The 56654-nt window shown below is 57.3% G+C and carries 60 protein-coding genes (1 of these 60 cut by a window edge); 27 read left to right on the top strand and 33 right to left on the bottom strand.

Features of this window, described 5'->3' with window-relative positions; genetic code table 11:
- The 8 genes from rseP to rpsB form a co-directional block, all read right to left on the bottom strand.
- Window positions 1-358 carry the 5' portion of a sigma E protease regulator RseP gene (gene rseP, locus L972_RS03575; protein WP_047435624.1) on the bottom strand. 995 nt of this gene lie to the left of the window's left edge, so 358 of the gene's 1353 nt are visible here — the first part of the coding sequence; its start codon is at window positions 356-358; its stop codon lies beyond the left edge, outside the window.
- A complete protein-coding gene (gene ispC, locus L972_RS03570) occupies window positions 358-1554 on the bottom strand; it encodes a 1-deoxy-D-xylulose-5-phosphate reductoisomerase (RefSeq protein WP_047435620.1) in 1197 nt (398 codons plus the stop codon). The genes rseP and ispC overlap by 1 nt, the downstream gene beginning before the upstream one ends.
- On the bottom strand, window positions 1554-2411 hold the full coding sequence (locus L972_RS03565) for a phosphatidate cytidylyltransferase (RefSeq protein ID WP_041236011.1): 858 nt from the start codon (window positions 2409-2411) through the stop codon (window positions 1554-1556). The genes ispC and L972_RS03565 overlap by 1 nt, the downstream gene beginning before the upstream one ends.
- A gap of 27 nt (window positions 2412-2438) precedes the next feature.
- Entirely contained in the window at window positions 2439-3215 is a 777-nt protein-coding gene (gene uppS / locus L972_RS03560) for a polyprenyl diphosphate synthase (protein WP_005338574.1), read from the bottom strand.
- A gap of 72 nt (window positions 3216-3287) precedes the next feature.
- On the bottom strand, window positions 3288-3845 hold the full coding sequence (gene frr, locus L972_RS03555; protein WP_005338576.1) for a ribosome recycling factor: 558 nt from the start codon (window positions 3843-3845) through the stop codon (window positions 3288-3290).
- A 101-nt stretch (window positions 3846-3946) separates the two neighbouring features.
- Window positions 3947-4681, bottom strand: coding sequence for a UMP kinase (gene pyrH / locus L972_RS03550; protein WP_005338577.1), 735 nt, complete (start codon window positions 4679-4681; stop codon window positions 3947-3949).
- Window positions 4682-4752: 71 nt separating this feature from the next.
- Complete coding sequence (tsf, locus tag L972_RS03545) at window positions 4753-5634, bottom strand: translation elongation factor Ts (protein ID WP_005338578.1); 882 nt, start codon at window positions 5632-5634, stop codon at window positions 4753-4755.
- 104 nt (window positions 5635-5738) lie between these two features.
- The gene (gene rpsB, locus L972_RS03540) at window positions 5739-6467 is read right to left on the bottom strand and encodes a 30S ribosomal protein S2 (RefSeq protein WP_005303470.1); all 729 of its coding nucleotides are present in this window, start codon (window positions 6465-6467) and stop codon (window positions 5739-5741) included.
- A gap of 371 nt (window positions 6468-6838) precedes the next feature.
- On the opposite strand from rpsB, the gene map reads away from it, so the two are divergent.
- The 4 genes from map to L972_RS03520 all read left to right on the top strand — a co-directional run bounded on the left by map (window position 6839) and on the right by L972_RS03520 (window position 11874).
- Window positions 6839-7627: a type I methionyl aminopeptidase gene (gene map / locus L972_RS03535; RefSeq protein ID WP_005338579.1), complete on the top strand. Its 789-nt coding sequence runs from the start codon at window positions 6839-6841 to the stop codon at window positions 7625-7627.
- 85 nt (window positions 7628-7712) lie between these two features.
- Window positions 7713-10361, top strand: coding sequence for a bifunctional uridylyltransferase/uridylyl-removing protein GlnD (gene glnD, locus L972_RS03530; protein WP_047435600.1), 2649 nt, complete (start codon window positions 7713-7715; stop codon window positions 10359-10361).
- A 174-nt stretch (window positions 10362-10535) separates the two neighbouring features.
- Entirely contained in the window at window positions 10536-11363 is an 828-nt protein-coding gene (dapD, locus tag L972_RS03525) for a 2,3,4,5-tetrahydropyridine-2,6-dicarboxylate N-succinyltransferase (RefSeq protein WP_005338581.1), read from the top strand.
- Between the two features lie 127 nt (window positions 11364-11490).
- Window positions 11491-11874 carry a DUF3461 family protein gene (locus L972_RS03520; protein ID WP_047435596.1) on the top strand — a complete coding sequence of 128 codons (384 nt, stop codon included), beginning with the start codon at window positions 11491-11493 and terminating at the stop codon, window positions 11872-11874.
- Window positions 11875-12154: 280 nt separating this feature from the next.
- Here the strand turns inward: L972_RS03520 and ptsG are convergent, their stop codons facing one another.
- From ptsG to L972_RS03490, 6 genes are all read right to left on the bottom strand, one after another.
- Window positions 12155-13585: a PTS glucose transporter subunit IIBC gene (gene ptsG / locus L972_RS03515; RefSeq protein ID WP_005338586.1), complete on the bottom strand. Its 1431-nt coding sequence runs from the start codon at window positions 13583-13585 to the stop codon at window positions 12155-12157.
- Window positions 13586-14008: 423 nt separating this feature from the next.
- On the bottom strand, window positions 14009-14941 hold the full coding sequence (locus L972_RS03510) for a MalM family protein (protein ID WP_052200023.1): 933 nt from the start codon (window positions 14939-14941) through the stop codon (window positions 14009-14011).
- Window positions 14942-15015: 74 nt separating this feature from the next.
- The gene (locus tag L972_RS03505) at window positions 15016-16380 is read right to left on the bottom strand and encodes a carbohydrate porin (RefSeq protein WP_047435595.1); all 1365 of its coding nucleotides are present in this window, start codon (window positions 16378-16380) and stop codon (window positions 15016-15018) included.
- Window positions 16381-16895: 515 nt separating this feature from the next.
- A complete protein-coding gene (locus L972_RS03500; RefSeq protein ID WP_019445214.1) occupies window positions 16896-17336 on the bottom strand; it encodes a flavodoxin in 441 nt (146 codons plus the stop codon).
- Between the two features lie 90 nt (window positions 17337-17426).
- On the bottom strand, window positions 17427-18200 hold the full coding sequence (gene truC / locus L972_RS03495) for a tRNA pseudouridine(65) synthase TruC (RefSeq protein WP_047435594.1): 774 nt from the start codon (window positions 18198-18200) through the stop codon (window positions 17427-17429).
- Window positions 18197-18532, bottom strand: coding sequence for a YqcC family protein (locus tag L972_RS03490; RefSeq protein WP_005338596.1), 336 nt, complete (start codon window positions 18530-18532; stop codon window positions 18197-18199). Before L972_RS03490 ends, truC begins: the two co-directional genes overlap by 4 nt.
- Before the next feature lie 276 nt (window positions 18533-18808).
- On the opposite strand from L972_RS03490, the gene L972_RS03485 reads away from it, so the two are divergent.
- The 5 genes from L972_RS03485 (at window position 18809) to L972_RS03465 (ending at window position 21741) form a co-directional block, all read left to right on the top strand.
- The gene (locus L972_RS03485; RefSeq protein WP_047435592.1) at window positions 18809-19849 is read left to right on the top strand and encodes a DUF3549 family protein; all 1041 of its coding nucleotides are present in this window, start codon (window positions 18809-18811) and stop codon (window positions 19847-19849) included.
- A gap of 111 nt (window positions 19850-19960) precedes the next feature.
- Window positions 19961-20260, top strand: a complete 300-nt coding sequence (locus tag L972_RS03480; protein ID WP_047435589.1) for a DUF3301 domain-containing protein — start codon at window positions 19961-19963, stop codon at window positions 20258-20260.
- A gap of 74 nt (window positions 20261-20334) precedes the next feature.
- Window positions 20335-20571, top strand: coding sequence for a DUF2789 family protein (locus L972_RS03475; RefSeq protein WP_047435586.1), 237 nt, complete (start codon window positions 20335-20337; stop codon window positions 20569-20571).
- An 84-nt stretch (window positions 20572-20655) separates the two neighbouring features.
- The gene (locus tag L972_RS03470) at window positions 20656-20952 is read left to right on the top strand and encodes a hypothetical protein (RefSeq protein ID WP_047435583.1); all 297 of its coding nucleotides are present in this window, start codon (window positions 20656-20658) and stop codon (window positions 20950-20952) included.
- A 3-nt stretch (window positions 20953-20955) separates the two neighbouring features.
- Complete coding sequence (locus L972_RS03465; RefSeq protein ID WP_047435581.1) at window positions 20956-21741, top strand: Zn-ribbon-containing protein; 786 nt, start codon at window positions 20956-20958, stop codon at window positions 21739-21741.
- 92 nt (window positions 21742-21833) lie between these two features.
- Here the strand turns inward: L972_RS03465 and syd are convergent, their stop codons facing one another.
- On the bottom strand, window positions 21834-22382 hold the full coding sequence (gene syd, locus L972_RS03460; protein WP_047435578.1) for a SecY-interacting protein: 549 nt from the start codon (window positions 22380-22382) through the stop codon (window positions 21834-21836).
- A gap of 204 nt (window positions 22383-22586) precedes the next feature.
- Here syd and queF point away from each other — a divergent pair, with 204 nt between their 5' ends.
- From queF to L972_RS03425, 7 genes are all read left to right on the top strand, one after another.
- Window positions 22587-23435: an NADPH-dependent 7-cyano-7-deazaguanine reductase QueF gene (gene queF / locus L972_RS03455; RefSeq protein ID WP_047435576.1), complete on the top strand. Its 849-nt coding sequence runs from the start codon at window positions 22587-22589 to the stop codon at window positions 23433-23435.
- Between the two features lie 210 nt (window positions 23436-23645).
- Window positions 23646-25928, top strand: coding sequence for a tetratricopeptide repeat protein (locus L972_RS03450; protein ID WP_047435574.1), 2283 nt, complete (start codon window positions 23646-23648; stop codon window positions 25926-25928).
- An 83-nt stretch (window positions 25929-26011) separates the two neighbouring features.
- Window positions 26012-27628, top strand: a complete 1617-nt coding sequence (locus L972_RS03445; RefSeq protein ID WP_047435571.1) for a GGDEF domain-containing protein — start codon at window positions 26012-26014, stop codon at window positions 27626-27628.
- 148 nt (window positions 27629-27776) lie between these two features.
- Window positions 27777-29132, top strand: coding sequence for a nucleotide 5'-monophosphate nucleosidase PpnN (ppnN, locus tag L972_RS03440; protein ID WP_019445906.1), 1356 nt, complete (start codon window positions 27777-27779; stop codon window positions 29130-29132).
- 135 nt (window positions 29133-29267) lie between these two features.
- Complete coding sequence (xni, locus tag L972_RS03435; RefSeq protein WP_047435568.1) at window positions 29268-30068, top strand: flap endonuclease Xni; 801 nt, start codon at window positions 29268-29270, stop codon at window positions 30066-30068.
- A 159-nt stretch (window positions 30069-30227) separates the two neighbouring features.
- Window positions 30228-31235, top strand: coding sequence for an isocitrate dehydrogenase (locus tag L972_RS03430; protein ID WP_005349723.1), 1008 nt, complete (start codon window positions 30228-30230; stop codon window positions 31233-31235).
- 117 nt (window positions 31236-31352) lie between these two features.
- Entirely contained in the window at window positions 31353-31811 is a 459-nt protein-coding gene (locus L972_RS03425; RefSeq protein WP_005358627.1) for a hypothetical protein, read from the top strand.
- An 82-nt stretch (window positions 31812-31893) separates the two neighbouring features.
- On the opposite strand, the gene rlmM is transcribed toward L972_RS03425, so the two are convergent.
- From rlmM to dinB, 6 genes are all read right to left on the bottom strand, one after another.
- Window positions 31894-32988 carry a 23S rRNA (cytidine(2498)-2'-O)-methyltransferase RlmM gene (gene rlmM, locus L972_RS03420; protein WP_005338617.1) on the bottom strand — a complete coding sequence of 365 codons (1095 nt, stop codon included), beginning with the start codon at window positions 32986-32988 and terminating at the stop codon, window positions 31894-31896.
- The gene (locus tag L972_RS03415) at window positions 32981-33367 is read right to left on the bottom strand and encodes a DUF423 domain-containing protein (RefSeq protein WP_047435533.1); all 387 of its coding nucleotides are present in this window, start codon (window positions 33365-33367) and stop codon (window positions 32981-32983) included. The genes rlmM and L972_RS03415 overlap by 8 nt, the downstream gene beginning before the upstream one ends.
- Before the next feature lie 51 nt (window positions 33368-33418).
- Window positions 33419-34048, bottom strand: a complete 630-nt coding sequence (locus L972_RS03410; RefSeq protein WP_047435531.1) for an alpha/beta family hydrolase — start codon at window positions 34046-34048, stop codon at window positions 33419-33421.
- A complete protein-coding gene (locus L972_RS03405) occupies window positions 34041-34961 on the bottom strand; it encodes a transcriptional regulator GcvA (RefSeq protein ID WP_005338622.1) in 921 nt (306 codons plus the stop codon). The genes L972_RS03410 and L972_RS03405 overlap by 8 nt, the downstream gene beginning before the upstream one ends.
- A 284-nt stretch (window positions 34962-35245) precedes the next feature.
- The gene (locus L972_RS03400; RefSeq protein WP_047435528.1) at window positions 35246-37387 is read right to left on the bottom strand and encodes a methyl-accepting chemotaxis protein; all 2142 of its coding nucleotides are present in this window, start codon (window positions 37385-37387) and stop codon (window positions 35246-35248) included.
- 66 nt (window positions 37388-37453) lie between these two features.
- Window positions 37454-38509: a DNA polymerase IV gene (dinB, locus tag L972_RS03395; protein ID WP_081990682.1), complete on the bottom strand. Its 1056-nt coding sequence runs from the start codon at window positions 38507-38509 to the stop codon at window positions 37454-37456.
- A 131-nt stretch (window positions 38510-38640) separates the two neighbouring features.
- On the opposite strand from dinB, the gene L972_RS03390 reads away from it, so the two are divergent.
- Complete coding sequence (locus L972_RS03390; protein ID WP_005338629.1) at window positions 38641-38847, top strand: hypothetical protein; 207 nt, start codon at window positions 38641-38643, stop codon at window positions 38845-38847.
- Window positions 38848-38958: 111 nt separating this feature from the next.
- On the opposite strand, the gene L972_RS03385 is transcribed toward L972_RS03390, so the two are convergent.
- Window positions 38959-39519 carry a DJ-1 family glyoxalase III gene (locus L972_RS03385; protein WP_047435506.1) on the bottom strand — a complete coding sequence of 187 codons (561 nt, stop codon included), beginning with the start codon at window positions 39517-39519 and terminating at the stop codon, window positions 38959-38961.
- A gap of 37 nt (window positions 39520-39556) precedes the next feature.
- Window positions 39557-40510 carry a ketopantoate reductase family protein gene (locus tag L972_RS03380; protein WP_047435503.1) on the bottom strand — a complete coding sequence of 318 codons (954 nt, stop codon included), beginning with the start codon at window positions 40508-40510 and terminating at the stop codon, window positions 39557-39559.
- Window positions 40511-40710: 200 nt separating this feature from the next.
- On the opposite strand from L972_RS03380, the gene L972_RS03375 reads away from it, so the two are divergent.
- The gene (locus tag L972_RS03375; protein WP_047435500.1) at window positions 40711-41193 is read left to right on the top strand and encodes a YajQ family cyclic di-GMP-binding protein; all 483 of its coding nucleotides are present in this window, start codon (window positions 40711-40713) and stop codon (window positions 41191-41193) included.
- A 107-nt stretch (window positions 41194-41300) separates the two neighbouring features.
- Here L972_RS03375 and L972_RS03370 read toward each other — a convergent pair whose 3' ends face one another.
- From L972_RS03370 to L972_RS03350, 5 genes are all read right to left on the bottom strand, one after another.
- A complete protein-coding gene (locus L972_RS03370) occupies window positions 41301-42131 on the bottom strand; it encodes a nucleoside-specific channel-forming Tsx family protein (RefSeq protein ID WP_047435495.1) in 831 nt (276 codons plus the stop codon).
- A gap of 156 nt (window positions 42132-42287) precedes the next feature.
- A complete protein-coding gene (locus L972_RS03365; RefSeq protein WP_041202292.1) occupies window positions 42288-43667 on the bottom strand; it encodes an AmpG family muropeptide MFS transporter in 1380 nt (459 codons plus the stop codon).
- Between the two features lie 173 nt (window positions 43668-43840).
- Window positions 43841-44428 carry a peptidylprolyl isomerase gene (locus L972_RS03360; protein ID WP_042053243.1) on the bottom strand — a complete coding sequence of 196 codons (588 nt, stop codon included), beginning with the start codon at window positions 44426-44428 and terminating at the stop codon, window positions 43841-43843.
- A 2-nt stretch (window positions 44429-44430) separates the two neighbouring features.
- On the bottom strand, window positions 44431-45015 hold the full coding sequence (locus tag L972_RS03355; protein ID WP_047435490.1) for a YajG family lipoprotein: 585 nt from the start codon (window positions 45013-45015) through the stop codon (window positions 44431-44433).
- A 17-nt stretch (window positions 45016-45032) separates the two neighbouring features.
- Entirely contained in the window at window positions 45033-46166 is a 1134-nt protein-coding gene (locus tag L972_RS03350) for a methyltransferase (protein ID WP_047435487.1), read from the bottom strand.
- A gap of 205 nt (window positions 46167-46371) precedes the next feature.
- Between L972_RS03350 and L972_RS03345 the strand changes: the two genes are divergently transcribed.
- The 9 genes from L972_RS03345 to nqrM all read left to right on the top strand — a co-directional run bounded on the left by L972_RS03345 (window position 46372) and on the right by nqrM (window position 54231).
- Window positions 46372-46686 (top strand): BolA family protein, encoded by a 315-nt coding sequence (locus tag L972_RS03345; RefSeq protein ID WP_047435484.1) that lies wholly within the window; start codon window positions 46372-46374, stop codon window positions 46684-46686.
- A 434-nt stretch (window positions 46687-47120) separates the two neighbouring features.
- Window positions 47121-48464: a Na(+)-translocating NADH-quinone reductase subunit A gene (locus L972_RS03340; protein WP_005349684.1), complete on the top strand. Its 1344-nt coding sequence runs from the start codon at window positions 47121-47123 to the stop codon at window positions 48462-48464.
- A gap of 3 nt (window positions 48465-48467) precedes the next feature.
- On the top strand, window positions 48468-49697 hold the full coding sequence (locus tag L972_RS03335) for an NADH:ubiquinone reductase (Na(+)-transporting) subunit B (protein ID WP_005338642.1): 1230 nt from the start codon (window positions 48468-48470) through the stop codon (window positions 49695-49697).
- Complete coding sequence (locus L972_RS03330) at window positions 49687-50475, top strand: Na(+)-translocating NADH-quinone reductase subunit C (RefSeq protein WP_005349682.1); 789 nt, start codon at window positions 49687-49689, stop codon at window positions 50473-50475. Before L972_RS03335 ends, L972_RS03330 begins: the two co-directional genes overlap by 11 nt.
- Entirely contained in the window at window positions 50468-51100 is a 633-nt protein-coding gene (locus tag L972_RS03325) for an NADH:ubiquinone reductase (Na(+)-transporting) subunit D (RefSeq protein ID WP_005338644.1), read from the top strand. The genes L972_RS03330 and L972_RS03325 overlap by 8 nt, the downstream gene beginning before the upstream one ends.
- Before the next feature lie 3 nt (window positions 51101-51103).
- Window positions 51104-51700 carry an NADH:ubiquinone reductase (Na(+)-transporting) subunit E gene (gene nqrE / locus L972_RS03320; protein WP_005338645.1) on the top strand — a complete coding sequence of 199 codons (597 nt, stop codon included), beginning with the start codon at window positions 51104-51106 and terminating at the stop codon, window positions 51698-51700.
- A gap of 32 nt (window positions 51701-51732) precedes the next feature.
- A complete protein-coding gene (gene nqrF, locus L972_RS03315) occupies window positions 51733-52956 on the top strand; it encodes an NADH:ubiquinone reductase (Na(+)-transporting) subunit F (protein ID WP_005338656.1) in 1224 nt (407 codons plus the stop codon).
- Window positions 52957-52959: 3 nt separating this feature from the next.
- Window positions 52960-53997 carry an FAD:protein FMN transferase ApbE gene (locus L972_RS03310; RefSeq protein WP_005338666.1) on the top strand — a complete coding sequence of 346 codons (1038 nt, stop codon included), beginning with the start codon at window positions 52960-52962 and terminating at the stop codon, window positions 53995-53997.
- Between the two features lie 9 nt (window positions 53998-54006).
- Window positions 54007-54231, top strand: coding sequence for a (Na+)-NQR maturation NqrM (gene nqrM, locus L972_RS03305; protein WP_005338668.1), 225 nt, complete (start codon window positions 54007-54009; stop codon window positions 54229-54231).
- 73 nt (window positions 54232-54304) lie between these two features.
- Here nqrM and L972_RS03300 read toward each other — a convergent pair whose 3' ends face one another.
- The 5 genes from L972_RS03300 to L972_RS20560 form a co-directional block, all read right to left on the bottom strand.
- Window positions 54305-54844 carry a DUF3833 domain-containing protein gene (locus L972_RS03300; RefSeq protein ID WP_047435477.1) on the bottom strand — a complete coding sequence of 180 codons (540 nt, stop codon included), beginning with the start codon at window positions 54842-54844 and terminating at the stop codon, window positions 54305-54307.
- 14 nt (window positions 54845-54858) lie between these two features.
- On the bottom strand, window positions 54859-55401 hold the full coding sequence (locus L972_RS03295) for a chalcone isomerase family protein (protein WP_047435474.1): 543 nt from the start codon (window positions 55399-55401) through the stop codon (window positions 54859-54861).
- Entirely contained in the window at window positions 55358-55579 is a 222-nt protein-coding gene (locus tag L972_RS03290) for a TIGR02450 family Trp-rich protein (RefSeq protein WP_005338671.1), read from the bottom strand. The genes L972_RS03295 and L972_RS03290 overlap by 44 nt, the downstream gene beginning before the upstream one ends.
- Window positions 55576-56052, bottom strand: coding sequence for a DUF2878 domain-containing protein (locus L972_RS03285; protein ID WP_047435471.1), 477 nt, complete (start codon window positions 56050-56052; stop codon window positions 55576-55578). Before L972_RS03285 ends, L972_RS03290 begins: the two co-directional genes overlap by 4 nt.
- 2 nt (window positions 56053-56054) lie before the next feature.
- The coding region (locus L972_RS20560; protein WP_047436024.1) for a class I SAM-dependent methyltransferase at window positions 56055-56654 on the bottom strand (600 nt) is incomplete at its 5' end.

Genomic DNA, 56654 nt, shown 5'->3' with positions numbered 1-56654 from the left:
ACATCAGCCAGAGGGCAAACAGGGCAAAGACGAAGTTGGCCATGGGACCTGCGGCGACAATCGCCATCCGCGCCCAGACACTCTTGTGGTTGAAGGCATACTGCTCGTCACCGGGCTTGAGTTCATCGACCCGGCCATCGAGCATCTTGACGTAACCACCGAGCGGGATCAGCGCCAGCACATATTCGGTGCCATCTTTACCCATCCGGCGCCAGATCGCCTTGCCAAAACCGATAGAGAAGCGCTCAACCTTGACGCCACAACGACGGGCCACCCAGAAGTGACCAAACTCGTGCACCGCGACCAGCAGGCCCAGCGCAACAACAAAGGCACCGATATTCCACAACACACCGCCCATCAGCCAAGCTCCTCAATCAAAGTGTGAGCACGGGCTCTTGCCGCACCGTCCAGGGCAAACAGATCATCGAGCGAGCCGATGGCGCTGCTCTCCAGCGCCAGCATCACTGCCTCATTGATCCGGGCAATATCCATAAAACCGATGCGCCCGGTCAGGAAGGCGGCAACCGCCTCCTCGTTGGCTGCATTGAGCGCAGTGGTCGCCGCTTGTCCCTTCTGGCAGGCATTGATGGCCAGCGCCAGACAGGGGTAGCGATCATAATCAGGCCGGATAAAGCTGAACTCTCCGACACTGAAGAAATCCAAAGGTTCCACACTGGAGGGGATGCGATTGGGATAAGCCAGCGCATGGGCAATGGGGGTACACATATCCGGATTGCCAAGCTGAGCCAGCACGGAGCCATCCTTGTACTGCACCATGGAGTGGATCACCGACTGCGGGTGGATCACCACCTGGATCTGCTCTGGCGCCGCATTGAACAACCAGCGCGCCTCGATGTACTCCAGCCCCTTGTTGATCATGGTGGCGGAGTCGACCGAAATCTTGGCCCCCATCGACCAGTTGGGATGAGCGATGGCCTGCGCAGGCGTCACCTTCGCCAGCTCGCTGATCTCGGTGTAACGGAACGGGCCGCCGGAACCAGTCAGCAAAATCTTGCTGATCCCCGCCGCAGCCAGATCGCAAAAACCGGGCTGGCGCTGCACAGCAGTAGGCAGACACTGGAAGATGGCATTGTGTTCACTGTCGATGGGCAGCAGCTCGGCGCCATGTTCGCGCACGGCTTCCATGAAGAAAGCACCGGACATCACCAGCGCCTCCTTGTTGGCCAGCAAAATACGCTTGCCGGCACGTACCGCGGCCATAGTCGGGGCCAGTCCGGCCGCACCGACAATGGCGGCCATCACGCTATGGGCGTCGGGGTGAGCGGCAACCTCGCAAAGGGCTGCTGCACCAGACATAACCCGGGTCGCACTGCCGTGCGCTTTCAGACGGGCAGCCAGTTCACGGGCGGCATCCTCATCGACCATCACGGCAAAACGGGGGGAGAATTCGAGGCAGTCCCGCAACATGGCATCCACGTTGCGGGCGGCGGTCAACGCCAACACTTGCCAACTGCCCGGGTTATGGCGCAGCACTTTCAAGGTACTCTGACCGATGGAGCCGGAGGCCCCCAGAATAACCAGTGACTTGTGCATCAAAACTCCTGACTGAGTAGCAGATAACTGAGCAGAAACACCGGCAGAGCGGCGGTCAGGCTGTCGATCCGGTCGAGAATACCGCCATGACCCGGCAGCAGGGTGCCGGAATCCTTGATGCCCGCTTCGCGCTTGAACATGCTTTCGGTCAGATCGCCGAGTACGGAGGCCAGCACCGCCAGCAGAGAGCAAAACAGCACGGTGATCATCTTGGCAGGAACAAATCCCATCGACCAGGTGACACCGATGGCCAGCAGGCTGGCGGTAAAGAGGCCGCCGCACATCCCTTCGATGGTTTTGCCCGGACTGACGGCGGGGGCAAGCTTGTGCTTACCGAACGCCTTGCCGAAAAAATACGCGCCAGAATCTGCCGCCCAGACCAGTCCCATCACGAACAACAGGATCCAGGCCCCCATCATGGGGTCATGGTAAAAGTTGTAACCACGGATGGCGACCAGCGACCAGAAGAAGGGAACCAGGGTCACCAGACCAAACAGCGACTTGAGCCAGATAGACTCTTTCCAAAGCCTGGCGCTTTGGGGATAACGCAACACCAGCAGCAGACCCAGCAACCACCAGCTTACCGCGGTCCAGAGCACGCCCATCACGAGGGGGTGCAGGTGGGGCGTCCAGAGTTGCTCCACCGGCAGCCAAAAGAGGCTGGCACCGAGCAACAGACAAAATACGATGGGTAACCATTGCTGCGGAGCAGCAGAGACAAACCCACTCCATTCGCGACTGGCCAACAAAAACACCAGCGCTGCCAACAGGGCAAAAAATTTCAATGGCAGAAAGAAGAGCGCCCCCAACACCAGGGGGATCAACATCAAAGCAGTAATAATTCGTTGTTTTAGCAAAAGAAACCTCTCTCTTGGGAGCGGGGTTTAGCCGGTCTGCTGCTCGGCGATCAATTCCCGTATCTGTTCACCCGTGCAACCGAAGCGACGCTCGCGGGCAACGAAAGAGGCTACAGCCTCACTGAACTCGGCCTCGTTGAAATCGGGCCACAATACCGGGGTAAAATAGAGCTCGGCATAGGCGAGCTGCCATAACACAAAGTTGCTGATGCGATGATCGCCACCGGTGCGGATCAACAGGTCCACGGGTGGCAGATCGGCCATGCAAACCTCACGGGTCAACATGGATTCATCAATGTCGTCAGCGGCCAGTTCACCGGCAGCCACTGCTTTAGCCAGCTTGCGGGCCGCCTGGGCGATATCCCACTGGCCGCCATAGTTGGCCGCAATGTTCAGGGTCAACCCCTTGTTATTGGCGGTCAAGGCTTCCGCCTTGGCGATTTTGGCCTGCAACCGCTCACTAAAGCGAGCAGTATCGCCAATCACCTTGAGCCGGATCCCGTTGTTGTGCAGTTTCTGCACCTCACGACCCAGCACTGTGATGAACAGTTCCATCAAGGCACTGACCTCCCCTTCCGGGCGGCGCCAGTTCTCGCTGGAGAATGCAAACAGAGTCAATGCCTCGATCTTGGCACGCGCAGCAAAGGTAACGGCCTCGCGCACTGACTTGACGCCCGCCTTGTGGCCATAAACCCGCATCTTGCCTCGGTTCTGGGCCCAGCGACCGTTACCATCCATGATGATGGCGACGTGACGGGGTAAAGACGAGTTGGCACAATCACCCAACGCAGCCAAAAGCGACATGTAATTCTCCCACAAAGACAAAAGCGCCGTGCAGGGGCACTACACGGCGCTCGTAATATACCTTTCAGACGGTTAGATTTCCATTAGCTCCTTCTCCTTTACGGCAAGGGCCTCATCGACCAGCTTGATGTAGGAGTCGGTCAGTTTCTGGATCTCTTCCTGAGCGCGACGGTCGTCGTCTTCGGAGATCTCTTTGTCCTTCAGCAGCGCTTTCAGGTCGGCGTTGGCGTCACGACGGATGTTGCGCACGGCAACACGAGCGTTTTCCGCTTCGGCACGGACGATCTTGGTCAGGTCACGACGACGCTCTTCGGTCAGCGGCGGCAGCGGCACGCGCAGGGTCTGGCCATTGCTGGACGGGTTCAGGCCCAGATCGGAGGTCAGGATCGCCTTCTCTACCGCCTGGATCATGGAGCGGTCAAAAATGGAGATGGAGAGGGTGCGAGCATCTTCTGCCACGACGTTGGCCAACTGTTTCAGCGGAGTGGCAGCACCGTAATACTCAACCTGGATGCCGTCGAGCAGGCTCGGGTGAGCGCGGCCGGTACGGATCTTGGACATTTGAGTCTTGAGCGCTTCTACGCTCTTGCCCATACGGTCCTTGGCGTCGTTTTTAATCTCGTTGATCACAGTGGTTTTCCTTTTGGCGAACGAGCCGCTACACGGCCCGTGTCTATCTTATTTACTGACGTGATGGATAGGATAAGAGCGCCAGGTGGCTCACTTTTATCTTATTTACCAACGTGGTGGATCAGAGTGCCTTCCGGTTCACCCATGACAACCCGGCGCAGGGCACCCGGTTTGTTCATGTTGAACACGCGGATCGGCAGATCATGGTCACGTGCCAGGGTAAAGGCAGCAAGATCCATCACCTTGAGCTCTTTTTCAAGAACTTCATCATAACTCAGTTCATGATACAGCACGGCATCCGGATTCTTGACCGGATCTTCGTTGTATACACCATCAACCTTGGTGGCTTTGAGCACCACGTCAGCTTCGATCTCGATCCCGCGCAGGCAAGCCGCAGAATCGGTAGTGAAGAAGGGGTTGCCGGTACCGGCAGAGAAGATAACGACTTTGCCAGCACGCAGCTGGCTGATTGCCTCGGCCCAGCTGTAGGAGTCGCAGACGCCCTGCAGGGAGATGGCAGACATCAGACGGGCATTCACATAAGCACGATGCAGGGCATCACGCATGGCCAGACCGTTCATCACGGTTGCCAGCATACCCATGTGGTCGCCCACCACGCGGTTCATGCCCGCTTTGGCAAGACCGGCACCACGGAACAGGTTGCCGCCACCGATGACCAGACCGACCTGAACACCCAACTCAACCAGTTCTTTGATCTCTTGGGCCATACGCTCCAGCACCGCCGGATCAATGCCGAAACCCTCGGATCCTTGCAGGGCTTCACCACTCAACTTCAGAAGAACACGTCTGTATGCAGGTTTGGGATTGGTACTCATGTCACTGATTCCTGGTCATATAAAGACCGCGACATAAGTCGCGGTCTGGGGAAACGGAAAAACCGGTTCGATTAGGCCTTTTGAGCGGCCGCGATTTGGGCTGCAACTTCAGCAGCGAAATCGGTCTCTTGCTTCTCGATGCCTTCGCCCACTTCGAAACGGGTGAAGGAGACAACGTCAGCGCCTTCTTTCTTCAGCAGCTCGGCAACGGTCATGGAAGGATCTTTCACGAACGGTTGACCAGTCAGGGAAACCTCACCGGTGAACTTCTTCATGCGGCCTTCAACCATCTTCTCGGCGATCTCTTTCGGCTTGCCGGAGTTGATGGCGATGTCGATCTGGATTTCGCGCTCTTTGGCAACGACTTCAGCAGACACGTCTTCAGGCTTGACGAATTGCGGGCTGTTGGCAGCAACGTGCATGGCCAGATCTTTGGCCAGCTCGGCAGAACCACCGGTCAGCTTGGTGATAACACCAATGCGGGAACCGTGAACGTAGGTACCCAGGTTGTCACCTTCAACCAGCATCACGCGACGCAGGTTCATGTTCTCACCGATCTTGGCGATCAGGTTGGTGATGGTCAGCTCGACGGATTCGCCGTTACCGAAGTCAGCGGCTTTCAGCGCGTCAACGTCAGCAATTTTCTGGGTCGCAGCGATGTCAGCGATCTTCTGGCCCATTGCCATGAAGCTGGCATCTTTGGCGACGAAGTCGGTTTCGCTGTTCAGCTCGATCATGACGGCAACGTTGCCTTCGGTGCGAGCAAAGATAACGCCTTCAGCGGCGATACGGCCAGCTTTCTTGGCGGCTTTGGCCTGACCGGATTTGCGCATGTTCTCAATTGCCAGCTCGATATCACCAGCAGCTTCTTCCAGTGCTTTTTTGCAATCCATCATGCCAGCGGCAGTGCGCTCGCGCAGTTCTTTTACCAGGGCGGCAGTAACGTTAGCCATGTCCAGTATCCTCGGTCTTGAATTGACAAGAAACAGGGGCCACAAGGGCCCCTGCTAACCAATTACATCAGCTTGGTTAATAAGGGCTTTACAGTCCTTATCAATTACTCAGCTTCAACGAAGCCATCTTGTTCGGCTTGAACAACGATGTCCTGAGCGCGAGCTTCCAGTACGGTGTCAGCAGCAGCATTCAGGTACAGCTGTACGGCACGGATAGCGTCGTCGTTACCCGGGATGACATAGTCAACGCCGTCCGGGTTGGAGTTGGTATCAACGATGGAAACTACCGGGATACCCAGGTTATTGGCTTCTTTGATAGCGATATGCTCGTGGTCGGCATCGACAACGAACAGAACGTCAGGCAGGCCGCCCATGTTCTTGATACCACCCAGGCTCTTCTCCAGCTTTTCCATTTCGCGAGTACGCATCAGCGCCTCTTTCTTGGTCAGCTTGTCGAAGGTACCGTCCTGGCTCTGGGTTTCCAGATCTTTCAGGCGCTTGATAGACTGACGAACGGTTTTCCAGTTGGTCAGCATACCGCCCAGCCAGCGGTGGTTTACATAGAACTGGTCGCAACGCTCAGCGGCTTCTTTTACGGCTTCAGACGCGGCACGCTTGGTACCAACGAACAGTACCTTGCCTTTCTTGGCAGCTACGGAGCTGATGAAGTTCATGGCATCGTCAAACATCGGAACGGTTTTTTCCAGGTTGATGATGTGAACTTTGCTGCGGGCACCGAAGATGTAGGATTTCATTTTCGGGTTCCAGTAACGAGTCTGGTGACCGAAGTGAACGCCGGCTTGCAGCATGTCGCGCATAGAAACTTTAGCCATTTTATACCTCTGTATTGGGGTTAGGCCTCCACACATCCCATATAACCGACCCGTTAAGGCACCCCGGCATATGTGTCGATGTGTGTGTGTTGTTTAAGTAAGGGTGATGAAATCGGGACGCAAGTTCCCCATTCCGGCGCGCTTTATACCATAACTTTGTTCAGGACACCACCGGCCGACACCCTAAACAGGTGTAAATATGGATCCCGTCAGAGGATGCTGCGACGCTGATTTGACGTTGTGATGACAATCACACTGGAAGTACGAGGGGGTTGCGGATAAAATTTTGCCCTGATTGCAAACGCATCTATTTTTCATTACCTGTCCTGTCTGCCATCGCAGGCCCAGCGGCAGGCCGCAAGAGAGATCCCATGTCCATTAAAATCAAGACACCGGAAGAGATTGAAAAGATGCGCGTTGCCGGCCAATTGGCCGCCGATGTGCTGGTCATGATTGCGCCCCATGTCAAAGCTGGCGTCACCACTGACGAACTGAACACCCTCTGCCACGACTATATTGTCGACGTACAACAGGCGGTTCCAGCTCCGCTCAACTACCACGGCTTCCCCAAATCCATCTGCACCTCGGTGAACGATGTGATCTGCCACGGTATCCCGAATCACAAGAAGCTGCGCGATGGCGACATCATCAACCTGGATATCACCGTCATCAAGGATGGCTACCACGGCGATACCTCGGCCATGTTCATCGTGGGTGAAACCACCCCGCTGCGCCGCCAGCTCTGCAAAGTTGCGCAAGAGAGCCTCTACGCTGCCATCAAGAAGGTGCGTCCGGGTGCCTGCATCACCGAGATTGGCGCCGTCATTCAGCCCATCGTCGAGAAGGCCGGTTTCTCCGTGGTGCGTGACTACTGCGGTCACGGTATCGGTGCCGAGTTCCACGAAGAGCCGCAGATCCTCCACTACCGCAACAGTGGCAAACTGGAGCTGAAAGCGGGCATGTGCTTCACCATCGAGCCGATGGTCAACAGCAAGAAGTATCACTGCAAGGTCAATCCGAAGGATGGCTGGACCGTAACCACAAAGGATGGCGGCGACTCCGCCCAGTGGGAACACACCCTGCTGGTGACCGAGGATGGCTGCGAGGTGCTCACCCTGCGCCCCGATGACACTATCGACCGCTTCATCAAACACAGCTAACATCGAACCCCGGCCCTGAACTTCCAAAGCGCCGGGGTTTTTACTTCTGTTTCAGCCATTTGCCTGCCACTGTGTGTGAGATGCCATGGACGCCAGCCTGCTTTCCCCCCATTTGTTACCCGATGATCAGCTCACTCGCGACAACTGCAAAGAGTACCTGAGCCGCTTTCTCGGCTGGCTGCACGCCCGTTTTGATGCCGGCGACAACATCATCGAGCTGGTCGCCACCCGCTCCGAGTACATGGATCAGTTGCTCTGCCGGTTGTGGCAGAAGTTCGGCTTTGACAAGAGCGATCTGACCCTGATCGCTGTGGGGGGGTATGGTCGCGGCGAGCTGCACCCACACTCCGATATCGACCTGCTGATCCTCTATGACGGCGACGACCTGGACGAGGTGTTGGGACTGCGCATCGGCGAGTTCATCACCTTGCTGTGGGATCTCAAGCTGGAGGTGGGTCAGGCGGTGCGCAACGTGGCGGAGTGCCTCGAGCAGGGGCGCGCCGATATCACTGTCGCCACCAACCTCATTGAGGCCCGCTACATCACAGGTCGCCAGGAGGGCTTCCGGCAACTGAAAGAGGCCACCGGCCCCCAGCACTTCTGGCCGAGCGAAGCCTTCTTTCGCGCCAAGCGCCAGGAGCAGGCGGAGCGCCATCAGCAGTTTCTCGGCACAGCCTACAAGCTGGAGCCGGATCTCAAGAGCAATCCGGGCGGCCTGCGGGATATTCAAACCCTCGCCTGGGTCGCCCGCCGCCACTTTGGCGCCACCACCTTGTTCGAGATGACCAGCCACGGCTTCCTCAATCGCGCCGAGTATCGTGAGCTGCTCGACTGCCAGAATTTTCTCTGGAAGGTGCGTTTCGCCCTGCACATGGCCATCAATAAGGGGGATAACCGCCTGCTGTTCGATCGCCAGCGCACCGTGGCCCAGATGTTGGGGTTCGAGGGGGAAGGCAACACTCCGGTCGAGCAGATGATGAAGCGCTTCTACCAGACGGTGCGGCGTGTTTCGGAGCTCAACGAGATGCTGCTGCAGCTGTTTGACGAGGCGATCCTCGGCAACACCGCCATGGATGTGCGCCGCCTCTCCGACGAGTTCCAGCTCCGTGGCCGCCTAATTGATGCGGTGGATGCGGAGCTGTTTAGCCGTGAACCGGCCGCTATCCTGCGCCTCTTCTACCAGATGGCCCAGCATCCCGAGATTGCGGGCATCCACTCGGCCACCTTGCGCCAACTGCGCGAGGCACGGCGCAAACTCAACTGCTGGCTGCAAGACTTACCCGACTGCCGTCGCCTCTTTATGGCACTGCTGCGCCACCCCAACGGCATCGGCCTGCCGCTCACCCTGATGCACAAATACGGCATCCTCGCCGCCTATCTGCCCCAGTGGAACCTGATCGTCGGCCAGATGCAGTTCGACATGTTCCACGCCTACACGGTAGATGAGCACACCCATCGGCTGCTCAAGAACATTCATCAGTTCCCCAATCCGGCCAGTCGCCAGAGCCACCCGCTCTGCCACGAGGTCTTCACCCGGCTGCGCAAACCGGAGCTGCTCAGCATCGCCGCCCTGTTCCACGATATCGCCAAGGGACGGCGTGGCGATCACTCGGAACTGGGCGCCGTCGATGCGCTGGAGTTCTGCCAGCTGCACGGTCTGGATCGCTACGAGAGCCGACTGGTCGCCTGGCTGGTGCGCCACCATCTGCTGATGTCGGTTACCGCCCAGCGCCGCGATATCTATGACCCCGACGTAGTCACCGATTTTGCCCAGAAGGTGCGCGACGAACAGCATCTCGACCTGCTCTACTGCCTCACCGTGGCCGATATCTGCGCCACCAACGATACCTTGTGGAACGACTGGAAGGGCACCCTGCTGCGGGAGCTCTACTTCGCGACCCAGAAGGCGCTGCGCCAGGGGTTGGAGAACCCGCCCGATATGCGGCTGCGCATTCGCGAAAACCAGCGTCAGGCCAAGCAACTGCTGGCGCAACGGGATGTATCGGAAGAGGCGATCAATCAGCTCTGGGCCGATTTCAAGGCTGACTACTTCCTGCGTCACAGCCCGGAGCAGATCGCTTGGCACTGCCGCCACATCATCGAGCATGGCGACAATCCGGCACCGCTGGTGATCATCGGCAAACATCCGACCCGCGGCGGCAGCGAGGTGTTTATCTACTGCCGCGATACCCCGAATCTGTTTGCCACCGTGGCCTCGGCGCTGGATCAGAAGAACCTCAACATCCACGACGCCCAGATCATGAACTCGCGCAGCAACTATGTGCTCGATACCTTCGTGGTACTGGAGCCGAGCGGCGAACCCATCAGCCCCAACCGCACTGCCACCATCAAGAAGGCGCTGGAGAAGGCGCTGCAGGAGCCGGGCAAGCTGGTGCTGCGCAACAAGCCGTTGTCACGGCGCCACCGCCAGTTCAGCGTGCCGACCCGGGTAGTCTTCCTGCCCCGCTCTTCGCCCACTAAAGGGGAGAGCCGTCACACCCTGATGGAGCTGACGGCCCTCGATACCCCCGGCCTGCTGGCGCGGATCGGTGCCGTTTTCCAGCAGTGCGGGCTGTCGCTGCACGCCGCCAAAATCGCCACTTTCGGTGAGAGGGTCGAGGACTTTTTCAGCCTGACCAGCCTCGATGGCGAGCCCTTGACCGCCGAACAGCAAAAACAGCTGGAAGAGCGACTGGTACACCAGCTCAATCCCCAGCAATCGGTACTGGATTAAGCGAATTGTGATTCGAAAGAGGCTGATTGTCGGGCGTTTTTTGCCATACCAAACAACTGGTTGGAGCACATCGGATGAAGAAATGGTCGCTGGCTGGAAGAATTCCGGTCAACCCCTTAAAAACAGTCGGAAAAGTGTGATACAACAAACAGAATTTTTTAAAGGAAACCTGTCATGACCGAGTTGCAACAGATCATTGAAGCGGCCTTCGAGCGCCGCGACACCATTACTCCGGGCTCCGTGGATAGCGCCACCAAGTCCGCCATCCTGCAAGCCATCGACCTGCTGGACTCCGGCAAGGCGCGGGTTGCCGAGAAGATCGCCGGTGAGTGGGTTGTCCATCAGTGGTTGAAGAAAGCGGTACTGCTCTACTTCCGCATCAACGACAACGGCATCATCAAGGGCGACGATGCCCAGTACTACGACAAGGTTCCCCTCAAGTTCTCCAACTACACCGCCGAGCAGTTCAAGGAAGCGGGTGTGCGCGTGGTGCCGCCGGCAACCGCCCGCAAAGGCTCCTTTATCGCCCCCAATACCGTACTGATGCCCTCCTACGTCAACATCGGCGCCTTCGTTGACGAAGGTACCATGGTCGATACCTGGGCCACTGTCGGCTCTTGCGCCCAGATCGGTAAGAACGTTCACCTCTCCGGCGGCGTCGGCATCGGTGGCGTACTGGAACCGCTGCAGGCCAACCCGACCATCATCGAAGACAACTGCTTTATCGGTGCCCGCTCCGAGGTGGTTGAAGGGGTCATCGTCGAGGAAGGTTCCGTCATCTCCATGGGCGTCTTCATCGGCCAGTCCACCCGCATCTATGACCGTGAAACCGGCGAGATCCACTACGGCCGCGTACCGGCTGGCTCCGTGGTCGTCTCCGGCTCCCTGCCCTCCAAATGCGGCAAGTACAGCCTCTACGCGGCGGTGATCGTCAAGAAGGTCGATGCCAAGACTCGCGCCAAAGTCGGCATCAACGCCCTGCTGCGCTCCATCGACGAGTAGTCAGCATTGCTGTGATGAAAAGGGCGCCTTATGGCGCCCTTTTGATTTTGGCGCCCTTGTCACAGGCAAGCCATGAGGCATCGGTTAAGATGGATGGGACAGGATCGTTTCAAACCGAGGAAGCCTGATGTACGAGAATCTGAAGAGCCTGGGGATCCAGGATCCCGCCTCCGTCGATAGCTACACCCTGCGCCAGGAGGCCAACCACGACATCCTCAAGATCTACTTCAAGAAGCAGAAGGGCGAGTTCTTCGCCAAGAGTGTCAAATTCAAGTATCCCCGCCAGCGCAAGACCATGCTGGTCAACTCCGGTACCCATGAGTACAAGGATGTCACCGAGATCAACGCCAACCTCAAATATGTGGTGGATGAGCTGGATAACCTGACCCAGGGCGTCCATCAGCAAGCCGACCCGGACATCAAGCAGAAGATCCTGCGCGACCTGCGCCATCTGGAAAAAGTGGTACAGAACAAGATCAGCGAAATCGAGCGGGATCTGGAGAAACTCTAATCCCCTCGACTCGACAACAGAGCGCCCTGGTGGCGCTCTTTTTATTGGCTGACTTTATGGGGCGATGGTGTTACCTGGCAATAGCGTGCGATAAGGTGAGCGGAGCACACCACCTTGTGCTGTTGGGCCGCCATTGGGCAACCCGTTACATATCGCCCCTTGGGCAACCCAGCTCCTGCCACGATAAGACCTACAGCGACTCGCACTATCCAGAGTCACAAATAGCAAGAGGGAGGCTTTCGCCTCCCTCTTCAAACACGCTGATATTCAGGCAACAGAATTAGTTGCTCTTCATCCAGATGTCCATGTCGGTTTTCAGGTTGTCGGACTTGGTACCGAAGATGGCTTGAACGCCGGAACCAGCCACTACCACACCGGCAGCACCCAGTTTCTTCAGACCAGCCTGGTCAACTTTGGCAACATCTTTCACGCCAACACGCAGACGGGTGATGCAGGCATCCAGAGAAGCGATGTTCTCTTTACCACCGAAGGCGGCAACCAGAGCAGCAGACATCTCGTCTTTGCCTTGGCCAACGGCCTCTTCAGCAGTCTCGTCTTCACGACCTGGGGTTTTCAGGTTCATGGCACGGATAACGAAGCTGAATACCACGTAGTAGATAGCAGCGTAAACCAGACCCAGACCAACCAGCAGCAGCATGTTGTCGGCACGCGGTGATTGCACCACGAAGTCGATGAAGCCGTTGGAGAAGGTGTGACCGTGTACGATACCCAGAGAGTTGGTCAGCACATAAGCCAGACCAGCCAGTACAGCGTGGATTGCGTACAGAACCGGAGCGATGAACAGGAAGGAGAATTCAATCGGCTCGGTGATACCGGTCAGGAAAGAGGTCAGGGCAGCAGAGGCCATGATACCAACGATCTTGGCGCGGTTTTCCGGCTTGGCAGCGTGAGCGATGGCGAACGCAGCAGCAGGCAGACCGAACATTTTGAACAGGTAGCCACCAGCCAGCTGACCGAAGCCGTTACCGGCAGCGCGGGACGCGTCATCAGCAGTCAGGAAGCAGGTCATGATACCGTGAACAGTTTCACCGGCACCGTTGACGCAGGTACCAGCCTGATAGAAGAACGGTACGTTCCAGATGTGGTGCAGACCGAACGGGATCAGGGAGCGCTCAACCACGCCGTAGATACCGAAGGCCAGTACCGGGTTCTGGTTGGCAGCCCAGTCAGAGAAGGCACCGATGGCGCCACCCACTGGCGGCCAAATCACGGACAGGATCACACCCAGACCGATGGAGAGGAAACCGGTGATGATGGGTACGGCACGTTTGCCCGCGAAGAAGCCCAGGTACTCTGGCAGCTGGATCTTGTAGAAACGGTTGAACGCCCAGGCAGCGATACCACCGGCCAGGATACCACCCAGCACGCCGGTTTCGATGGTTTCAACACCCATCACAGGTGCCATGACCTTCAGGGTTGCGACCATGATGCCGTAGCCAACGATGGCTGACAGACCGGATACACCGTCGTTATTGGTAAAGCCCAGAGCAACACCCACTGCGAACAGCAGGGCCATCTGGCCAAATACGGAACCACCGGCTTGCTCCATCAACTGGGAGACAATTTCCGGCATCCAGCTGAAGTGGGCAGCACCCACCCCCAGCAGAATACCTGCGACTGGCAAGACTGATACTGGCAGCATCAGCGCCTTACCAACCTTTTGCAGATTAGAGAAAGCATTTTTGAACATTGTGTGCGCTCCTGAATGGATTGTCGTCCCTGAACGATCTATCTGGATGAAATAAGCACTGATTCATTCAGATATCTTCGAGTCGGGCTTGTTTATTTTGACCATCAGAATATAACCCAGCGGGTCATAAATTGCTGCTTTCGAAGGCGGGGGAATATTGAATTTGGAGGGAAGATCACAACTTGTTTAGCGGCTAAAAAACGCATCTAATCTAAGTTAATAATCTGCACTTTCACTCTATTACAAAGACATATAAATAGCAGTTTCACTTTGTATTTTAATAATGCCACTCATATCAAAAAGCAACTCACTGTAACAAAATGTAACGGAGTGATTTTTATTTATTACAGTCTACCGATTAAAAAGGCCTCCAACAAGGGAGGCCTCAATAAATATATCTGACCAGTAAATGGTCGTATTATTCTATTTTTGCGAGCGCTTGACCGCATCAATAAACACGCTTTTTGCCTTGGTTGAACCGGCCCGCTCGGCCTCGTTCACCAGCTTCATCGCCTTGTCGATATCCCCCGCCTTGACCGCTTTTTCGATCTGGCTCTGGTAGAAGGCTTCAGTTTCACTCAGCATGGCTGGTGCTGAAGTTGATGCTGGTAACACAATGGCACTTTTGCTATTGCCTACGGTAGGCTGAGGTGAGGGAGTGATGGACTGGTTTTGCACTGCACCTAATGACATTACCTGCCCTGAACTCAAGAGCTGGCCAGATGAACGCACCGACAGAGCTAAATTACCAGACATGCTATGTGAGAACACAGGATCAGCTTCCACCGGCTCGGCCAAGCCAGTCTCCTTTGCCCATTTTCTTGCCGCAGACATTACCTTCGTCTCACCCTGACGACTTTTGGGGTCCGCCTTGATAATCATAAACTCAGCCTGCTGGCCAGATGACGCTTGGTCTAAGGTAATATGGCTATCCAGGGAAATGCGACGACCGATGCTGCCATAAACGAGCTGGAATTGCTCAGCATTGACTTCTTTTATAACCCTTAGCTTTTTGTCTAAAAAAAGCACACTTGGCAACATGATGCTATCAGTGAAATAAGACTTAAGCGTGATATCTATTTGGCTACGCTGCTTGGGCAGCTGAAAGGCTTTGAAGTAAGATTTGCCATCATTGAAGTCAAATACAGGCGAAGAAGAATCCAAGACTACTTCCAGAGTGCTGTCATCATCTGGCAATGCATCAAGGGGCATCTGAGCAAAATCCGTGCAACATGCGGGAGACGCCATCAAGGTAGCGAATCCAGAATCCGGAATTGACTGTGAGCTATGACTGGCACACCCACCCAACAGCAGAACTCCAGCCACGATCACTGCCACTTTCGTGTTACGTCTCATAATAGCTATTCCTTTAAATCAAGAAGCGACGCATGAACATGCGCCGCTTCTTTTACTGTTAGCTGAGAATCAGCTTAGAACCATACTTCAGCTTCAACCCCGAAAAACACTTGCGAGGTAGACAGCTTGCCGTTGTCTTTGGAGTCAATACTGATCGCACCAGAGGCATTTTCGTCGCTGGATTTCACCCAGGTCACGAAGGGTTTGATCTGTGGACGTCCCCAGTAGTCTGCATCAACAGTGAATGCTGTAGCTACTTCCAAAGCATAGAACTGGGTATTTACATCCGTGCGACCCCACTGCGCTTTACCATTCTGATCTTCAACTTTCTCGTTCGCATAAGAACCGGTCAATAGCAAACGCAGATTGTCATTGATCTTGTAGGATGGCTGCAATGCAAAGATGGTACGAGCAACATCGAGATCACCTCCCCAGCTCACATGTTGTGGAGCCCAATAAGTCAGCTCACTACCAAGCTGCAAGCGAGGAGCCACTTCTGCAACACCATAAGAGGTGAAGAACAGCGCGCTGGAGTCTTTACCGAAACCACCGTTCCAGGAGCCGAAGTTAACCCCACGATTGGAGGCCATACCTTCGCCATAAGCGATAGCCGTTTTGGACCAACCTTTAAAACCATAATAATCACGGTTATAGGCAATAGAGGCACCAACACCGGTATCTGCATTGATGGTATATTTTCCGGTCACCGGATCTCTGTTTGATGCGGCATCAGCATCGGTATTGGACTGCTTCATCCCCTTCAAATCGAAGTCGAAAGTGCCACCAAGAGCTTGCAAACCATAATAAAAAACATTCAGTGACGTAGCGGTGCGGTTTTCACCGGTTTTGCCGAAGTCATGGCTATTACGAACTTGGCCTGCATCATCAGCTGATACCACGGCCATACCAAAACCACCATTCTGGAAACCAGCACCGACACCGGAAGATTGCTTCCAGAACTCTTTGGTCAAGATCCCTTGTTCACGGTTCAAATAACGTTGCCCGGCCCAGATCTTGGTATCCTTATCAAGGAAATCAAAACCAGCCAGCTCCACATAGGCTTCTTTCATTTCAAATTGGGCATCATCACGCTTTGTCTGCAGTGAGCCTTCTGAGGAAACAAAATAGCCTGTGTCACCTGCATTCTGGTTACCATATTCGGCACGAGTGACAAACTCACCCTTTACACCATTTTTTCCTTCAAATTTCTTTTTTACAGACAACTCGACCTGGTTGGCATTTTCATCCATAGAGGTCACAGTACGGTAGTCCTGTTTCCCCAAGGTGTTCATTTTGCTGGCGCCATCGCCATTCCATTGACCACCCAGACGACCATAACCATGTACTTCCCAACCATTATCTGCGTCAGCAGCAACAACAACACCGGAAGAGAGCGCCATACTTACTGCGGCAGCTATCGGAAGCCATTTTGCATTCATTGTCATTTTCCTTTTCCCGCTGAGGATGAGTGATGTCCTAATAATCAAGGCTTAGCCAGTAGATATATCCAAGTGACAAGCAGATGCGATTATATGGAGCATGCCAGCTGGGTGATATGACAACACTCACAAAATGAAGGCTCATTGCCAAACCACAACAAAAAGCACAAAAAAAACCCTCAAAAACAACAAGCAAGCAGAAATAAAACCCAAAATGGCATATTTAAAGCAATAAAAAACCACTTGAAAGCGATACCAACAAAAATATAAGCCATCAAGAAATGTCTCATTAGCTCCACAATTCTTTAAAAACATGATTGAAATCGCTTTCAGCGATTGAACTATTGAGAAAGAACTATGTACATATTTCCACACGAAAGAGGACTCAAAAGAGAAAAAAATAAAACAACAACAGAGATAATTTATGGGAACATATGAGAAATGACAGTTCACAAATAACAATCCCCTGCCGGTTAAGGATCAGGGGATTGATATGGCTCTTTTTCAGAGAATATTCAGGGCTGAATATCCCACTTTTTCAGCCAACTGAGTGCCACCTGTTCGGGTTCATCGTGCACGGTGGCATCCAGCTCCAGCGGGGGCATCACTCGCGTGGCCCCCAGCTCTTGCAGCAACCCGTCCAGCCGACGGCCCGCGCCACAAAAATGGTCATAGCTGCTGTCGCCCATGGCAATCAAGGCATACCGCAGCCCCTTGAGCCAGGGCGCCTTGTCAGCCAGCTCGCTGGCAAAGGGCTGCAGATTGGGAGGAATGTCCCCCTGCCCGGTGGTGGCACTGACCAGCAATAAAAAACGGCCGGGGTCGATGTCCGCCAGCCGTGCTTCTTCGTGCAGAGAACAGTGATGCCCCTTGCGTTCCAGCTCATCTGCCAAGGTCTCGGCCACCAGCATGGCTGCGCCATAGACAGTTCCTACCACGATATCGATCTGCGCCATTTTCCTCTCCCTGCTTGAGTCACTCTTTTGAGCAACTCTATCAGCAAGCTGGCGTCAGATGCCACCGGTTCAAGGCTGAGGATAAGGCGCTTAGTAGTCGCTCTCGCTGGCGGGCCAGCCCAGCTCGGCAAACAGGCGCAGCACATTCTGACCGAGCGGAGCCTGGATCCGCATCGGCACCTTGAGCACCGGATGGGTAAAGCTCAGGGTGCGGGCCACCAGCAGCAGCCGTTCACAGCCAAAGTGCTCGCGAAAGAAGCGGTTGTGACGACCATCCCCGTGGGTGGTATCCCCGACGATGGGGTGGAACAGGTGATCCATATGGCGGCGCAGCTGATGCTTGCGGCCGGTCTTCGGGAACAATCTGACCAGACTGTAGCGACTGGTGGGGTGCTTTTTGGAGACCGCGTGGGGCAGCTCGACCTGATGCAGGCGACGGAAGGTGGTGACGGCATCCTGCGCCGGGCGATCCGGGTTGCTCATGGCATCGGCAATCTTGTCCAGCTGCTCCTTGAGGGGATAGTCGATCACCCCCTGCTCGGGCGCCCAGCCACGCACCAATGCCAGATACTCCTTGTGCACCTGACGTTGGGTAAAGGCTTCAGTGAGTGCGCGGGCAATCACCGGATCGAGCGCAAACAGCAGCACGCCTGAGGTGGGTCGGTCGAGACGATGCACCGGATAGACATGGCGACCACCAATGAGATCCCGGGTCATCTGCATGGCAAAACGGGTCTCACCCTTGTCGAGCCAACTGCGGTGCACCAGCAGACCAGACGGTTTGTTGACCGCCACCAACCACTCATCCTGATAGAGCAGGGTCAGCTTCAAGTCACTCTCTTCTCGGGTTTGATCTGGCATCATTGTTCGATCACTTTGCCGGAAAGCAGCAGATCGAAGCGGGCGATCAGGCGCAGCAGCGCTTCTGCTTCGGCCAGATCTTCTTTGTAGACTTCGCTGGCCATGGGATAGAGGGAGACGCTGGTGGGCAACGGCGCCTGCAACATAACCAGCTGCTCCATGCGCGGGATCAGCACGAACTGCAGCCACTGATCAAAGCTCAGGGTATCGACACAAAAAGGCAGGGTGCTTGCCAGGGCTTCGTCACCGGGATGGTCAGCTTGCCAGCGCTCGAGGCGCTGCAACTCGGCGGTGAGTTCCCCCAACAGGCCAGCTACCAGCAAATATTGATTCATCTCGCTCTCTTCCTCATAACCACAGATTGATCCGCTGACCCGACAGGGTCAGCCAGGATGCAAAAAAATTCCGTCACGCAGCACCGGCGATTCAGCCGGCTCATCGACATACACGGCAGCCAGCGCGGCCTGCCGCCTTTAAAAAAGGGCGATACTATACACCTCCCCCCGCATGGCTGCCATGTTGATATCTACCGCAGCGCACGTCTGCTGCCACTGGCTATCCTCGGCAAGGGCCTTATAATCGGCCCGCATCACCATTAGCCGGATCTCACCATGTCTGCGACGCCTACTGCCATCAATACCTTGACCGAATTTCTGACTCAGGCTGGCACCCAGTTCCAGCTGTTTGACATGGGCCGCCAGGTGCGGTCACTGGCAAGCGATACCTTTGTGCGCATCGAACAGCAGCAGGAGCCCTACCCCTGGCCGCTGCAACAGCACGCCTGGCTCGGTGTGCACTTCTTCCAGCCGAGCGAGTCTCGCCACTACCTCTGGTTCCTCAAATTCGCCCTCGATGAGCGCGGCCTGCTGATGTCAAATGGTCCCAAGCTGTTCATGGATCAGGTGGTGGAGACCCTGGGCTACAAGCTCACCGGCGATCTGGATGAAGAGAAAGCCCAGCGCTTGGCCGACAATCCCTACACCTTCCGCCCGGCGGAGGCCAAGATGGCCAGTCTGCACGCCAAGCTGGCGCGCCAGCTGGAGCAGGCCCCTTCCGCCTATTACGATGCCCTCTGCCACTATCTGGCCGCCCCCAACGACACCGGTTGGCAAACGCTGGGGCTGCAGGGCTTTGCCGATCTGGCCGAGCGACTCCATGATGAGCGCAATCTGGCGCTGATCTGCAAGGCGCTGCCCAAACTGCCGCAAGAGCCGCTCTACGCCCTCTGCCAGAGCCTTGAAAACGCCCCGCTGCCGCCAGCAGTACAAGGCGCCCTGCTCGAGCGGATCGGCAAAGAGCAGGAGTGCGCCGCCCCCAACCCGGAGACTCTGGCCTACCTCTGCCGCGCGATGGCCTCCTGCCCTGGCAGCACGCTGCGCACCAACAAGCTGCTGACCCTGCTGCAAACCCAGCCGAGCCCTGCGCTGCTGCTCGCCATCGCCGGCCGGCTCTGGCCCGATCTGAAAGATGCCAATCTGCTCAGCCACTATCTGGAACAACTGGCACTGCAACCAACCCAGTTCTTCAATCAGGTTTTTGCCGAGTTGGTCACTTTACCGGCCCTGCGCAATGATATGCTGGCCAGACTGCGCGACCCCGACCGCAGCGATGCGCTGGGCAAGGCCATCGGCCGTCTGTTTGCCTCGGCCTGATCCCTCGCCTCCCCCTCACGCCACGAGGCAACACGGCGGGAAATAGAAAAGGAGATCGGGAGTGCCGAGCAGGACTCCCGATTATCGACATCACGATAAGGAAGCCCGCCTATGGGAGAGATGCTCGGAATTTTGTTGCTGATTGCCGTAGCCGGCCTGTTCTGGCTGCAACGCCAACAGGCAGAAGTGGCCTGGCAATACATGCGCCGCTACTGCCAGCACCATGATCTGCAACTGCTGTCACTGGCTCGCCATCGGCGGGAGCTGGCACATAATCCCCTGCGGCTGCTGACTCACTATCAGTTTGAATTCTCCAGCGATGGCGAGAGCCACTATCAGGGCACCCTCAAGATGCAGGGGCTGCACATCGTAGGCGTTGATCTGCCACCCCATCGCATCCCCTCAGCCTGATCTCCAATCTCGTCTCTGCGCCCGATGGCTGTGCCTGTCTATAATCTCAGGGATTAAACAAAGGGAGAGACGAGATGGAACCCCTTGTCCACGATCTGCCAGCCCTGTTTGCCCAGCTCGGGATGGCCAACGACGAGCTGAGCCTGCACCGCTTTGTGCACGACCATCACCTCGACAATGAGACCCTGCTGCCGGAGGCCAGTTTCTGGAACGCCGCCCAGGCCAGCTTTCTGCGCGACGCCCTGTGGAACGACTCCGACTGGTGCGAGGCGATCGACCAGCTAGATGTGATGCTGCGCCAGCCCCGCTAAGCCGCCCGCCCCTTTCCTCCCCTGCCGGCTTTGGTTAAGATCCCGCCCCGATATCGATCCCTCCTTCTCACCCAGAGCATGCTTATGTCCGCCCACGAGATCATCCGAATTGCCAACGAGCTGGCCGCCAAGGGCCTGACGCCCACCACCGCCATGATCAAGGCCCGCCTCACCCAGCCCGTGCCGATGGCCGAGCTACTGAAAGTGCTGAGCCAGTGGAAGCAGCAGCCCATCGCGACCGCCGAGAGCGAGATCCAGCAAGAGGCAGCCCCTCAGCAAGCGCCGGAGCTCACCCTGCAGCAACTCGCCGAACAGCTCGCGCGCATCGAACAGAAGGTAGATCGCCTGACCGACATGCTCCTCCAGCAGGGGCAAGGCTGAACCATGTATATCGTCGAACTCTGCTTTGAGTGTTACCGCGATACCTCCCTTGGCGACGCCGAGCGGGCCATCGTCAACTACCTCGACATGCTGCGTTATCAGGGCCAGATCCTCGGGCGGGAGTTCCCCACCAGCATGCACGACGGTTATTTCGTCAGTCGGGTGGTTTGCCCGGAGCAGGATAGCCTGCACCCCGACAACCAGAGCGAGCAGGTCAAACTGGCCGAACAGCAGCTCAATCAGGCCGGGCTGCTGGCGCCGAAACTCCAACTGCAGGGGGCGGATCTGCTCTCCGACAGCACAGATCCTTGCGGCCAGCAGGGCGAGCGGCCGAGCTGGATGCTGCTCTACACCAGCTTCCTGCACACCTGCTCGCCGCTGCGCTGTGGCGACCACTTCGCCCCCATTCCGCTCTACCAACTGCCCGCGGTCGCCAACGGCGATCAGAAACAGATCATCAAGTGGCAGGAGGATTGGGAGGCGTGTGATCAGTTACAGATGAACGGCTCCATCGCCGAACATGCGGCGCTGCACGAAATCGGCGAAGTGGGCAGCCGCCTCTACCGGCGCGGCAGCGATCTGGCCAAACGGCTGGAAGTGCTGAGCGGCATCCCCACCTACTACTACCTCTACCGGGTGGGCGGGCTGAGCGCTGCCGAGGAGAAGGCGCGCCCCTGCCCCAGCTGTGGCGGTGAGTGGGCGCTGGCAGAGCCGCTGCACGAGATCTTCGACTTCAAGTGCGACAGCTGTCGCTTGGTCTCCAACCTCTCCTGGGATTTCAAGGATTAAGCGCGTTCCCTGTACGCGATGCCATAAAAAAGAGCCTTGCCGCATGGCAAGGCTCTTTTCGTTCCGATGGGTAACCATGGCTCGAACAGGTGCTATTGCGGCAACGTCTCCAGCCGCTCCAGAAACGCCGGTAAGGAGGGAGCCAGCGTCAGACGGCGGCCAGAATCGAGCCACTCCAGCCACACCTGACCACTCTCGTTATCCAGCGAGATGAGCGTCATCTCGTTGCGGGTGGTGGCAATAAAGATGGAGGGGGTTCGTTTTAGCTTGCGCAGCATCAGCAAGTGGCCGATGAGGTTCTCCCTGAGCAGGTCGAGATCCGCGTCGTTCCACGGCAAGATCAGTTCAAGGCGCAGCCCCTTGAAAAGGCAGGGCACAGGGCGGCTGAACCAGTGTCCGAACAGGGCAATGGCGCCGGGATGAATCGTCAGCTCAAGGGCATCGGCCATGGCTGTAAAATCGGCGGGTTCGGGGCGCTGGTGAGGGCGCCAGGCCACCCGACCATCGGCGGGCTCACCAAGCTGGCAGGGGGAACGCCAGTCCGCCTCCCACTCGCACAGGGGCAGGCCTCGTCTGGCCTCGCCATCCTGTTGCCAGCGGGCAAAAAAGTGCTCCAGGGCAGACAAAACTTGATCCGACATCGAAAATCCCCACAATTGCTGGCAAAGTCCGCTATTGCACCACCAAACCCGGTAACAGACAAGGTTGCCAGCCGACCTTGCGACCCGAGAAACAGAACCCGGGATACAGAGAGGCCGACGCCCAAGCCAAACGGCTGCAACCATCCGGCCCTGCAATGGCCCGTTTCATTCCACTCATCATGAGCAGATTACGTGAGCAACCCTGTGAGCAAACAAGATAGATACGCCGGGGCCAGCGCCCTGACCGGCCTGAGCCTGGGCCAGCAATCCGATTACATCAACCAGTACACCCCCTCCCTGCTGCAGCCGGTTCCACGTAGCCTGAACCGGGATGATCTCCAGCTGGGCGATGACCTGCCCTTTAGCGGTTGCGATGTCTGGACCCTCTATGAGCTCTCCTGGCTCAATGCCAAGGGCAAGCCTATGGTGGCGGTGGGTGAAGTGACCATTCCTGCCACCAGTGCGAACCTGATCGAATCCAAATCCTTCAAGCTCTACCTCAACTCCTTCAACCAGACCCGTTGCGACTCTATCGAGGCAGTCGCCGCCATGCTGACCAAGGATCTGAGTGCCTGTGCGGGCGAGACCGTCAAGGTGACCCTGTTCCCCCTCGACAAGGCGCCGCACCAGATTGCCCAGCTGCCCGGCGAGTGCATCGATGAGCAGGATATCGAGGTGGACAATTACGAGTTTGATGCGTCCCTGCTGCAAGGGGCGGCCGGTAGCGAACAGGTAGAAGAGACCCTGCACAGCCACCTGCTCAAATCCAACTGTCTGGTGACCAGCCAGCCGGACTGGGGCTCCGTGGTGATCCGCTACAAGGGGCCGAAACTCGATCGGGAGAAGCTGCTGCGCTATCTCATCTCGTTTCGCCAGCACAACGAGTTCCACGAGCAGTGCATCGAGCGGATCTTTATCGACCTCAAACACTATTGCCAGCCTGAGCAGTTGACCGTCTATGCCCGCTATACCCGCCGTGGCGGCCTCGACATCAACCCGTTCCGCTCCGATTTCGAAGCGGTGCCCGCCAACCTGCGTCTGATCCGCCAATAAAGTCGAGTTGCGACAGAGAGGGCAGTCGCACTGCCCTCCATGACGGGCAAAAAGGTTTCAATCGATGCTTTACGCAGCTGGGATAAGGGTGCTGGATAATAAAATCCAGACGAAACCCACTTGCCGGCCACCAGCAAACCACAGTAAACGCTGGACTCGCAGGGGGGGGCTTGGATAACATGCCAACACCTCTGCGCCGTCCTTAATCCAATGAATCAACTGTTTTTTCTGGCCATGATGATGTCCTCCCTGTCAGCTCCGAATCTGGATCTGGACAAGGAGCAACTCTCTATCGATCTGCAACAAGCGCAATCGATGGTACTGACCGATCCTGCCAGATGCGTCCAGATCACCACCGCCTTCCTGACGCGCACAGCCAATAATCCCCAGCAAATCATCAGCAATCGCCAGGAGTTCGGTTATCGCGAGCCCATCCTGAGTTACAGCACGGCGGCCCAGACCATAGGCGCCCACCTGCTCAAAGGGGAGTGTCTGCTGCAACTGGGCCAATATCAGGCCACCCAGCAAGCGCTCGACAAGGCGATGGCGCTGGCAGACAAAGAGCAGCAACCGGAACTCAAGGCTCACGGCCTCTATCTCAAGATCCGCAGCCAGGCCCTCAAACCGGATAACCAGAGCACCAGCCGCGCCCTGATGGATCAACTGGACGAACAGTTGACCGTCCCCACGCTCAAGCAGAGCCAGCTCCAGATTTATGGCCGCCTGCAACGCACCAGCTACGACATCGAGAACCAGCACTTCGATGATGCCAAGGCCCACTTGGCAGATGCGCGGATCTGGGCCGCCAAGACCCCCAATCCCCTCGCCAGTGCCTGGGTCAGCGCCATCAGCGGCGACCTTTATCGTGCGCTGCAGCAGCCACAGCTGGCGCTGGGGGAATATATCGATGCCCAGCAACAGGCCAAAAGTCTCAATGACCCGCTCTTTCTCGGCCTGCTGTCGAACCAGATAGTCAAACTCTACCAGCAGGAGCAGGAGCCACAGAAAGCGCTGCAGTATGCCAATGAGGCGGCCAACTACTTCCACTCCATCGGCAACCCTTCCCTGCTGTGCGACTCCCTCATGGTGCTGGCGCGACTCAACCGCGAGCAGGGCGACCTCAATATGGCGCTGGTCTACTTCTTCAATGCGCTGGATCTGCTCGATGAGGGGAGCAACCGACCGCAAGCCTCCCTGCTCAAATACGAAATCGGCAAGACCTACCTGCAAAGCGGCAACCTCTCGCTGGCCAGCAACTACCTCAATGCGGCTCGTCAGTCCCATGAGCTGAGCGATGCCAAAGAGCCGCTGATCGATACTCTGCTGCTGCTCGGCGAGCTCTATCTGAAGAAACAGGAGGCCGCCATCGCCATCCTGCAGTTGGAGAACGCCCGCGCGCTGGCCAATCAGCTCGGCGATACTCGCCGTCAGTACGAGGTATTCCGCCTGTTGTCGCTTGCCTATGAGCAGAAGGGGTATCTGCGTCAGGCACTCGACAGCTACAAGCGCTTCCACCGTCTTGGCGAGGAGGTGCGCCAGCAGGAGCAAGCTATGGAGCAGGCGGCGATCCGCAACAACTATGTCCAGGTCGAGCGGGTGCAACATATCAAGGAGCTGGAGCAGCGACTTAACAACAGCCAGCATCAGCAGGAGCGCTATCTCTGGTCGAGCATCACCACCAGCCTGCTGCTGGCGCTTTTTATCTACCTCTTCTTCACCCTCTGGCTCAAGCTGCGTACTGCCCGCCTGCAACTGAAACGGACCAATGAGGCCCTGCTGATCGAGCCACGCTCGGGGCTGGCCAACTGGCAGCGGCTGATGAACCGCTGGCCGCGGGAGATGGCAAAGCGCCAGCTGAAATCGGATCGCTGGTACCTCAGCGAGCAGCCCTCCAGCGAGTTCGATGACAAGCTTCACTATCTGCTGTTCCGGGTACCTTTCCTGGTCAACACGCTGGAGCGCCACGGCTATCAGGCCAGCAGAGAAATCGAGCAGGCCTTTGGTGCCTATATGGACACCCTGACCCCGCAAGATGGCCGTATCTATGACTTGCGTGAAGGACACATGCTCTATGTGGTGCCACAGCGCCATGTGACCAACCTGCATCAACTGGCGGGAGACCTGCTGACCGCCATCGCCGCCTTCCCTTGCAACTATCCGCTGGATCGCCGGATCAGCCTCGGGATTGTCAGTCACCCCTTCCTGCCGAAAGCGGCGACCGCGCTCGATCACAATGGCCTGTTTGACCTCTGCTATCTCGCCCTGTCGGGAGCCATTCAGCTCAGTGAAAAATGCCAGCAAAACGCCTGGTTGGAGCTGGCTGCGATCGATTGCCAACAAGCGGCATTTTTTAATGGAGATGTGTGGCAATGTGGCCTGATGGCAATTGACAAGGGACTGGTAAAAGTCAATTCTTCTCATGAAAAGCAATGGGTTAATTGGCCCAGCCTTGCAAGGAAGCCGGCAGCCGATAACCACCAGGAAACAATGTAGATAACAGGCGAGGATCGAAACCAAGTTCGACCACTGTTGCTATCCAACACCAAAAACAATAATGACAACAGGGCGACCTGATAATGAATGACATCGCTGCCGTAGCAGGACAATTGGCAAGACTCAGGGAATCCCTTCAGCAAAAACAGCTGGAACTCGACGGCGTACTGTCGTTTTCCGATGCAGAGCGTGCCCGTGGTATCCAGTTTATCAACAAGTTGATGCTCTCCTGCCGTGGCTTCGACCGCGAGCTGGACAATCGCTTCGCCAAGCTCAAGCAGAAACTGGATAATAATCCCGCATTTACCGCGCTAGACGAGGATCTGCTGGCCATTGAAAAACTGCTGCAGCAGCACAGCAATGCGCTGGAAGAGTCGATCACCCTGACCCAAACTGCCATCGATCTTGGTTCCAAACAGCTGAAAACCATCAAGGGCTTCCCGGAAGAGACCCGCAAGTCCCTCAAGGAATTTCTGGCAAGTCCCGCCGGTTACGGCATTGCCGATCACCAGAAGAAGGTGATCAAGCTGCTGGAGTTCTACCAGCAGGCGATCAAGATCCAGCTGCTGCCAAGTCAGCCCCTGTTGGCACCTTCAGGTGCAACTCAACAAGAAAGCGATACTGCCAGCAACGATTGCCAGCCAGATGTCGACCCATTTGATCTAAAGGATCACGCTCGCATCGCCGATGAGCTCCAGCGGCTTATCACCGAACTCGACTTTGCCGGCGCCATCGGCGAGAGCCTGAGCGATATTCGCCGTCAGCTGCTGATCGGGATCAACCCTGCCCTGCTGGCGGAAACCTGCCTGCAGGTGATCGAGCTCATCATCGAAGGCACCCGTGAGGAGCGCAAAGCCTCCCGCGCCTTCCTCAGCTCCCTCAACGAGAGCCTGTCCGCGGTACATGTCGGGTTTACCGAATCCCTCGATGAGGGGCGTGCGCTGCAAAACGAAACCCGCGAGACCCGCGAGGCGCTGGTCAACGAATTGCAGGCAATCGATCACTCCCTGGCCAGCCATAACTCCATCGATGCGCTCAAGCGCGCCATCTCCGGCCATATGGGCGCCATCAACCTGCTGCTGCAAGAGCGTGACAGCACGGCGGCGCGGGAGCGTCACCTGCTCACCCGCCTCTCCACCATGGAGTCCAAGCTGCGCTTGATGAAGGAGGAGACCGCCGAGTACAAGAAACGGCTGACCATTCAAAAACACAAGCTGTTCCTCGACAGCCTGACCCAGGTACACAACCGGGCCGCCCTCGATGAACGGCTGGAGCAGGAATACAAACGTTGGCTTCGTTACCGCACTCCGCTCTGCATGGCGATCATCGACATCGATCACTTCAAGAACATCAATGACAACTACGGCCATATGGCGGGTGACAAGGCGTTGAAAGTGGTCGCCAAGGCGCTGCAGAGTGCGCTGCGTGACACTGATTTCATCGCCCGTTTTGGTGGAGAAGAGTTCGTGGTGTTGCTGCCCAACATCAACCCGGACAAGTTCCAGAAGCCGCTGGAGACCCTGCGCCAGACCATCAAGAGCATCCCGTTCCGTTTTCGCGATGCCAAGGTGGAGATCACCATATCCATCGGTGCAACCCTGTTCAAGGATGGGGACAACCCATCAGATGTGTTCGAGCGGGCGGACAAGGCGCTCTACCACTCCAAGCACACCGGTCGGGATCAAGTGACACTGGCCTGACAAGCGGCTAAAAAAACAGCGAACAGTCATCGCCCTATTTCCCTCCACCCTCTGTTACCACTACTATCGATCTCAGGGGATGCAACATAGCATCCCCTTTTCTCCCCAGGGAAAAACACAACGATAACAAGTGAGTAAAGGGGAACCTATGATTACGCACATCAATCCCGTTGGCAGCATGGATTTGCTGTCACAGCTCGAGGTGGATCGCCTCAAGCAGACTGCCTCCAGCGATATCTATCAACTGTTTCGCAACTGCTCGCTGGCAGTGCTCAATTCCGGTAGCCATACCGACAGCTCCAAGGAGATCCTGGAGCGCTTCAAATCGTTCGATATTCATGTGATCCGGCGCGAGCGCGGGGTCAAGCTGGAACTGTTCAATGCCCCCGAGCACGCCTTTGTGGATGGCGAGATCATTCGCGGCATTCAGGAGCACCTCTTCTCGGTGCTGCGCGACATTCTCTATGTCTCCAACCAGCTTGAATCGAACCGGCTGGTCAACCTCACCAATTCGACTCATATCTCCAACGTGGTGTTCGCCATCCTGCGCAACGCCAAGGTGATCCTGCCTGGCGCCGATCCCAACCTGATCGTCTGCTGGGGTGGCCACTCCATCAACGAGATCGAGTACCAGTACACCCGCGCAGTGGGCAGCGAGCTGGGCTTGCGTGAGCTGAACATCTGTACCGGTTGCGGCCCGGGAGCCATGGAGGGCCCGATGAAGGGGGCCGCCGTCGGCCATGCCAAACAGCGGGTGCGCAACGGGCGCTACATCGGCCTCACAGAGCCCTCCATCATTGCGGCCGAGCCGCCCAACCCCATCGTCAACGAGCTGGTGATCCTGCCGGATATCGAGAAACGGCTGGAAGCATTCGTGCGTCTGGGCCATGGTATCATCATCTTCCCGGGCGGGGTCGGCACCGCCGAAGAGCTGCTCTATCTGCTCGGCATCATGATGCATCCGGCCAACGAACGACAACCCATGCCCATCATCCTGACCGGCCCGAAAGAGAGTGCCGACTACTTCCGTGCCATCGACGACTTCATCAAGGCGACCCTCGGTGAACCGGCGACCAAGCTCTACCGGATCATCGTTGGCGATGCGCCTGAAGTAGCCCGAGTGATGAAAGAGGCGATGCCGAAAATTCGCGAATACCGCAAATCGGTCGGTGATGCCTACTCTTTCAACTGGTCCCTCAAGATTGAGCCGGAGTTCCAGCTCCCCTTCGAACCGGATCACGCCAGCATGGCCAGTCTGGATCTGCACCGCAACCAGCCGCCCCAGTTGCTGGCCGCCAACCTGCGTCGTGCTTTCTCCGGCATCGTCGCTGGCAACGTCAAGGAAGGGGGCATTCGCGCCATCGAGAAGAAGGGCCCCTTCAAGCTGCACGGAGACAAGGAGTTGATGCACCTGATGGACAAACTGCTGGAGAGCTTCGTCAAGCAGCAGCGGATGAAGCTACCGGGCAGCCAGTATGTGCCCTGCTACGAAATCGTCCGCTAGGATACAGATACATCATCGACAGAGGGGCGCATCGGCGCCCCTCTTTATTGGCTCAATGCCTTCCCGACCGCCATCAATCCCCCATAAGGCGAGCGGTTTGTTACAATGGGGCGTCCCGACCGCCAAGAGTGCCCCATGTCAACTATCCGGCCACACCTGCTCATCATCGATGCCCTCAACCTCATTCGCCGTCTGCACGCGGTACAGGCCCAGCAGGCACTGACCCCAGCCCAGGCGCTGGTTGCAACCCGCGCCAACCTTATCAATACCTGCCGCAAGCTGCTGGCCAATAGCGAGCCGACCCATGTCATTGCCGTGTTTGATGGCGAGGTGCATAGCTGGCGCAAAGAGGTCTATCCGGCCTACAAGGAGGGGCGAACCCCCATGCCCCCCGAACTGCGTGAAGGGCTGGCGACCCTGCAGGATGCCTTCTGGGAGTGCGGTGTCGATGCCCTGCTCTCCGAGACCGATGAAGCGGATGACCTTATCGCCACCCTCGCCAGCGGCATCGCCAGCCATGGCCATCAGGCGACCATCATCTCCACCGACAAGGGGTTCTGCCAACTGCTCTGCCCGCAGATCCGGGTGCGCGACTACTTCAACAAGCGCTGGCTGGATGCCGCCTTCGTCCAGCAGCAATATGGGGTAGCCCCTGCTCAGCTGGTCGACTTCTGGGCCCTGACCGGTATCAGCGGTTCCAATATCAAGGGGGTTCCGGGGATCGGCCCCAAGACCGCCACCCAACTGTTGCAGCAATATAGCAATCTGGCAGCCATGCTCGAAGCCTGTCAGCAAGAGGACGCCGCCAAGCCACTGCTCAAGCTGCGCCAACATAAGGATGAAGCCCTGCTGGCCCAGCGGCTGGTGCACTTGCAGCGGGATATTCCGCTGGGATTCAACCTGCGGGACATCCGCTACCCGCCCCAGCCAGACTAAAGTGCCGAACAAAAATGCAGGCAAGGGCGTGAACCATGACGAGACTCACCCTCGCTGTTGATAAAAGTGAGTAGAATGTAAAGGAATGTGGTTGGTTTGCTGAGTAAATGCTATAAAGCAGCCCCATCCTCCCCTATACCCTGGAAGTGGAACCCTCTCATGTCCAAAAGAAAAATTACCGTGATCCCCGGCGACGGCATCGGCCCCAGCATCATTGAATCAGCCATCCAGATCCTGACCCATGCGGGCTGTGACTTTGAGTACGAATACGCTGATGCGGGTCTGGTTGCCCTCGAGAAGCATGGCGAGCTGCTGCCCCAGGCTACCCTGGATCTGATTGAGAAGAACAAGGTGAGCCTGAAAGGGCCATTGACCACCCCGGTCGGCGGCGGTTTTACCTCCATCAACGTCTCCCTGCGCAAGAAATTCAACCTCTACGCCAACGTGCGCCCGGTCATCTCCTTCAAGGGCACCAGAAGCCGTTACGACAACATCGACATCATCACGGTGCGTGAAAACACCGAAGGGATGTACTCGGGTGCAGGTCAGAAGCGCAGCGATGACAACAAGAGTGCCGAGGCGATGAGCATTATCACCCGCGAAGGGGCCGAGCGCATCGTCAAGTTTGCCTTCGAGCTGGCCCGTCAGGAAGGGCGCAAGAAGGTCACCATCATCCACAAGGCGAACATCCTCAAGTCAACCTCCGGCCTGTTCCTCGAAGTAGCACGTGAAATCGCCAGCCACTACCCGGATATCCAGAGCGAAGAGATGATCGTCGATGCCGCCTGCATGAATCTGGTGATGTACCCGGAGCGTTTCGATGTCATGGTCACCACCAACCTGTTCGGCGACATCCTCTCGGATCTTTGCGCCGGTCTGGTCGGCGGCCTTGGCATGGCACCCGGCGCCAACATCGGCGATGGCGCGGCCATCTTCGAAGCGGTCCACGGCTCTGCCCCCGACATCGCAGGCAAGAACATTGCCAACCCGACCTCGGTGATCCTCGCCTCCATCCAGATGCTGGAGTACCTCGGCATGCAGGATAAAGCAGAGCGGATCCGCGAGGCGGTGCGAGCTACCATCGAATCCGGTGATCGGGTCACCCGCGATCTGGGCGGCACGGCTTCCACCAGCGAATTCACCCAGGCCATCATCGATCGCCTGTGAGTTAATCCATTGATTTTAAAAGGGAGCTTCGGCTCCCTTTTTTATGTTTCCGAATCCTTTGCCACTCCCCGAACAGCAACTATGTTCAATAGAGAAGAAGAACAGGGAGAGTTTTTCATGAAGGGATACGGGTGCTATCTGGTTTCGGGTCTACTGCTGGTGTGTGGCACTGCCAGTGCTTTCGAGCAGGATCAACAGACCCAAACCGCCAAACTGCCGCAGCAGGAAAAACGGACTGCCACCGAGGTATGGCGCTCGAGCCTGAATACCAACGACCTGCTCAAGGCACCCAAACCCCTGTCGTTTGGTATTGAAGTCTCCACCGACAACTTTGGCAATCAAAAGATCACCTCCTACCCGCAGCTCAATCTGACCCCGGAAAAGAGCGTCAGTCTGTCGGTTGAACGCTTCAGACCCAAGGTCAAGTTCAAGGCTGGCGGAATGAACACCGCCCTCAGGCTGAGAGGAGACGGGATAAAGATGCAATTCAATCCGGTCGACAAAACCATCCCGCTGCAGATAGAGATCAAGGTGACCGACGACGAATCCTCCCTGCGCCTCGATTACCGTTTCTGATATTTTCCGGCAGCCGAATAGCAAAAGGCCGACAGATTTCCCTGTCGGCCTTGGTATTTATCGTACGGGCAGAACTGCTACATCACGCCTTGGGCTCGAGTTTGGAGACCCAGTACTTGTTGTAAACATGCACGGTGATCTCTTCCCGATCGTGATAGAGCTGCTTGGCCTGGATCACGAACGCGTTGTCGATCTCCTTGAGCATCTCGCGCAGCACCTCGATATTGTGTACCGACTCGGCATAACGCTTCTTCATCGGCAGCTTGAGGTTGAACATCGCCTCCTGGCAGTCACCCTCACGGAACCAGTCCGCAATCATGTGAACGACCCGCGCCGGTTTATCGACCATGTCGCACACCAGCCAGTAGGTGTTCTTCTTGCTCGGACGCCAGACGAAACCGTCATCCCGGATATGCTTGACCTGACCGGTATCCATCAGGGATTGGGCCATCATACCGTTGTCGACCGCCGTCACCATCATGCCACGGCGCACCAACTGATAGGTCCAGCCACCCGGGCAGGCGCCCAGATCCACCGCCTTCATGCCTGAACAGAGACGCACATCCCACTCTTCCCGCGGCACGAACACGTAAAACGCCTCCTCCAGCTTGAGGCTGGAGCGGCTCGGTGCATCGGCCGGGAAGCGCAGGCGCGGGATCCCCATGTGGAATCCGGAGTTGTTGAACGAGTAGGAGTAACCCAGCAACACGTGATCATTGGCCATGAAGAAGGCGTGGAACACCGGACGGTTTGGCGTCTCCTTCTTGGTCAGGATCTCGTTGCTGCGCAGCGCCTGACGAAGCGGCACGGTGAACTTGCGGCAGAAGGCCGACAGCTCTTTCGCTTCGTTGGTATCCGCGGTTTCGACCCGCAGATCGCCGCAAATGGTGTAGTCACTCACCGCCTCAAGGATCGGGGAGATCCTGTCCGCGACATCCAGATCCTTCAGCTCATGGGTGACCACCAGCATCTGACGGATGAAGATGAGCTCCCGGAATGGCAGCTTGCGAGCCAGCAGGTCCGCCTGCTCCTCGTCATACAGTTCGAAGATCACATAACCGCTGTCGTCCTTGACCCGGGCGAAACCGTAGCACTGCATGTTACCGGCACGCTCGGTGATCTCTGCAGCCGCCTCTTTCTCAAAACCGGGGCGGCAATAAAGCAGCAGATTATTCATTTTTTCCTCCAAGACGACAGCCAGCCCAGATCAGGGCCGTCCATCCCAACATAAAACAGAGGCCACCGGCCGGGGTAATCAATCCCAGTCCCTTGCTGCCAAGCAGCACCATGGCGTAAATACTGCCGGAAAATCCGATGATCCCCAGCACAAAAGCGGTGCCAGCCAGGTGGATCACCCTGCTGCGCACACCACACCAGCCCAGAACCAGCAGGGCCAATGTGTGAAAAAACTGATATTGCACGGCGGTATTGAATGCCGCCAGACGCTCGGGCGTAATGCCGGTCGCCGCCAATCCATGGGCGCCATAAGCCCCCAGCATGGTGGCCGTCAACCCGAAGAGACCGGCCAGTATCAGCCAATGTCGATGGATCTGCATCCTCACTCTCCCTCTCTCATCGCGGCTGGCAATAAAGCCAACCCTCTCGTGCTATCCATGCCGGGCCACAAAATGGCTGATGGCCGCCGCTGCATGCTGCATATTATCCTGCTCACTCACGCCACTGGCTTTACGCGGTTTGAAACCATGATCACCATCGGTCAACCAATGGACCGATACGGCGGGTGAGAAGGGGAAATCGGCCAGTTCGGCGCGACTACCGAAGGTATCGCGCTCCCCCTGCAACAGCAGGGTTGGTACTGCAATATGCTTGAGTACCTCGCCTCGCCAGCTGTCGGGCTTGGCCGGAGGGTGGAAAGGATACCCGAGAATGAGCAATCCTGCAGCATTCATCTCACCCTCGCCTTCGCTGTACAGTTCCGCCGCCATCCGCCCGCCCATCGACTTGCCCGCCAGAAACAGCCGTGGATGGGCAAACTCGCGGATCATGTCGCGCCAATGGGCTAGCAGCACAGGTGCTCTGTCCGGCGGGCGGCGCTTGCCATCCTGTGCACGCTTTGTCATGTAGGGAAAGTTGAAGCGCACCACTTCGATGTCGGGGCCAGCCAGCAGACGTGACAACTCGGTAAGAAAGGCATGATCCATCCCCGCGCCTGCCCCGTGGGCCAGCAAAATGCGAACGGGGGCATCAATTGCCCCCTCGCGGATTACATCAGGCATCGGCGAGCCTTGCCCTGCGACGCGCCTCTTCCTGCTCCACCAGCTCCAGCATCCAGTCGCGGAAGGCAACGATCTTGCCCTGATCCGACTGTTGCTCCTGACACACCAGATAGAAAGCATTTTTGCTCACCAGCACCTGCTCGAATGGGCAGATAAGGCGGCCGGCCTCAATCTCGGGTTGTGCCAGCACGCTGTGGCCAAGCGCCACCCCCTGGCCGTGGATCGCCGCCTGGATCACCATGGTGGAGTGGCTGAAGATGGGCCCCTGATTGACGTTGGGTGCATCGATGTCGAGCTGGCGGAACCAGGCCTTCCAGTCGCGGCGGGAGGTATCGTGCAGCAGGGTATGAAGAGTCAAATCTTGCGGCGTACGCAGCGGTTTGGGCCCGGTCAGCAGCAAGGGGGAGCAGACCGGGATCAGGTATTCGGTATGGAGCTTGTCCGAGCGCAGACCCGGCCAGTTGCCGCGCCCGTAGTAGATAGCCACATCAACATCGTCGGTGAGGGAGCCTTCATCTAGGTCGACCGCCTTGATCCGCACGTCGATATCGGGATGGCGCTCGCTGAACTTCACCAGCCGCGGCACCAACCACTGGATGGCGAAACTCGGCTGCAAACTGACAGTCAACGCCCCCTTGGCACTGCGGGCCAGCAGCTTGTCGGTCGCTTCCGAGATGGAGGCAAAGATGTCCTTGATATCCAGAAAATAGCCCTGCCCCTCTTCGGTCAACAACAAGGAGCGGTTTTTGCGGCGGAACAACTTGATGCCAAGATACTCCTCCAGCGCCTTGATCTGGTGACTGATGGCAGCCTGAGTCACAAACAACTCTTCTGCTGCGCGGGTAAAGCTTAAGTGACGAGCCGCTGCTTCAAACGCCTTGAGGGCATTGAGCGGGGGTAAACGACGAGACATGACACCAGCCGACGATGAGTTTTTCTAATGGGGCGCATTATAATTTGTCGGTTGCGGGTCGACCAGTGAATAAACATAATTCGCCCAGCAATCAGTCGTCATATGGCTCACATTTTCTACTACGTGTTGGTTTACATGTGTTTTTAGTGAGCCTTTCGACTGTGATTGTGGTGTTGTGTTTCTTCCTCTGCGGGAAGAGGGGCTCAAATCTCACCGGTTTGACCCAGTCTGTCATCTGAATGTGTTTGGCGCCTCCAGCTGGATGGCGCCTTTTTTCATCCCTTCTATACCTTGAACTGCCCCACCAGCTGCTGCTGTTTATCCGCCAGCGCAGAGAGCTCGCGACCATTTTCGGCGGAGGTCGCCGCCTCGGCCCGAATGGTGTGGCTCACATCGCGAATGTTGCTGACGTTGCGGTTGATCTCGTCCGCCACCCGGCTCTGCTCCTGCGCCGCCCGGGCAATCTGCTCGTTCATCTGATGGATGGTGGAGACCGACTGGATAATCTGCTCCAGCACCTGCACCGAGAGATCCACCTTGGCGAGCGTCTCGTCAGCCTGACCATGACCATCTCGGATCGCCTTGACCACGGCGCCGGTACCGGATTGCAGTTGGCTGATCAGAGTCTGGATCTCGACGATGGCATTCTGGGTGCGACCGGCCAGATTGCGCACCTCATCGGCCACCACGGCAAAGCCACGGCCCTGCTCACCGGCCCGCGCCGCTTCAATAGCCGCATTCAGCGCCAGTAAGTTGGTCTGCTCGGCAATTCCCTGAATCACGGTGAGAATATCGTTGATGTTGTCGCTGTTGGCGGAGAGTCGCTCCACCACCGGCTGGGCATCGTTAATGATGGTCATCAGCTTGCGCATCGCCTCCTGGGTGTCGGCAACGACATATTTGCCCTCTTGCGCCGCGGCATCAGTGGTGTTGGCGGCTGCCACCGCCGAGCCGGCATTACCGGAGACCTGCAACGCCGTGGCGCTCAGCTCTTCAAATGCCGTCGCCACCAGATCGATCTCCTGATACTGGGCCTGCATGCCGCTGCTGGTGCGCTCGGCCACCTGCGCGGCTCGCTCGGCACTGTTGCGCGTACCGGAGACGGTATCAATCACCTGACTGATGGTGGATTGCAACTTGTTGAGGAAGCTGTTGAACCACTTGGCCAGCTCGCCGATCTCGTCTTGCCGCTGGATCTCGATACGCTGGGTCAAATCCCCCTCGCCGCTGGCGATATCCTTGAGGCGGGCAACTACAGCGCGGATGGGCGCCACAATCTGGCGCGCCATCAACCAGATAAAACTCAGGGCAACCAGCGAGATCAGCACTCCGATCGACAGCTGCGAGACCACGCTGCTATTGGCCTCACTGGCCAGCTCATCTTGCAGTTGCTGGGCCGAGGCCAGTACTACGGCCCGTGGCAATTCAATGTAGATGCCCCATTTACGGTCGGTGCCACGCATGGATACCGGGACAAAGGTCTGCAACAGGGCGCCGTCGCTGCTCCAGCGAGTCAGCTCCTGCCCCTGACTGAGCCAGCCTTTCAGCTCGCTGGCCAGCCCCTGATACTTCTGATCCAGCCCGCGCCCCATGGCCACATCGAACTCATCGGCTCCCGCCACGCGCCCCTCGTGACTGACCAGCAAGATTCTGCCCTTGCCGTCATAGAGCTCCTTGTCCATGGTACTGACCAGACTCTGCAAAGTGGCCAGCGAGATATCGACCCCGACCATCCCCAGCAAGGTCTCCTGCTCCAGCAGCGGGACAGTCACCGAGGTCATCAATATCTGTTTATCGCCCACATCGTCCAGATAGGGCTCCAGCAGGCAGAGGGTTCGGGTGCGAATGCTGCAGCGATACCACTCGTTTTCGATGCCACCAGCCTCGGTCGGGCTCTCATCGGCCAGTACATCCTCATTCTGCACTTCCGGCTCTATCTTGCCGTTGTCATAGGCCCAGTAACTGGAAAAACGCCCCTTGTCGTTGGAACCCAGCGCCGTTGAGCCCTGATAGTTGCTGTCTTCCCCATCCAGCTGATCAGGCTCGAACACCGCATAGACACCAAGCAGATTGGTCGATGAGGCAACGGCATCGTGCAGTTGCTGATTGACGGCGCTGCGCAGCGCCTCCGAATGGACAAAGTTCTCGGCCGCATTCTTGCGCTGGAACAACACGCTCTCTGCCAGCAAACTGGCGCGGAAATAGGCCTCATCGAGATAGCTGGTTACCTTGGCCGCCTGCTCCGAGCCCATCGCCTTCATCCAGTTCTCGGCAGACTGCTGCGCCTCGTGCATGGTGGCTTGCCGCACCTGCTGTTGCATCTTGTTCGCGTTGTAAATCGAAGAGGCAACCAGAGCGGCGGCTGTCACCAACAGACAGCAACCGGCGATCAGGGTAATCCGACCCTGGACAGAAAGAGCGCTCATGCCAATATTCCTACGTCATACAGATATGGATAGATTATCGACTTTATAAACAAAAACTTAACTCTCTCACAGCAAATCCAGCGAGAGTTGATTAACTTCACCCTCTTTTGGCAAACCCACCACCAAGCCCAGCAGGCGAACCGAACGCCCTTGCGCCCGCTGTAGCCCCTCTTTGAGCAGGGGAACGAACAAGGCTGGCTGATAGCCACCCTGACTGCGATAGACGGTGGTCTGGTGGAAGTCGGCAAACTTGAGTTTAATCCCCTGCCCCATCACCTGCTCGGCAGGGCACGCCAGCTGAAATCGCCGTTCTAGCTCCGGCAGCAGTTGCTGCAATACCGTCAGGCAGGCGGCTTCGTCACAAACATCGCTCGCCAGGGTGGTCTCCACCCCGATGGTTTTGCGGATCCGGTGCGCCTGCACCGGCTGTTCATCCAGCCCCCAGATCCGGGTCGTCAACATCTCCCCCAGCTTGCCAAAACGGCTGCACAGCTCTTGTGCCGACAAGGCCCGCGCATCCTCACAGGTGTAGAGCCCCTGTGCCTCCAGCCGCTCGGCAGTCTTGCGCCCCACCCCGGGCAGTTTGCCGAGGGGCAACTGGCAGACAAATTCAGCCACTTCGTCGGGACGAATGACAAACAGACCATCAGGCTTGCGCTGCTCCGAGGCGAGCTTGGCGAGAAACTTGTTGGGGGCCACTCCAGCCGAGGCGGTCAATCCCAGTTCGGTGACGATGGCTTGCCGGATCTCTTGCGCCATCAGGGTGGCGCTGCCGCCACAGCAACGACTGTGGGTCACGTCGAGGTAAGCCTCGTCCAGCGACAGTGGTTCAACCTGATCGGTATAGCGCAGGAAAATGGCCCTGAGCTGACGGGAGATATCCTTGTACACCGCCATTCGCCCAGGGATCAGTACCAGCGGCGGGCAGAGTTTTTTCGCCAGCGCGCTCGGCATGGCGGAGCGCACCCCGAACCGGCGCGCCACATAGTTGCAGGTCGAGATGACGCCGCGCCGCTCGGAGGACCCACCGATGGCGAGCGGCACCTCCCGCAACGCCAGATTGTCCCGCATCTCCACCGCGGCAAAAAAGCAGTCCATGTCGATATGGATGATCTTGCGCATACCACTGTATAAATAAACAGACATGGCATCATCTTACCCCAAGGATAACCGCAGCTCTATCTCTCTCGTTGCGGCTAAAATAGTAGACTCCAAGGAGACCTTTACTACCACAATGACAAGGAGCGTTCGGGATGAAATATCTTTGGCTGGGACTCTGTTTGCTGCCGTTGACCGGCATCGGCAAGAACAACCCGACGGCAGAGTGCCGCTGGCTGTACGACCGGATTGAGATACTGGAACAGGCTATCAAGAAAGGAGACAAGCTCGGCACAGAGCAAGAATTGGCACGCTGGAAAACTGAGTACAACAAAAAACAGTGCTCACAGTACGACTACTGAGCCGGACAAGATGGCGTGACCGACAACGGCAGATAACAAACGGGCCCCGATCAAAATGATCGGGGCCCGTTTTTCAAAGCATGGCCAGCTTGATTCTGCAGCAGAGTGCGCTCAAGGCAGCACCATAGGGCCAGCGACAGTGGCCGCCACTTCATCCCCACGCAGCACCCGGACCAGTTCAAGCGCAAACTCGATGGCGCTGCCCGGCCCCTGGCTGGTGATAAGGCGATGAGCCTCATCTCTGACTACCCGCTCATGTGACAGCTGCGATGTCGGTAGTCGGGACTGAAAGCCGGGATGACAGGTAACGATGGCATCACCCAGCAGACTGTGATGTTGCAACACCACCACAGGGGCGGCGCAGATGGCAGCGAGCCAGCGGCCAAGAGCGGCCTGCTCTTTGAGCAGATCGATGGCCAGCGGGGTATCGCGGATCACTTCGCTGCCGGGCAAACCGCCGGGCACCACGATGGCTTCAAAGTCCCGACGGGTCAGCTCGTCGATATGACAATCAGCCACCAGCTGTACCCCACGCGATGCCTTCACCTGACGGGATCCGGCTGGGCAACAAGAGGCCAGCACCACCTCGATGCTGGCACGCACCAGGGTATCGACAATCGCGACCGTCTCTATCTCTTCCGACCCGGGGGCCACCAGCACCAGTACACTCACGTTCGCCTCCTTGCAGCTTGCTCTGCCATGTAAAAGATCAGACGGCCTGACTCTTCTCTTTGATCGCCTGATAGAGACCCTGATTGACCGGTACTGCAATGCCATGCAGGGCAGCCTTGGCCAACAGGAAGCCGGTGATGGCCTCAATCTCGGTCTCGCGTCCCAGCTCCATATCCTGATGCATGGAGGAGTAATTGTCAGCGGTCAGTTCCACCACTGTCATCACCCGGCGTTGCAACTCCTCTGCCGTGGTTGCAATCCCTTCGGCACACATCACATCCGCCACCTCCACGCAGATCTGCTGCAGGGCATCGGCAAAACGGGGGCCAGCCAGCTCGCCATTTTTCAGCTTGTAGAGAGCCGTCAGGGGATTGATGGCACAGTTGATGGCCAGCTTTTGCCACTGGCGCGTCAATACCTGCTCATCCCAGCCGGCCTGCCCCAGTGCCAACGCCAGCTCGTCCGCGAGCGCGGCATGGGACTTGGCGGCATCGTTGATCGGGCCAAGCCAGGTTTCCCCCTTGCCAGTATGACGGAAGACAAAATGGCCGCACTGCATGGCGCCATGGCTGGTGACACCGGCAATCACCGGATTGTGCGGGAACATCTCGACCACCTGCTCGGCAATCCCCATCCCGTTGTGCAGCAGCACGATCGGCACGCCGGCATCAAGCTTACCCACCAGCGGTGTCAGTGCGGCAATCACCTGACTGGCCTTGGTCATCACCAGCAGACGCTGGATCTTGCCGGGTTTGCTGACAAATCCGCGCTCGATATTGAGCAGCTGGACATGCCCTTCCAGCGAGGTGAAATCGATCCCCGGATGGAGCGTGGACTTATGATGTTCGCGCAACAAGACACGGGTGGATTGACCACTCTGGGTCAGCAGGGAGGCAAAAACGCCGCCGAGGGCGCCACAACCCAACAGTGACCACTTCGGAGTAACGGCTGGAATAACGGGCTGTCGGGAATTTTTTAATCCGCTTGGCATGGTGTGACTCTGTCAGGGTAAGGGTTGCAATCCTCTCAACCTGTTACCGGGGAAAAGTGAAGATGTCGCTAGTGGACACTAACGGGTCCACCCGTCCTGTGCGCAGGGGATTCTAGCAGAGCAACCCCATCAAAATCAGCAAATTTGCCCGTTTTCTGGTAGATTTGCCCCCCGATAACGCAACATGAGGAGCTCCGGCTATGCCGTCATTCGATATTATCTCTGAAGTCAAAATGAACGAGGTGTTGAACGCAGTCGACAACGCCAATCGTGAACTGGCCACCCGTTTCGATTTTCGTGGGGTAGAAGCCAGCTTCGAGTTGAACAAGGAAGAGGTAAAGCTGGAAGCCGATGCTGATTTCCAGCTCAAGCAGATGGTCGAAATCCTGCGCGGCGCCCTGCTCAAGCGCAACATCGAAAACAGCTCCATGGAAGTGGGTGACTCCGTTCACTCCGGCAAGCGTTTCCACCTGACCGTCAAATTCAAGCAGGGGATCGAGAAAGAGATCGCCAAGAAGCTGGTCAAGCTGATCAAGGACTCCAAAATCAAGGTACAGGTCGCCATCCAGGGTGATGAAGTACGTGTCACCGGCAAGAAGCGTGACGATCTGCAAGAGACCATGGCACTGGTCCGTGGCGCCGAACTGGGTCAACCGATGCAGTTCCAGAACTTCCGCGACTGATTTATCCACTCAGCCGTGGCGCACTTGATGACTCGCGCCACGCTATCTAAATCGCGGCCATAAAAAAACCGGAGCAGATGCTCCGGTTTTTTGTACCCCAAGTTTTATTAGAACTTGTAGGTAACGTCGAAGTAGTGACCGAAGCCTGTAGTTTTCAGGTGCAAATCAGGCTTGTCTGTCGGGTCAGGCTGGTAACCATTTTTGATGCCGTACACATCATGGAAGTATTTCAGACCATAGCCAACAGCAAAGCGGTCATTGTGCCAGTAGATACCGTTAAACATGTTGGTACCAGTACTGGAGCTGTCTTTGGCATCAAACAGGTGATCCAAGTAACCCTGATAGGCAACAAAGCTGCCGTTGGAGAAGGTGTAGAAAGGCTTGAACCAGTTCACGGAGAACTGATAGCCATTCCAGCCTTGCTCACCGCTACCTTCATTAACATGACGAGCGTAAAGGTTCATGCCCATCTTGCCGAACCAAGGTACCATCACATCAGCGCCCAGACCGGTCATAGCTTCAAACTGGCCATCTGCACCGCCAACGTTAATAAGGTTAGCTACGTACAACTCTTGAACCGGACCAAACGAGAGATCTTTACCAGTCATACCATCGATAGAGATACGCGGAGCGAACTTGATAAACATGTTTTCGCCGTTGTGCTTATCGCTATGGCTGCTCTGGAAAATATCGAATACATCGACATAACCATACAGATCAAAAATACCGGAACGACCACCAAACTCCATTTCAAAATAAGTGTCGTTGAAATCTTGTCCATCAGCATGCGGCATCTGATCGATGGTATGCATGACGTTGAACTGGAACCATTTGAAGTCATTCTTGTGGATATCACCGCTGTAGTCAGCAGCGAAGGCCGGGGTAGCGGCAGCAGCCAGCAGACCGGCAGCGATCAGAGTCTTGGTAAATTTGGCCATTTTATTGGTCTCTTGTGCGTTAGTTGAGGTTTTCCGTAGCCTGCCCACAAGGAGCGAGAGGGATTCTAATCAAATAAAATTGGGGGTGAAACAACTTCTCGGGAACTTTATCCGGAAGTGTGAATCTAATCACCCCCGATTCTACGCAAACGCTTGCTATTTGTCAGCCGTTGAGAGCAACTCACTCCCTTTTCTGGCGACCAGCACAATCAACAACAACACGGGCAAGCCCAATAAACTGGTTCCGACAAAGAAGGCACTGTAGCCAATCTGCTCCACAACCTGTCCGGAAAAACCGGCCAGCAACTTGGGTAGCAGCAACATTACCGAGCTGAACAGGGCGTACTGAGTGGCCGAAAATGCCACATTGGTCAGGCTGGAGAGATAGGTCACGAAGGCCGCGGTCGCGATACCGGCACTGAGGTTGTCGAGGGAAATGATCAGGGTCAGCAGCTCCAGGTTGTGACCAACCTGATTGAGCAGGGCAAACAGCAGGTTGGTGCTGGCAGTGAGCAGCGCCCCCAAGAACAGGATGCGCAGCGTACCGAAGCGCATCACCAGCACGCCCCCCAGCGCCGCCCCCACTAGCGTCATGATGACGCCAAACACCTTGGTAATGGTCGCAACCTCGGTCTTGCTGAACTGCATATCCACATAGAAGCTGTTGGACATCACCCCCATCACCACATCAGCAACCCGATAGCAGGCGATCAGAGCCAGGATCAGCAGCGCCGAGCTGCCATAGCGACGAAAGAAATCGGCAAACGGACACCAGACCGCCTCATAGCCCCAGGCCCCCGCACTCGCCAGCAGCGCTGGCCACCCTTTTTCCAGGAGCTGCGCCTTGCGTTCGGCCTGTTGTTTGCCCTGCTCGGCCAGATCGATATCCGGCTCGTGGCAAAACAGCGTGGTGATAACCCCGAGTGACATCAGACCCGCCATCACCAGATAGGTAATCTGCCAGCCACGATAGTCATAGCCACTATTGCTGCCAAACCACGCTGCCAGCGCCAGCGCACCGGCGCCCGCCATGATCATCGCCAATCGGTAACCGGTCATGTAGGAGGCCGCCATCGCCGCCTGTAGCCGCTCGGGAGCAGATTCGATGCGATAGGCGTCGATGACGATATCCTGCGTGGCCGAGGCAAAGGCCACCAGCAGGGCAAACATCGCCAGCTGGGCCAGCTCGGTCTTGGGATCGCAGAACGCCATGCCGACCAGCGCGGCGGCAATCAGCAGCTGGGAGAAGAACATCCAGCTGCGGCGACGCCCCAGTAGCGTGGAGAGCAACGGCAGCGGCATGCGATCCACCAGCGGCGACCACAGCCATTTAAAGCCATAGGCGAGCGCCACCCAGCTCATATAGCCGATATCGGTCAGACTGACATCGGCCTCGCGCAACCAGAATGAGAGGGTACCGAACACCAGCAGCAGCGGCAGACCCGATGAAAAACCCATGGCAAAGAGAATAAACACCCGAAATTCGAGATAGACGGCGAGGGACTCTCTCCAGCTTGGTTTGCGGATCATGTTCAACTACCTGACGACTTTGGAAAAGTGCGTCATTTTGGCAGGTTGATGGCAGATAGCCAAGGCGAGCAAAGAGATAGGCAAAAGAAGTCCGGATAGAGAAAAGGCCCATCCTGAACGGGATGAGCCTTGTATTGTGACCTGACGAGGGCGAGGTGACGAACCGCGTCCGGCGAGAGTTACTTGCCCGCTTTCTTGTCAACTTTCTTGTCTGCCGGAGTTTCTGCCAGCAAGACCACCTTCTTCAGAATGATGGGACTGGTCGGCACATCGTTGGCGCGCAGAATGGGGCTGTAACCGGTCTGTACCTGAGCCAGTTTGTCCAGCACCTCCATCCCCTGAACCACCTGACCGAACACGGTATAACCCGCAGAGCCACCGGCGTTGAGGTTATTGTTGTCGACCAGATTGAAGTAAAACTGGCGAGTAGCGCTGTCGACCGCCTGGGTGCGAGCCATAGCGATGGAGCCACGCTTGTTGGGCAGACCGCCGCGCGACTCGTTGACCACAGGCTCATAAGTCGGCAGTTGCTGGAACTGCTGGTTGTAGCCCCCACCCTGCACCACGAAATCCTGGATCACCCGGTGGAAGATGCTGCCGTCATAGCTGCCATCAGCCACGTAGCGCAGGAAGTTCTTCACCGTCTGGGGCGCCTGCTTGGACGCCAGCTCCACCACGATATTGCCGTGGTTGGTCTCCATTCTGACTTTCGGGCCTGCGAACGCCAGCGGGGCGATCAGCATGGCCAGCAACCAGAGTTTTTTCATCATCAGACCCCTGCGCCGTTCGGTTGACCTTTAAGGTAACCGCGCAGCGCCTCATCGGCCATGATCTGCTGCAGCACGCTACCCAGTTGCAGGTTCAGTGTAGACTCCAGGTCGGCCATGCTTGGCTCGCTCGGGCTCTCCTTGCTGGAGGACATGTTGAACTGCTTGGTCAGACGGTTGCCCTGGAAATCGGCGATCACCTGCAGGCTGACGCGGGATTTGGTGACATAGGTAAAGGTCTTCTCTTCCACATTGACTGCGGCGTTGGAGATCACCAGCGTCAGGTTGGTGGTGCCACTGTTGCCCACTTCGAGACCCTGGCTGCGCAGCCCTTCGGCCAGCCGCTCGGCCATCAGCAGGTTGAGCGGACGCTCACTGTTGACCAGGACGGGGGCTTTCTCTTTATGTTTGATAGAGAAGACGTAGGCAGCCTCACGCTTGTCTACCCCTTCCATGGTGATGCGATTGCCAGAGTAGTATTGCTGGTTGGCGGGGATCACCTGCGGATTGAGCAGCGCCGTCTCCGGCCAATGAGTGGCACACCCGCCCAGCATCAGGGCGGCCAGCAGCAAGAGTGACTTTTTCATCATGGTTTCCTTTGGCTTTAGCGTTTGATGGCTTTCAAAATAACGAATTTGCTGTTCGACGCAACGACTTGTGCGTTGGCAAACAAGCGCTTGAGTTTGTTGTGATAGTCCAGATGACGGTTGCCTACTATCCAGAGTTCACCCCCTTGAGGCAACACCCGGTGCGCATCGCTGAACATCTGCCAGGCGATATGATCGGTGATCGCCTGCAGCTGATGGAAAGGAGGGTTGCAGAGGATCCGATCCGCCGAGCCGACCGCCACCCTGTCGAGACAGTTATTGACCATAAAGCGGGCTCGCGGCAGTGCATCAGGCAGATTGTGCTCGACGTTGAGCTGTGCCGAGGCGACAGCCATATAGGATTCATCGATAAAGGTCACCTCCACCTCGCTGTCTTTGGCAAGCAGCGACAGACCCAGCACCCCGTTACCACAGCCCAGATCGATCACCTTGCGGGCACTGTGGATGGGCAGGTTGTCCAGCATAAAGCGGGCACCGATATCGAGACTGGTGCGCGAGAAGACGTTGGCATGGTTGTGGATGAGCATGCCACTCCCCTCCAGCGGCCAGACAGTCGGGAAGGGGTTGGCCAGCGCGGGACGTTCTGCCTGCGGCTCGCAGTGAATGAGACGCGCCTTTTTCCAGGCCAGCGAGGTACGGGTAAGCCCCAGATACTTCTCGAACAACTTGAGGGTGGAGGTATGAATATCCTTCGCCTTGCCGGCAGCGATAACGCGGGTTGCCGGTGTCACCACCTCGCGCAGCGCTAGCAGTTGCTGCTCCAATAGAGCCTGATATTTGGAGACCTTGATCACCACCAGCGCAGGGGCATCGGGCAGCGGCGCCAGCACATCCTGCAAGCGGATACCACCAGCATCCAGCCCGTTTTCGGCCAGATTGGCCAGAGTCGCTCGCTCACTGATGTAGGAGTCGGTGACGCAGCAGGGGGAGTGCGGATGCAGATAGGCGGCCAGCGCGCCAAAGCCGTCATTCATGATGATGACAGGGCCCGCCTGCTCGAGGGGGGACTCCGCCAGGGTGTTGATCAGATATTCGTCAGCCGCATCCCAGGCTTGCAGGGTCTCCTGACTCTGGCGCGGATAGCGGTAGAGCGTGAGCTGGCAATGGGGAGTGTCGAGAAGGGTTTGCATAGGAAGAGTCCAACCTCGGCTTGATTCGTGTATACAGGCGCCAGGGGCGACGCAAAGTGGCGCTATTCTAGCGAGGAGCAGGAATTTCACCAGTTCGATGCGCATCAAGGGGGGCAACTGACAGGTGATTTCCCTCTTACGGGGACTTATTCCATCCCGCGACTGCCGATAGAATGGCCCGACATTCACTCTGGAAGCCGATCCGATGACCATCCAACAACTGATTGAAGCCAAACTGAGCGCCGCCCTCTCCCCTACCGTGCTGGAGGTGATCAACGAGAGCCACATGCACCGTGTGGAACCGGGATCTGAGAGCCACTTCAAGGTGGTGATCGTCAGCGAGCAATTTACAGGGCAGCGGCTGCTGGCCCGTCATCGTCAGGTCAATGCTGTGCTGGCCGACGAGCTGGCCGGTGCCGTTCATGCACTGGCACTGCATACCTACACAGAGACCGAGTGGCGGGAAAAAGGCCACGCCCCGCGCACCCCGAGCTGCGTTGGCAAACCGTCGCTGTCCTGAAACCGGTTGTACCACAGGATTTCCCTCGAGAACCTGCCAACAAAAATTAAACAAATTTCCCCCATTGGCCCCGAAAAGGCTACATCGAAGGGGGTATATTTCGACATCAAGGCTTTTTGCTGATAGTGGAGACAACGGCAAATACCCCCATCGAGGTATCGAAATAAAAAAACCTTTAAAACCACTACTTACAAGGTGTCAGGGGCTTATTCATTGCAGGTTAATTTTGTGATGGCACGGGGATTTTGCCCATTTGGCATGGCAGAAAATGCACCTTAAGTGGTAAACTCAAGCGCTTTTGAGTGAGCCTGCATGTTGAATAATTGTTGAGCCTGCCCACCTGGCGCAACCACAACATCAACTCATTCAACCACCCGTCGTGATGTATTTCTCGGCGCTAACCAACCTCTCCCGTAACGGTAGTGCAAGTAAGTATGATTACAATCAAAAGAGGACTGGACATCCCCGTGCTGGGTGCGCCAGAGCAAGTAATCTACGATGGCCCCGCCATCACCCGTGTTGCGACACTGGGCGAGGAGTTTGTGGGGATGCGACCTACTATGTTCGTCAAAGTAGGTGATCGCGTCATCAAAGGTCAGGATCTTTTTGAAGACAAGAAGAATCCGGGCGTTAAATTCACAGCTCCTGCCACCGGTGTGGTTTCAGAGATCAACCGTGGTGCCAAACGTGTTCTCCAGTCTGTGGTCATCGACCTCGACGGTTCCGATGAACAGGTGACGTTTGAGCATTTTGCCTCTGCCGAGCTGGCCAAGCTCGAGCGCAGCAAGGTGCAAGAGATCCTGGTCGCATCAGGTCAGTGGACTGCGTTGCGTACCCGTCCGTTCAGCAAAGTCCCCGCGGTAGCGTCTGCCCCGCGCGCCATCTTTGTGACTGCAATGGACACCAACCCGCTGGCAGCCGATGCCGAGCTGATTATCAAGGAACAGCCGCAGGCCTTCCTCGATGGTCTGGCCGTATTGACCCGCCTGACCGACGGCGCCGTCTACGTCTGTAAAGGCGAAGGCAGTCTGCCCCACTCTCCGCTGGCTCAGGTCAAGGAAGAGATCTTCGTTGGTCCGCACCCTGCCGGTCTGCCGGGTACCCATATCCACTTCCTGGATCCGGTCAGCAGCACCAAGGTGCAGTGGCACATCAACTATCAGGATGTGATTGCATTCGGCAAGCTGTTCACCACCGGTCAGATCTTCACTGACAAGGTGATCGCGCTGGCTGGCCCGAACGTGCTCAAGCCGCGTCTGCTGCGTACCCGTCTGGGCGCCTGCATCAGTCAGCTCACCAATAATGAGCTGCGTGCCGACGAAAACCGTATCATCTCCGGTTCTATCCTGAGTGGTGCCAAAGCCGAAGGTGTTCACGACTACCTGGGCCGCTACCACAATCAGGTTTGCGTGCTGGGTGAAGGTCGCGAGAAAGAGTTCCTGGGCTGGATCAACCCCAGCGCCAACAAGTTCTCTATCACCCGTACCACCCTCTCTCATCTGATGAAGGGCAAGCTGATCAACTTCACCACCACTACCAACGGTAGTGACCGTTCCATGGTGCCTATCGGCAACTATGAGCGGGTGATGCCACTCGACATCCTGCCGACCCTGCTGCTGCGGGACATGGTCTCCGGCGATACTGACGGTGCGCAAGCACTGGGCTGCCTGGAGCTGGATGAGGAAGATTTGGCGCTCTGTACCTTTGTCTGCCCTGGCAAGACAGAGTACGGCCCGATCTTGCGTGAGTGCCTGACCAAGATTGAACTGGAAGGTTAAGCGATGAGTTTCAAGCAACTTCTTGAAAATATGGAACACCACTTCGAACCGGGTGGAAAGTACGCCAAGTACTATGCTCTGTTCGAAGCGGCGTACACCCTGTTCTACACCCCGGGTAGCGTTACCCGCAACGCCTCCCACGTTCGTGATGCGCTCGATCTGAAGCGCATGATGATCATGGTGTGGCTGGCCGTGTTCCCGGCCATGTTCTGGGGCATGTACAACGTTGGTAACCAGGCGATTGCCGCCATTGCCCACATGGGCTCGGCTGCTGGTGCCAGCAGCTGGCAATATGCCCTGGCTACCATGCTGGGCGCCTCCCTCGATCCGGCTGTAGCCGGTATCGGCAGCAAGATGCTGATCGGCGCCACCCACTTCTTCCCGATCTACATCACCGTCTTCTTTGTCGGTGGTTTCTGGGAAGTGCTGTTCGCCATGGTGCGCAAACACGAGATCAACGAAGGCTTCTTCGTGACCTCCATTCTGTTTGCCCTGATCGTGCCGCCCGAGCTGCCCCTGTGGCAAGCTGCGCTGGGTATCACCTTCGGTGTGGTGATGGCCAAAGAGGTGTTCGGTGGTACCGGCAAGAACTTCCTGAATCCGGCGCTGGCTGGTCGTGCGTTCCTGTTCTTCGCCTACCCGGGCCAGATCTCCGGTGACGCCGTGTGGGTTGCCGTTGACGGTTTCTCCGGCGCGACTGCCCTGAGCCAGTGGGCCCAAGGCGGCCAGATGGCGCTGATCAACGGTGCAACCGGCCAGGCTATCAGCTGGATGGACGCTTTCCTGGGTAACCTGCCGGGTTCCATCGGTGAAGTCTCTACCCTGATGATCCTGCTGGGTGCGGCCATGATCGTCTACATGCGCATCGCCTCCTGGCGCATCATCGCCGGCGTGATGATCGGTATGATCGCCACCTCCTTGCTGTTCAACGTCATCGGTTCCGATACCAACCCCATGTTCAACATGCCGTGGCATTGGCATCTGGTACTGGGTGGCTTCGCCTTCGGTATGGCCTTCATGGCGACCGACCCTGTCTCCGCAGCCTTTACCAACAAAGGCAAGTGGTGGTATGGCGCCCTGATCGGCGTAATGGTCGTGCTGGTTCGCGTGGTCAACCCTGCGTTCCCGGAAGGCATGATGCTGGCCATTCTGTTTGCGAACCTGTTTGCTCCCCTGTTTGACCACTTCGTCGCTCAGGCAAACATCAAGCGGAGGATTGCTCGTGGCGTTTAATAAAGATTCAACCCTCGGCACCGTCAGCGTGGTCACCGGCCTCTGTCTGGCCTGTTCCATCGTGGTATCCGTTGCCGCTGTGGGCCTGCGTTCTACCCAGCAGGAAAACAAGGCGCTGGACAAGCAGAGCAACATTCTCGCCGTAGCCGGTGTGGATGTAAGCGAAGTGGCCAAGCGCGACCTGGCCAAACTGTATGGCGAGAAGATCGAAGCGCGTCTGGTGGATCTGGCAACCGGTGACTTTGTTGACGGCGATGCCGACAACTTCGACACCAAGCTGGCAGCCAAAGATCCGGCCCGCAGCATCCGTCTTGCCGCAGCTGACGACAAGGCCAGCCTGCGTCAGATCTCCAAGCAGATCCCGGTATTCTTCGCCAAGGATGCCGAAGGCAAGATCGACAGCATCATCCTGCCCATCTACGGTCAGGGTCTGTGGTCGACCATGTATGCCTTCGTCGCCGTTGCCGCTGATGGCCAGACCATCAAGGGCATCACCTACTATGACCACGGTGAAACACCGGGTCTGGGTGGCGAGATCGAAAACCCGGCCTGGCAGGCGCTGTTCAAGGACAAGAAACTGTTCGACCAGAATGGCATGCCGGCGCTGCGCGTCATCAAGGGCCATGCTCCGGCGGGCTCCGAGCACGAGATCGATGGTCTCTCCGGTGCCACTCTGACCGGTAACGGCGTACAGCATACCTTCGACTTCTGGATGGGTCCCAAGGGCTTCGGTCCTTTCCTGGCCAAGGTTCGTGCAGGAGAAATCAACAATGGCTGACAAGAGCGAAATGAAGAAGTTGCTGTTGACGCCTGTGCTGGGCAACAACCCCATCGCCTTGCAGGTGCTGGGTGTCTGTTCTGCACTGGCGGTTACCAGCCAGATGAAAACTGCGTTTGTAATGACCCTCGCGGTCATGGCGGTCACCGCCTTCTCAAACCTGTTCATCTCCCTGATCCGCAACCAGATCCCGAACAGCGTCCGGATCATCGTGCAAATGGCGATCATCGCCTCACTGGTTATCGTGGTTGACCAGGTGCTCAAGGCGTACGCCTATGACATCTCCAAGCAGCTGTCGGTCTTCGTGGGTCTGATCATCACCAACTGTATCGTAATGGGCCGCGCCGAAGCGTATGCCATGAAGAGTGCCCCGCTGCCCTCCTTCCTGGATGGTATCGGCAACGGTCTGGGCTATGGTGCCATTCTGCTGAGTGTCGCGACCGTGCGTGAACTGCTGGGCTCCGGCACCTGGTTCGGCATCGAGCTGCTGCCGCTGGTGAACAACGGTGGCTGGTATGTGCCCAACGGCCTGCTGCTGCTGCCGCCGAGTGCATTCTTCATCATTGGTCTGATCATTTGGGGCGTGCGCACCAAGGATCCCAAGCAGGTGGAGGCGAAGGATTAAGGTATGGAACACTATCTGAGTCTGTTGATTAAATCGATCTTCATCGAAAACCTGGCACTCTCCTTCTTCCTGGGGATGTGTACCTTCCTGGCGGTGTCCAAGAAGGTAAAGACCTCCATGGGTCTGGGTATTGCCGTTATTGTGGTGCAGACCATCGCGGTTCCTGCCAACAACCTGATCTACAACTACGTGCTTAAAGATGGCGCTCTGGTATCCGGCCTGGATCTGAGCTTCCTGAGCTTCATCACCTTCATCGGTGTGATTGCAGCACTGGTACAGATCCTGGAGATGGCGCTGGACAAGTACTTCCCGGCACTCTACAACGCGCTGGGTATCTTCCTGCCGCTCATCACCGTGAACTGCGCCATCTTCGGTGGCGTCTCCTTCATGGTGCAGCGTGACTACAACTTCATGGAGTCTGTGGTCTACGGTGTGGGTTCAGGGGCAGGCTGGATGCTGGCGATCGTTGCGCTGGCAGGTATCCGCGAGAAGATGAAGTACTCCGATGTTCCGGAAGGCCTGCGCGGTCTGGGCATCACCTTCATCACCGCCGGTCTGATGGCGCTGGGCTTCATGTCCTTCTCTGGTATCTCCCTGTAATCGGCTTTCCTGCAATCAGAAAGGAACGATAGATGGAAATTATTTTGGGTGTGGTCATGTTTACCGTGATCCTGCTGGCACTGGTGGCAGTCATTCTGTTCGCCAAGTCCAAGCTGGTGACCGCGGGCGACGTGACAATCAGCATCAATGGTGACCCGGCCAAGGCTGTGACCAGCCCGGCCGGTGGCAAGCTGCTCGGCGTGCTGGCTGGCAGCGGTATCTTCGTCTCCTCCGCCTGTGGCGGCGGTGGCTCATGCGGCCAGTGCAAGGTACGGGTGAAATCCGGTGGCGGCGACATTCTGCCGACCGAACTGGATCACATCAGCAAGGGCGAAGCCCGTCATGGCGAGCGCCTGGCCTGTCAGGTTACCGTTCGCTCCGACATGGATATCGAACTGCCGGAAGAGATCTTCGGGGTGAAGAAGTGGGAATGTACTGTTATCTCCAACGATAACAAAGCCACCTTCATCAAGGAGCTCAAGCTGCAGATCCCCGACGGCGAGAGCGTACCGTTCCGCGCCGGTGGTTATATCCAGATTGAAGCCCCGGCTCACCACGTGCACTACAAGAACTTCGATATTCCCGAGGAGTATCGCGGTGACTGGGATCGCTTCAAGATTTTTGAGCTGGAGTCCAAGGTCGATGAGCCGATCATCCGTGCCTACTCCATGGCCAACTATCCGGAAGAGTTCGGCATCATCATGCTGAACGTGCGTATCGCGACCCCGCCGCCCAGCAACTGGACTGCCCCTCCGGGACAGATGTCCTCCTACATCTTCAGCCTGAAGGCTGGCGACAAGGTGACTATCTCCGGTCCGTTCGGTGAGTTCTTCGCCAAAGACACCGATGCCGAAATGGTATTCATCGGTGGTGGTGCAGGTATGGCGCCAATGCGTTCCCATATCTTTGACCAGCTGCGTCGCCTGAAGTCCAAGCGCAAGATGAGCTTCTGGTACGGTGCCCGTTCCAAGCGCGAAATGTTCTATGTCGAAGACTTTGACATGCTCGCCGCCGAGAACGAGAACTTCACCTGGAACGTCGCGCTGTCTGATCCGCAACCGGAAGACAACTGGGACGGCTACACCGGCTTCATCCACAACGTGCTCTACGAGAACTATCTCAAGAACCACGAAGCACCGGAAGATTGCGAGTTCTACATGTGTGGACCTCCGGTGATGAACGCTGCCGTCATCAACATGCTCAAAGACTTGGGCGTTGAAGACGAAAACATCCTGTTGGATGACTTTGGTGGTTAATCCATGCACAGTGTTGTAAAGACCTGGCTAGCCTTCGGGCTAGCCTTTTTCTTGACTGGGTGCGGTCAGGAGACAGTCCAATCCAAGCCGGAGATCCACATCACCGGTAGCACCATGGGCACTTACTACTCCATCAAGGTGGCGGACAGCGCCATCAGCGATCCGGCCAAGCTTCAAGCTGAGGTGGATGTGTTGCTGGAGCGGGTCAACGATCAGATGTCGACCTATCGCCCCGATTCCGAACTGTCGCGCTTCAACCAGAGCCGTGACAACAAACCGGTAGTGGTCTCCCGCGATACCGCACGGGTCGTCACAGAGGCCATTCACATTGGCCGTGAGAGCCAGGGGGCGCTGGACGTCACCGTTGGCCCCTTGGTCAATCTGTGGGGCTTTGGCCCGGACAAGAAGCCGACCAAGGTCCCCTCCGACGAGCTGATCACCCAGACTCGCCAGAAGACCGGTCTGGGCAACCTGCACGTCATCACCTCGGTGGATGCCGATACCCTGCAAAAAGATATTCCGGACCTCTACGTCGATCTCTCCGCCATCGCCAAGGGCTTTGGTGTGGACAAGGTAGCCGAGTATCTGGAGTCACTGGGTGCGCGCAACTATCTGGTGGAGATTGGTGGCGAGCTGCGGATCAATGGCGTCAACGGCAAGGGTCACCCCTGGCGCGTGGCCATCGAGAAGCCCACCGCAGGCACCGGTACGGTGCAAGAGGTGATCGTGCCCGGTGACAACGGGGTGGCCACCTCCGGCGATTACCGCAACTACTATGAACTGGATGGTCAACGCTTCTCCCACACCATAGATCCGCGCAGCGGCAAGCCGATCCAGCACCGTCTGGTATCGGTCACCGTGATCCACCCCTCCTGCATGACCGCAGACGGGCTGGCCACCGTATTTATGGTGATGGGGACCGAGAAGAGCCTGGCCTATGCCAACGAGCGCGGCCTGGCGATCTTCGTGATCACCAAGACGGACAACGGCTTTGAAGAGGCTTACTCCGATGCCTTCAAGCCCTATCTGGTCAAGAAGTAAGAGGTAGAGATGCAGATTTTTCTGATCACCTTCGGGGTATTCATGCTGGTGATAGCCGCCATGGCTATCGGTTACATCTTCCAGAAGAAGACCATCTCCGGCTCCTGTGGCGGTCTGGGTAGCGTCGGCATCGAGAAAGAGTGCGATTGCCCGGAACCCTGCGACAACCGCAAGAAGAAGATGGCCAAGGAAGAAGCCCGTCGCAAGATGCTGGAAGAGAACCGCATCATCTGATGACTCTGATTGTTCGATAAACAAAAGCGCGCCATCGGCGCGCTTTTTACTGGGCGTTATCTTGCGTTAACGGTCAGGGCTGACGTTCGATATAGAGGATAACCTCGCCAAGATGGATACCGAACTTGCTGATCTCGGCACGATTGATCAGACGCTCTTCGTCCAGCAGGTACATCCAGTCATCGAAGCTCACCCGCACTACCTCGCCATCCGGTAGCGCCAGATCGAGCTGATAACGCCAGTTGAGGGCGAACCCTTCGCTTTTACCCACCGCCTCTCCCACCACATCGGAAGCAGTACCGCGCCAGTGACCATCATCGCCCTTGCTCAGATACCAGGTACGGGTCTGCTGGCGGCCATCGTCAAAGTAGAACTGTTCGAACAGCTCTCCCTTGCCATCCTTCCAACGACCCACCATCTCGACCCGAAAGCGACTGGTCACTTCGCCGCTGCGGTCGGTTACCAAGCCGTGAGCCACTAATTTACCGTTGAAGAAACGGGCGAGATCCCAGTTTGGCCCCTGCCCCCGATAGTCATCGAGACTGGCACCACAGCCGCTCAACAGCAAAAAAGGGAGCAACAGCAACCAGCGGTATGCACGATAGAAAAACATTGGAAACTCCATGCTCAGGGTTGGCCACGCAGGCGGCGGGTAAGGGCGGGATCGCGGCTGTTGTCAGCCAGCCAGATGGCGAGAAAAGCGGCCGAGAATTGCGGATCGGCCAAGGTGCCGAGGGGTTTTTCCTGCCACCAGAAGTGGCCTGTCCCGCCCTTGTCGACATAGAAGGTGAGCTTGTCGCCTGCCTGCACATCGGGCCAGAGTGCAGCGAGCTGGCCGAGCCAGCGCTGACGTTCGGCGTCGGAGCCAAGACCGAGCCGCTGCCACTCGGCGGCGGTGGCGCTCAGCAGATCTTGCCGCTCGATGGATCTGGCATAGGTGAGGGTCAGGGCCTGCGGATAGTGACCGGGCTGATAGCGCCCGCTCGCACTGTAGAGGGTGGCATCGTAGAGCTTGAACCAGAGCCAGTTCATCTCCCCCTGCCCGACCGGGCGCAGCTGCTGCCAAGGGGCGGCAGAAGCCTGCACCGCGGTTGCAGCAAAGAGCGTAAACGCCAGCAGCAGCGGGTTAATTCCACCCCATATGCCAGTGGTTGGGGTCTTCCAGTTCATGCCAGTCCATCTCCTGTTCCTGCAGGGTGTTGATATCCTGCATCACCACCTGCACCAGCTGCCCCTGCGCATCCCGCTGGCAGGCAACCACCAGATAGAAGCGATCAGTGAGCTCATGCTGGCTCTCTTTGGTCCATTTGGAAAAAAGCAACGAGTCGGTCGAAAAGGTGTTTGTCATGACTCACCCTCCAGCTTGACCATTACCCACAGGAGTACGGGTAACCACCACATCCAGATCACTGCCAGCAGCACCGTGCTGATCCAGATGCCCCAGGGTAAGTGTACTGCCCCCATGGCGGCCCCCGCCACATAGGAGGAAGCACCGCCAAATACGCCAAACAGCGCCTGCTGCCAGCGAGGCAAGCGCAACAGCCAGCGCATACCGTGGGCCAGCGTCAGGGCAAAACCGAGCCAGAGCAGCACCAGCCAGAGGGGAAAACCGGACGGGAACCGGAACAGGCCGAGCTGCCAGAGCAGCACATCCAGCAGACAGCCGGCCACCGCAATGGGGAGCAGCAGCCAGTCACGCAGGCGGCTGGGTGAGAAGAGAAAGTGCAGCAGCAACATTGCCAGCAGCGGGCCCGGCTGCTGCCACTTCACCGCCAGCAACCAGTAGAGGTTGAACCCCAGCAGGTGAGCCCACTGCCACATGGTCAGTGACCGCTTACTGGCACATCACCCGACCAGCCAGCGGGCCCCGGCTTGGTGGCCTCCAGCTGCACCAGACTGATGGTGCGCTCCCGGAATCCCCCCTCGCAATAGGCAAAGTAGAAGTGCCACAACCGGATGAAATCCTGGCTGTAACCGAGCTTGGGCAGCTCGGGCGCCAACGCCAGAAAACGCTCGCACCAGTGAGCCAAGGTGCGGGCATAGTGATGGCCGTGATCGTGCAGCCGCACCAGCTGCATGTCGGTCTCCCGCGCCAGCAACCCCGCCATCTGGGAGACGCTCGGCAGGCAGCCGCCGGGGAAGATATAGCGCTGGATAAAATCGACCCCGCGCAGATACTGGGCGTGGCGCTGATCGGCGATGGTGATGGCCTGAATGAGCAGGCGGCCACCGGGCTTGAGCAGCCGTGACAACTGGCGGAAATAGTCGGGCAGGAAGGCGTGCCCCACCGCCTCGATCATTTCGATGGAGACCAGCTTGTCATAGGTGCCTTCCAGCTTGCGGTAATCCTCCAGCAGCAAGGTGATGCGATCCCCCAGCCCCTCCCGCGCAATCCACTCCTTGGCATAGTCATGCTGGGCCCG

The sequence above is a fragment of the Aeromonas sp. ZOR0001 genome, assembly GCF_000801015.1.
Taxonomy (GTDB): domain Bacteria; phylum Pseudomonadota; class Gammaproteobacteria; order Enterobacterales; family Aeromonadaceae; genus Aeromonas; species Aeromonas veronii.
The sequence above is the reverse complement of the archived record's forward strand: the minus strand, read 5'-3'. Positions and strand labels throughout refer to the sequence as shown.

What these genes read in the sequence shown, in the direction of transcription:
- ispC (WP_047435620.1), bottom strand. Translation starts at nt 1,554, where the DNA reads ATGCACAAGTCACTGGTTATTCTGGGGGCCTCCGGCTCCATCGGTCAG.
- uppS (WP_005338574.1), bottom strand. Translation starts at nt 3,215, where the DNA reads ATGTCGCTTTTGGCTGCGTTGGGTGATTGTGCCAACTCGTCTTTACCC.
- pyrH (WP_005338577.1), bottom strand. Translation starts at nt 4,681, where the DNA reads ATGAGTACCAATCCCAAACCTGCATACAGACGTGTTCTTCTGAAGTTG.
- tsf (WP_005338578.1), bottom strand. Translation starts at nt 5,634, where the DNA reads ATGGCTAACGTTACTGCCGCCCTGGTAAAAGAACTGCGCGAGCGCACT.
- rpsB (WP_005303470.1), bottom strand. Translation starts at nt 6,467, where the DNA reads ATGGCTAAAGTTTCTATGCGCGACATGCTGCAAGCCGGCGTTCACTTC.
- map (WP_005338579.1), top strand. Translation starts at nt 6,839, where the DNA reads ATGTCCATTAAAATCAAGACACCGGAAGAGATTGAAAAGATGCGCGTT.
- glnD (WP_047435600.1), top strand. Translation starts at nt 7,713, where the DNA reads ATGGACGCCAGCCTGCTTTCCCCCCATTTGTTACCCGATGATCAGCTC.
- dapD (WP_005338581.1), top strand. Translation starts at nt 10,536, where the DNA reads ATGACCGAGTTGCAACAGATCATTGAAGCGGCCTTCGAGCGCCGCGAC.
- L972_RS03520 (WP_047435596.1), top strand. Translation starts at nt 11,491, where the DNA reads ATGTACGAGAATCTGAAGAGCCTGGGGATCCAGGATCCCGCCTCCGTC.
- ptsG (WP_005338586.1), bottom strand. Translation starts at nt 13,585, where the DNA reads ATGTTCAAAAATGCTTTCTCTAATCTGCAAAAGGTTGGTAAGGCGCTG.
- L972_RS03510 (WP_052200023.1), bottom strand. Translation starts at nt 14,941, where the DNA reads ATGAGACGTAACACGAAAGTGGCAGTGATCGTGGCTGGAGTTCTGCTG.
- L972_RS03505 (WP_047435595.1), bottom strand. Translation starts at nt 16,380, where the DNA reads ATGAATGCAAAATGGCTTCCGATAGCTGCCGCAGTAAGTATGGCGCTC.
- L972_RS03500 (WP_019445214.1), bottom strand. Translation starts at nt 17,336, where the DNA reads ATGGCGCAGATCGATATCGTGGTAGGAACTGTCTATGGCGCAGCCATG.
- truC (WP_047435594.1), bottom strand. Translation starts at nt 18,200, where the DNA reads ATGATGCCAGATCAAACCCGAGAAGAGAGTGACTTGAAGCTGACCCTG.
- L972_RS03490 (WP_005338596.1), bottom strand. Translation starts at nt 18,532, where the DNA reads ATGAATCAATATTTGCTGGTAGCTGGCCTGTTGGGGGAACTCACCGCC.
- L972_RS03485 (WP_047435592.1), top strand. Translation starts at nt 18,809, where the DNA reads ATGTCTGCGACGCCTACTGCCATCAATACCTTGACCGAATTTCTGACT.
- L972_RS03480 (WP_047435589.1), top strand. Translation starts at nt 19,961, where the DNA reads ATGGGAGAGATGCTCGGAATTTTGTTGCTGATTGCCGTAGCCGGCCTG.
- L972_RS03475 (WP_047435586.1), top strand. Translation starts at nt 20,335, where the DNA reads ATGGAACCCCTTGTCCACGATCTGCCAGCCCTGTTTGCCCAGCTCGGG.
- L972_RS03470 (WP_047435583.1), top strand. Translation starts at nt 20,656, where the DNA reads ATGTCCGCCCACGAGATCATCCGAATTGCCAACGAGCTGGCCGCCAAG.
- L972_RS03465 (WP_047435581.1), top strand. Translation starts at nt 20,956, where the DNA reads ATGTATATCGTCGAACTCTGCTTTGAGTGTTACCGCGATACCTCCCTT.
- syd (WP_047435578.1), bottom strand. Translation starts at nt 22,382, where the DNA reads ATGTCGGATCAAGTTTTGTCTGCCCTGGAGCACTTTTTTGCCCGCTGG.
- L972_RS03450 (WP_047435574.1), top strand. Translation starts at nt 23,646, where the DNA reads ATGAATCAACTGTTTTTTCTGGCCATGATGATGTCCTCCCTGTCAGCT.
- L972_RS03445 (WP_047435571.1), top strand. Translation starts at nt 26,012, where the DNA reads ATGAATGACATCGCTGCCGTAGCAGGACAATTGGCAAGACTCAGGGAA.
- ppnN (WP_019445906.1), top strand. Translation starts at nt 27,777, where the DNA reads ATGATTACGCACATCAATCCCGTTGGCAGCATGGATTTGCTGTCACAG.
- xni (WP_047435568.1), top strand. Translation starts at nt 29,268, where the DNA reads ATGTCAACTATCCGGCCACACCTGCTCATCATCGATGCCCTCAACCTC.
- L972_RS03430 (WP_005349723.1), top strand. Translation starts at nt 30,228, where the DNA reads ATGTCCAAAAGAAAAATTACCGTGATCCCCGGCGACGGCATCGGCCCC.
- L972_RS03425 (WP_005358627.1), top strand. Translation starts at nt 31,353, where the DNA reads ATGAAGGGATACGGGTGCTATCTGGTTTCGGGTCTACTGCTGGTGTGT.
- rlmM (WP_005338617.1), bottom strand. Translation starts at nt 32,988, where the DNA reads ATGAATAATCTGCTGCTTTATTGCCGCCCCGGTTTTGAGAAAGAGGCG.
- L972_RS03415 (WP_047435533.1), bottom strand. Translation starts at nt 33,367, where the DNA reads ATGCAGATCCATCGACATTGGCTGATACTGGCCGGTCTCTTCGGGTTG.
- L972_RS03410 (WP_047435531.1), bottom strand. Translation starts at nt 34,048, where the DNA reads ATGCCTGATGTAATCCGCGAGGGGGCAATTGATGCCCCCGTTCGCATT.
- L972_RS03405 (WP_005338622.1), bottom strand. Translation starts at nt 34,961, where the DNA reads ATGTCTCGTCGTTTACCCCCGCTCAATGCCCTCAAGGCGTTTGAAGCA.
- L972_RS03400 (WP_047435528.1), bottom strand. Translation starts at nt 37,387, where the DNA reads ATGAGCGCTCTTTCTGTCCAGGGTCGGATTACCCTGATCGCCGGTTGC.
- dinB (WP_081990682.1), bottom strand. Translation starts at nt 38,509, where the DNA reads ATGCGCAAGATCATCCATATCGACATGGACTGCTTTTTTGCCGCGGTG.
- L972_RS03390 (WP_005338629.1), top strand. Translation starts at nt 38,641, where the DNA reads ATGAAATATCTTTGGCTGGGACTCTGTTTGCTGCCGTTGACCGGCATC.
- L972_RS03380 (WP_047435503.1), bottom strand. Translation starts at nt 40,510, where the DNA reads ATGCCAAGCGGATTAAAAAATTCCCGACAGCCCGTTATTCCAGCCGTT.
- L972_RS03375 (WP_047435500.1), top strand. Translation starts at nt 40,711, where the DNA reads ATGCCGTCATTCGATATTATCTCTGAAGTCAAAATGAACGAGGTGTTG.
- L972_RS03370 (WP_047435495.1), bottom strand. Translation starts at nt 42,131, where the DNA reads ATGGCCAAATTTACCAAGACTCTGATCGCTGCCGGTCTGCTGGCTGCT.
- L972_RS03360 (WP_042053243.1), bottom strand. Translation starts at nt 44,428, where the DNA reads ATGAAAAAACTCTGGTTGCTGGCCATGCTGATCGCCCCGCTGGCGTTC.
- L972_RS03355 (WP_047435490.1), bottom strand. Translation starts at nt 45,015, where the DNA reads ATGAAAAAGTCACTCTTGCTGCTGGCCGCCCTGATGCTGGGCGGGTGT.
- L972_RS03350 (WP_047435487.1), bottom strand. Translation starts at nt 46,166, where the DNA reads ATGCAAACCCTTCTCGACACTCCCCATTGCCAGCTCACGCTCTACCGC.
- L972_RS03345 (WP_047435484.1), top strand. Translation starts at nt 46,372, where the DNA reads ATGACCATCCAACAACTGATTGAAGCCAAACTGAGCGCCGCCCTCTCC.
- L972_RS03340 (WP_005349684.1), top strand. Translation starts at nt 47,121, where the DNA reads ATGATTACAATCAAAAGAGGACTGGACATCCCCGTGCTGGGTGCGCCA.
- L972_RS03335 (WP_005338642.1), top strand. Translation starts at nt 48,468, where the DNA reads ATGAGTTTCAAGCAACTTCTTGAAAATATGGAACACCACTTCGAACCG.
- L972_RS03325 (WP_005338644.1), top strand. Translation starts at nt 50,468, where the DNA reads ATGGCTGACAAGAGCGAAATGAAGAAGTTGCTGTTGACGCCTGTGCTG.
- nqrE (WP_005338645.1), top strand. Translation starts at nt 51,104, where the DNA reads ATGGAACACTATCTGAGTCTGTTGATTAAATCGATCTTCATCGAAAAC.
- nqrF (WP_005338656.1), top strand. Translation starts at nt 51,733, where the DNA reads ATGGAAATTATTTTGGGTGTGGTCATGTTTACCGTGATCCTGCTGGCA.
- L972_RS03310 (WP_005338666.1), top strand. Translation starts at nt 52,960, where the DNA reads ATGCACAGTGTTGTAAAGACCTGGCTAGCCTTCGGGCTAGCCTTTTTC.
- nqrM (WP_005338668.1), top strand. Translation starts at nt 54,007, where the DNA reads ATGCAGATTTTTCTGATCACCTTCGGGGTATTCATGCTGGTGATAGCC.
- L972_RS03300 (WP_047435477.1), bottom strand. Translation starts at nt 54,844, where the DNA reads ATGTTTTTCTATCGTGCATACCGCTGGTTGCTGTTGCTCCCTTTTTTG.
- L972_RS03295 (WP_047435474.1), bottom strand. Translation starts at nt 55,401, where the DNA reads ATGAACTGGAAGACCCCAACCACTGGCATATGGGGTGGAATTAACCCG.
- L972_RS03290 (WP_005338671.1), bottom strand. Translation starts at nt 55,579, where the DNA reads ATGACAAACACCTTTTCGACCGACTCGTTGCTTTTTTCCAAATGGACC.
- L972_RS03285 (WP_047435471.1), bottom strand. Translation starts at nt 56,052, where the DNA reads ATGTGGCAGTGGGCTCACCTGCTGGGGTTCAACCTCTACTGGTTGCTG.